Raw genomic sequence first — 57,309 nt, forward strand, 5'->3', positions numbered from 1 at the left:
GCCATCGCGCTGTTCGGCACTCAGCCAGAGGCGGCGCGGGTTGGCCTTTTCGGTCAGGGCATCGAGGGCGTTGGCCAGCAGGTTGCCCAGCACTTGGCGCAGGCGGGTTTCGCCGGCTTGCACCCACAACGTGGCCTCTGGCAGGTCGCGGATCAGCTCGACGGCCATCGCCCGGCGGCGCTTGGCCAGCAGCGCCAGGGCGTCGTCCAGTGCCGGCTGCAGGGCCACGCTTTCTGGGGCGTGGCGGTCGCGGCGGGCGAAGGCGCGCAGGTGGGCGATGATCGAGGCCATGCGCCCGGTCAGCTCACCGATCAGCTTGAGGTTGCCGCGGGCGTCTTCGGTGCGCTGGTGGTCGAGCAGGATCTCGGCATTTTCGGCGTAGCTGCGGATGGCCGCCAGCGGCTGGTTGAGCTCGTGGCTGATGCTCGCCGACATGGTGCCCAGCACCGACAGCTTGCCGGCCTGGACCAGTTCGTCCTGGGCCCGCACGGCCTCCTGCTGGGCGTTTTCACGTTCGAGCACGGCGCTCTTGAGGCGGGTGTTGAGGCCTTCAAGATCGGCGGTACGTTCGGCGACGCGTTTTTCCAGCTCTTGACGGCCACGGGCCTCGAAGTCGATGCGGTCGATATAGTGCCGACGCCGCTGCATCACCAGGCCGGCCAGCAGCACCAGCACCAGCAACGTGCCGGCGCCGATGGCCATCACCGTCTGCACCGAGCGGTCGACCAGGATGCGCGGGGCGAGGATGCTGACCTGCCAGCCGGTTTCCTTGATGTCGCGGGTCTGGGTGATCCACGCGTCCTGGTTCAGCACCAAGGGTTGCGGGGCCTGGGTCGGGTACGGCTGGATGGCGATGATCGCCTGGCGCTCGGCCTCGGTCAGCGCGCGGGTGGCGCGGAAACGCCAGTCCGGCCGAGAGGTGAGGATGACCACGCCGTTATGGTCGGTCAGCAACAGTTGCTCGGGGGTACGGCCCCAGAGGGTTTCGGTGTGGTCGAGGTCGACCTTGACCACCAGCACGCCCACGATCCGCTCGCGGTCGCGCACGGCGGCGGCGAAGAAGTAGCCACGCTTGGCCGAGGTGGTGCCCTGGCCAAAGAAGCGCCCCAGGTGGCCGGCCATGGCTTCGTTGAAGTAGGGGCGGAAGGCGAAGTTGCGACCGACGAAACTGTCGTGCTTGTCCCAGTTGGAGGCGGCCAGGGTATTGCCGCTGACGTCCATCAGGTACATGACCTCGGCACCGGTCTGCTGGACGATGTCCTTGAGCAGGCGGTTGGCGTTGGTCACCGCTTCCAGGCGGAACGGGTCGGCCAGCACGCCGCGCAGCGCCGGCAGGTCGCCGAGGATTTGCGGCAGGGTTTCGTAGCGGTGCAGGGTGCCCAGCAGGTTGGCGACGTACAGGTCGAGGGTCTGGCGATTCTGCGAGGCCAGCTCTTCCTGGTAATAGCGCTCGGCCAGATGATGCAGCGGCCACAGCAGTGGGATCAGGCACACGGCCAGCAGGGCCAGGCTGCGCCAACGGGGACGGCGTGGGGGCGTGGGTTTCGCGATCATCAGGTCAAGGCGCCAGAAAAGTCTGACGCAATTATGCGCTACTTGAGGCAGTCGATCAGCGCCTGCTGCCAGTGCGGCAGGCTGATGTGCCATTGCTGGGCCAAGCGTGAGCAGTCCAAGCGTGAATTGAGTGGCCTGCGGGCGGGTGTGGGGTATTCGCTGGACGGGATCGGCTGCAGTTCGGCACAGGGTAACCCTTGCGCCTGCAACTGCTCGGCGATCGCCTGGGCGAAACCGAACCATGAGGTCTCACCTTGCGCAGTGAGGTGGTAGGTGCCCCAGTCGCCAGCCTGCCCGGCTTGCCAGCGCTCGATCAGCGTGCGGGTGCTGGCAGCAAGGGTAGCGGCTGACGTCGGCGCGCCAATCTGGTCGTTTACCACGCGCAGTTGGGGCTTTTCCTGCAGCAGGCGCTGCATTGTCAGCAGGAAGTTGCGCCCATACAACGAATAGACCCAGCTGGTGCGCAGGATCAGGTGCTGGCCGGCTACCGCAGTAATCGCCTGCTCGCCGGCCAGTTTGCTGTGGCCATAAACCCCCAGGGGGTTGGGCGTGTCTTGTTCGGTATAGGGCGTGGCCTTACTGCCGTCGAAGACGTAGTCGGTGGAGTAGTGGATGAGCGGCGCACCCAGCCGTGCTGCTTCTTCGGCGAGCACGCGAGGGCCATGGGCATTGATTGCAAAGGCCAGCGCGGGCTCTTGTTCGGCCTGGTCCACCGCCGTGTAGGCAGCAGCGTTTATGATCAGGTCGGGGGCGAGCCGGCGCAGCGGTTCGCGCAGGGCCTCGGGCTGTGCCAGGTCGAGGTGCTCGCGGCCAAGCACGTGTAGCTCGCCAAGCCCGGCCAACTGCGCCTGCAGCGCTTGGGCAACCTGGCCATTACGGCCGCAGACGACGATTTTCATGGCAGCAGTTGCGCCTCGCTCAGCGGTACGCCGACCTTGTCTTTGTCCGACAACACCGGCGGCCCCGCAAGTTGCCAGTCGATGGCCAGCTCAGCGTCATCCCAGCGGATGCAACGGTCTGCACCAGGGTTGTAGTAGTCCGTGGTCTTGTAGAGAAACTCGGCCGATTCGCTGACCACCGAGAAGCCGTGGGCGAACCCCGGTGGAATCCACAATTGCCGATGATTATCGGCCGACAGGTGCACCGCGACCCATTTGCCGAACGTGGGCGAGCTCCTGCGCACGTCCACGGCAATGTCGCGAATCTCGCCCTGTACCACCCGCACCAGTTTGCCCTGGGTGTTTTCCACCTGATAGTGCAGGCCGCGCAACACGCCTTTGACGGAGCGCGAGTGGTTGTCCTGGACGAAGTCCACGGTGACGCCGGTGTGCTTCGCGAACTCGCGGGCATTGAAGGCTTCGAAGAAGAAGCCACGGCTGTCACCGTATACCGTTGGCTCAATGATCAGTACGTCAGGGATCTCGGTGGGGATGATGTTCATGCAGACTCGTTTGCCAGTTTGCCCAGGTACTGACCGTAACCGGTCTTCTTGAGTTTTTCAGCCTTGGCCAGCAGCTGGTCACGGGTGATCCAGCCCTTGTTGAAGGCGATTTCTTCCAGGCAGGCCACTTTCAGCCCCTGGCGGTTCTCGATGGTTTGCACATATTGCGAGGCATCCAGCAGGCTCTCGTGGGTGCCGGTGTCGAGCCAGGCGAAGCCACGGCCAAAGCGCTCCACGCGCAAGTCGCCGCGCTGGAGGTAGGCATTGGTGACATCGGTGATCTCAAGCTCGCCGCGCTCCGAGGGGCGAATGCCTTTGGCGATTTCGACCACGTCGTTGTCGTAGAAGTACAGGCCCGTCACGGCATAGCTGGACTTGGGCTTGAGTGGCTTCTCTTCGATGGACAGCGCGTTGCCCTGCTCGTCGAACTCGACCACACCGAAGCGCTCCGGGTCCTTGACCCAATAGCCGAACACGGTGGCGCCGCTGGGGTGGCTGACCGCGCGCTGCAACTGTTCGGTGAAGCTCTGGCCGTGGAAGATGTTGTCACCCAGGATGAGGCAGACCGAGTCGTCACCGATGAACTGCTCACCGATCAGGAACGCCTGGGCCAGGCCGTCGGGTGATGGTTGCTCGGCATAGCTGATGCGAATGCCGAACTGGCTGCCATCGCCGAACAACTGGCGATACTGAGGCAGGTCCTGGGGTGTGGAGATCAGCAGGATGTCGCGGATATCGGCGAGCATCAGCACCGAGATCGGGTAGTAGATCATCGGCTTGTCATAAATCGGCAGCAGTTGCTTGGATACCCCGAGGGTGATGGGGTGCAGGCGGGTGCCGGATCCTCCGGCCAGGACGATGCCCTTGGTCATGCAATGAGCTCCTTGATGTCGGTATTGCCCAGGCGTTCCCCCTGGTAGCTGCCATCCTGGACATGGCGGCACCACTGCAGGTTATCCAGGTACCACTGCACGGTCTTGCGCAGCCCGGTGGCGAAGGTTTCCTGCGGTACCCAGCCCAGCTCCCGTTCGATCTTGCTGGCATCGATGGCATAGCGCAGGTCATGGCCGGGGCGGTCCTGAACGTAGGTGATCAGGTCTGCATAACGGGCCACGCCTTCAGGGTGCTGTGGCGCCAGCTCGTCGAGCAGGGCACAGATGGCGTGGACCACGTCGAGGTTCTTCTGCTCGTTGTGGCCGCCGATATTGTACGTTTCGCCGACCTCGCCGCGGCTCACCACCTCGAGCAACGCCCGGGCGTGGTCTTCGACGAACAGCCAGTCGCGCACCTGCTGGCCATTGCCGTACACCGGCAGTGGCTTGCCGGCCAGGGCATTGAGGATCATCAGCGGGATCAGCTTTTCAGGGAAATGGTACGGGCCGTAGTTGTTCGAGCAGTTGGTGATCAGTACCGGCAGGCCATACGTGCGGTGCCAGGCGCGTACCAGGTGGTCCGAGGCGGCCTTGCTCGCCGAATAGGGGGAGCTGGGCGCATACGGCGTGGTCTCGTGGAACAGGTCGTTGGCGCCATGCAGGTCGCCATACACTTCGTCGGTGGAGATATGGTGAAAGCGGAACGCACGGCGCTGCTCGGCAGGCAGGCGGCTCCACCAGGCACGGGTGGCTTCGAGCAGGGCATAGGTGCCGACGATATTGGTCTGGATGAACGCCGCCGGGCCATCGATCGAACGGTCCACATGGGACTCGGCAGCCAGGTGCATGATTGCGTCGGGCTGGAAGCGCTCGAGCACGGCACTGACTGTCGCCGCATCGGCGATATCGGCCTGGACGAATTCGTAACGGGTATTGTTGGCGATGCTTTGCAGCGACTCGAGGTTGCCGGCGTAGGTCAGCTTGTCGAGGTTCAGCACTTCGTGTTCGGTATTGCCGATCAGGTGACGGACCAGCGCCGAGCCAATGAAGCCGGCGCCGCCTGTGACGAGTATGCGCATCTCAAGTCGCCTCTGGAAAACCAAGTTCTATGGCATGCAGCCTAGCTGGTCGGCTAGGGTGGTGGCAGACAAATATCATCGGTTTGAGCGTGATCATGATGGATATGCCGATGGATATCGATTTAATAAGCGATAAGGCTTTGCCGATCGACTGTTTTTGCTTTTAAAGCCGATATATATCGGTTATAAATTTGCCATCGTTGCTCCTACCCCCATCGACCAACGCCCCAGCGCACATCGGCTCAGGGCCTACGCAGAGGTTAACCATGAAAACCCTCAATTCTACCCCCCGTGCCGACGGCTTCCACATGCCCGCTGAATGGGCGCCGCAGACCCAGGTCTGGATGGTCTGGCCGGAGCGTTCGGACAACTGGCGCCTGGGTGGCAAGCCGGCACAGGCCGCCCATGTGACATTGGCCAAGGCTATCGCCCGCTTCGAGCCAGTGACCGTGGGTGTTTCTGCTGGCCAGTACGAGAACGCACGCCGTCAGCTCGACCTGCCGAACATCCGCGTCGTGGAAATCAGCAATGACGACGCCTGGGTGCGCGACACCGGCCCGACCTTCGTCATCAACGACCACGGCGAAGTGCGCGGCGTGGACTGGGGCTTCAACGCCTGGGGCGGCTTCGATGGCGGGCTTTACGCACCCTGGAACCGTGACGAGGAACTGGCCGCCAAGGTCCTGGAAATGGAGCGCTGCCAGCGCTACCAGACCGAAGGCTTCGTGCTGGAGGGTGGCTCGATCCACGTGGACGGCGAGGGCACGGTGATCACCACCGAAGAATGCCTGCTCAACCGTAACCGCAACCCGCACCTGGGCCGTGAGGAAATCGAAGCGGTCCTGCGTGAGCAGTTGGCAGTCGATACCGTGGTCTGGCTGCCGGACAGCCTGTACAACGACGAGACCGACGGCCACGTCGACAACTTCTGCTGTTACGTGCGCCCAGGCGAAGTGTTACTGGCTTGGACCGATGATTCCAACGACCCCAACTACGCCCGCTGCCACGCGGCGATGGACGTGTTGAAGAACACCCGCGACGCCAAAGGCCGTGAGTTCGTGGTGCACAAGATGCCGATCCCTGGCCCGCTGTACGCCACGGCTGAAGAGTGTGCTGGTGTCGACCAAGTGGCCGGTAGCCAGGAGCGCGACCCGTCGGTGCGCCTGGCCGGCTCGTACGTGAACTTCCTGATCGTCAACGGCGGCATCATCGCGCCGAGCTTCGATGACCCTGCCGATGCCCAGGCCAGAGCTATCCTGGCCGAACTCTTCCCTGATCATGAAGTGGTCATGATCCCAGGCCGTGAATTGTTGTTGGGGGGCGGCAATATCCACTGCCTGACCCAGCAGCAGCCGGCGCCAGTCAAGCGCTGAGACCACCCTGAATAAAGAGGCCCGTCATACGACGGGCCTTTTTTTCGGGCGACCTTTCCGAGCGACGTCCGGCCGCCTGAGTGGCATACGTTTTGTATTGTTTTTCAATTAGATAGCTCGAATGGGTCGGGCTCTCTGATCTGTAACAATGCCTACGTAAATTAGCCGCTCACGGGCAAAGGAGTACGTGTGGAAATGAACGCAGCAAGTGAGTCGGCTTTGTGCCCATCGGCCGTTAACCACCCATCGCTCAAGCTGTTGGCGCAGTGGTTGAAGCACCATGGAAACATCCAGGTCAGGACGACCGACCCACGACGTTTGCTTGCCGGGCGATACCCGCAAGGGCTGATCAGTGAAGCAGAGATGCAGGCGCTGATGGCGGTGTGGCACTGATCTCATCGGTTTTACCGGTGCTGGCCCCTTCGCAGCACAAGGCTGCTCCTACAGGTGGCGCGCGATCCCTGTAGGAGCAGCCTTGTGCTGCGAAGAGGCCGGTACAGCCAACAAACATCAGAAGCGGTAAGTGCTCGTCACCACCAGGCTCCGCGGGTCGCCCACCTGGATCTGCGCCGCACTGGTCGCCGAGCTGTAGTAGGTCTTGTCGGCAATGTTGTTCAACGCCGCCCGCACATCCCAGTCGTGGGTGCGGTAGCCGGCCAGCGCATCCCAGCGGCCGTAGCCTGGCAACACCGTGGTGTTCTGGTTGTCGGCATAACGCTCACCCACCAACGTCAAGCCGGTCTCGGCGTACCAGCCCAATTCTGGTTTCCAGGTCACGAACAGGCTGGCATTACGCTTGGCCACGTCGTTGATGCGGTTGCCTTCCTGGTTATTGTTGTCTTTGACGATGGTTGCATCCTGCAGGCCGATGCCCCCGCGCACGTACCAGTTGCCGACGATATTGCCGGTGGCGGTCAGCTCGATGCCTCGTGAGCGTTGCAAGCCACTGAGCAGGGTGATTTCCGGGTTCTCCGGGTCACGCGTGCGGCGGTTGTACAGCTCCAGTTCATACACGGCGAGGGTGGTGGTCAGGCGCTGGTCGAACCAGTCGCTCTTGACCCCGATCTCCTTCTGCCGGGTCAGCTCTGGCCCGGTGTCGTTGGTGTTGCCCGGCGCACCAGGGGTAATGCCGATCAGGCCACCGCCCACTGGCGAGAAGGTCTTGCTCCATGATGCGTAGAAGGAGTGGTCACGCCACGGCGTGTAGACCACACCCAGACGCGGGCTGGTGGTGTTGCTGTCCTGCGGCTCGGTCAGGCCGTCCTTGTTGGTGGTCTCTACCTCGAACTGGTCGAAACGAACGCCAGCGAGCACCTGCCATTGATCGTTCAGGCGGACCTGGTCTTGCAGGTAGAGGCCACGGCTTTGGACCACGGTGTGGTTGTCGCTTGACAGCAACATTGGGCCCGTGTGCTGCCGGCTGCGGTCGGGGTTGCCAACGTCCAGGCTGGGCACACTATTAGGCGCAGCGGTGTACAGGGTCGGGTCACGCCGTTGGCTGCCGAACTCCAGGCCCACCAACAGCTTGTGCTCCAACCCCACGGTAGTGAAGTCGCCCTCGGCTTCGAGGTTGTTGAACAGGTTGCGGGTGTTCAGGTCTTGCTGCCAGCGCTGGCGGGTGACGGTGTTGGTGCTGGCGTTGTAGCCCGTCGCGTAGGTGTTGTCGAACTCGCTGTCGAGCTTGAACAGGCCGAGGGTGTGGCGCAGTTGCCAGGTTTCGTTCAGCTGGTAGTTGAGCCGCGAGCGCAGCGACTGGGCGCGGTCATCGATGTAGTCGCGCTGGGTATCGCTGTAGGTGGTGCTGCGGCTGACGTCGGCCGGGCGGCCATTGACCCCAGGGATACCGCGGTCTGGTGTGCGGTTGTAGCGGCTGTATTCGTACTGCACCAGCCAGTTCAGGTCGGGCGAGAGCTGCCAGCTCATCGACGGGGCGAACAGCTGGCGGCTGCCATGGATGCCGTCGCGGAAGCTGTTATTGTCCTGGTTGCCCAGGTTCAGGCGCAGGCTGATGGTATCGCTGGGGTCGGCGCTGAGGTCGGCGTACAGGCTGCGCAAATCTTCGCTGCCGCCTTGCGCCTCGATGCTCGAACGGCGGCCGTGCTCCGGCGCCTTGCTGACGCGGTTGACGATGCCACCCTGGCTGCCGCGGCCATACAGCACCGCCGCTGGCCCTTTGAGTACCTCGACCCGCTCGATGTTGTTCAGGTCGCGAATGTACTGGCTGTCGTCGCGAATGCCGTCCAGGTAGAAATCGTTGCTGGCCTCGAAGCCGCGAATGCGCACGCTGTCGAAGCGGGTGTCGGCGCCGCTGCTGACGTTGGGGATGCCCTCAAGTGCCTTGCCCAGGGTGTTGTTGCCGTAGTCCAGCACGTTGGCGGTCTTGACCGTGTCGATGGCCTGGGGCACGTAGCGCACGGGGGTCGAGGTGCGCGTCGCGGTACTGACTTCCTTGACCCGCGGGTTGTCCTCCTCGCGCTCGCCTTCGGCAGTCACTGACATTTCCGGCAGGGTGGTGGTGGCAGCGGTGGCCAGGCTGGCGCTGAACAGCAGCGACAGGCCAAGCGTCAGCGGGGAGAGGCGGCAGGGTACAAGCATGGAGACATCCGGACCGTGGCAGGTGAGAAAGGGTGCGAATGGTAATGCTTGCTATTTACTGTTGCTTGGGTATTTGTAAAGGGTTGTCTTTACATATGTATCACTTTGTAACCGCCGCTGTTGTATGCTCCGCGCCCATGAAAGCTGCCGGGTTGGTCAAAGCGACATTTCTGACAGAAGAAAAAATGCCCACTGATAGCGCCAACAGGCATGGAAATGCACCAGCAGCCTGGGTGATTTTGGTTATATCAACCTGCATTTCACGATTTTTTGACATTTGTAATCGCACACCGCTAGGATTCGGCCAACGCCTGCTGGCCATGACATGGCCATGCTGCTGTAAAAGGCCACCGTGCGATTGCCGGCAAGCCTTTCAGTCTGGATCCGCATAGCGTCGAACCTACGAAGGGGCGTTGGTTCCTGGCGTCATATTGCGAAGCGTTTTTGATTAAGAAATAAGGAAAACAACATGTTGAAAACCAGGATCAGCCTGGTCGCACTGGCAATGATCGCCGCGACCCAGGCCCAGGCCAATGAGCAGGCCGACAGCAAGGGCTTCATCGAAGACAGCCACGCCAACGTTCTGCTGCGCAACGCCTACATCAACCGTGACAAGAAGCACGGTACCGATGACCAGATCGAATGGGGCCAAGGCGTCATCGCCAACTTCTCCTCCGGTTTCACCCAGGGCACCGTCGGTGTCGGCGTCGACGCATTCGGCCTGTACGCCCTGCGTCTGGACGGCGGCAAAGGCCACAACGGTGGCGGCGGCGTCGACTTCTTCAAACCGCACGACACCAAGAACGCCGACGGCAACGCCAGCTCGCCACATAACCTGGCCCGTGGCGGCGCAGCCGTGAAATTCCGCATCTCCAACACCGTGCTCAAGTACGGTGACCAGATGCCAGCACTGCCTGTGCTGCAGTACGACGACGCCCGTCTGCTGCCAGAAAGCTTCACCGGTACCCTGATCACTTCCAAAGAAATCCAGGGCCTGGAACTGAACGCCGGCCGCTTCACCCAAGAAGCGCGCAAAAGTGCCGAGCGTCGTGACGGTGGTGGCCTGAAGTCGATCAACGTCTTCGGTGGTAGCTACAAGTTCACCGACAACTTCACCGCTTCGCTGTACACCGCAGACAACGAAGACGTGATGCAGAAGCACTACCTGGGCATGAACTATGTCTTCCCGATCGCCAGCGACCAGTCCCTGACCCTGGACTTCAACGGCTACAAGTCGGACATCAACAACAAGTTCGTCAAAGCGGCCGAGCTCAATGGTGACTCCAACACCATCTGGAGCCTGGCGGCGACCTACGCCTACGGTGCGCACTCGTTCACCATCGCTCACCAGCGCAGCACCGGCAGCACCGGTTACAACTACGGCTTCTACCAGAACGCCGGCGGCGTGGGTGACGGTGGTTCGACCATCTACCTGGCCAACTCGTACTGGTCTGACTTCAACGCCGAAGACGAGCGCTCCTGGCAGCTGGGCTACGGCCTGGACTTCGGCGCCTACGGCGTACCGGGCCTGACCTACAAGCTGGCCTACGTAGTGGGTGACAACATCAACACCCGCAACGTCGCCAACCCGCAAGGTTTCGGTGAAGGTAAAGAGCGCGAGATCTTCAACCAGATCCGTTACGTGGTTCAAGACGGCCCGGCCAAAGACCTGTCGGTCAAGCTGCGCAGCTCGTTCGTACGCACCAACAATGCCGTACAGCAGAACGGCTACAACGACGACGGTAACGAAGTCCGCGTATTCGTCGAGTACCCGATCAGCATCTTCTGATCGCATGGCGTCGGGGCTGCTTTGCAGCCCTTTCGCAGCGCAAGGCTGCTCCTACAAATACATGGACATTGCGCTCGCTGCCCCTGTTGTAGGAGCAGCCTTGCGCTGCGAAGGGCCGCAAAGCGGCCCCAGCTCATCAAGCTGGGACGCTTTCCTCACGGCGCCTGCCAGTTGCCTTCGCTACCAGCACCTCCTCCCCAGTCTCCGGCGCAAAACTGTCGCTGCGAGCCATCCGCCACATCCGCGCATAAAACTCGCTTTCAATCGAGCCACTGAGCAATTCGCCAGGCTTGAGGAACGTATGCAGGTCTGAAAAAAAGCCGATCTCGCTGGCGCTGACACGCCGTGCCAAATGTTTGGGCTTGAGCTCCGACGGGTGCTCCAGGCCCGCCGCCGCAAGCATCTCAGCCAATGTATGCAGGGTATTGCGGTGGAAGCTCGCCACCCGCTGAGCCTTGTCCGGCACCACCAACGCACGCTGGCGGAGCGGGTCCTGGGTGGCGACCCCGGTCGGGCATTTGTTGGTGTGGCAGCTCTGCGACTGAATGCAGCCAATGGCGAACATGAAGCCGCGCGCCGAGTTCACCCAGTCGGCACCAATGGCCAGCACACTGGCGATGTCGAAGGCGCTGACGATTTTGCCCGCCGCGCCAATGCGGATGCTCGAGCGCAAATTCAGGCCGACCAAGGTGTTGTGCACGAACATCAAGCCTTCGCGCATGGGCACGCCCATGTTGTCACTGAACTCGCGTGGCGCCGCACCGGTGCCGCCTTCCTTGCCGTCGACGACGATAAAGTCGGGGGTGATTCCCGTCGCCAGCATGGCTTTGGCAATGCCCATGAATTCCCACGGGTGGCCCAGGCAGAACTTGAAACCCACCGGCTTACCGCCCGACAGTTCGCGCAGGCTGGCAAAGAACCGCAGCAGTTCGACCGGCGTGCGGAACGCGCTATGGGCGGCCGGCGAAATACAGTCCTCGCCCTCACGCACGCCACGGGTGGCGGCGATTTCCGGGCTGACTTTGTGCCCCGGGAGGATGCCGCCGTGGCCGGGTTTGGCGCCTTGGCTGAGCTTGATCTCGATCATCTTCACTTGCGGCGAGCGGGCTTGCTCGGCGAAGCGTTGTGGGTCGAAACGGCCTTCTTCGGTGCGGCAGCCAAAGTAACCGCTGCCGATCTCCCAGATCAGGTCGCCGCCATGTTCGCGGTGGTAGGGGCTGATGCTGCCCTCACCGGTGTCATGGGCAAAGCGCCCCAGCCGTGCACCCTGGTTGAGCGCCGCGATGGCGTTGGCGCTGAGGGCGCCGAAACTCATGGCCGAGATGTTGAAGATCGATGCCGAGTAAGGTTGCCGGCACTGCGGCCCGCCAATGGCGATGCGGAACGAGGCGGGGTCGGGCGTGGCCACCGGCAGCATCGAATGGCTGATGAATTCGAAGCCGGGTTTGTAGGCATCGTTGAGCGTGCCGAAGGCTTTTTCGGCGCTCTCGTTCTTCGCCCGTGCATACACCAGGGAACGCTGGGACCGTGAAAACGGCAGCTTGTCGTCGTCACCTTCGATCAGGTATTGGCGGATTTCCGGGCGGATGGTTTCGATCAGGTAGCGGATGTTGCCCAGGATCGGGTAGTTGCGTCGCACCGCGTGGTGGCTCTGGCGCAGGTCATTGAGGCCGACCAGGCTGAGCAGGGCGGTGATCAGTGTGAATGGCCAGAGCCAGGCATGTTGGGGCAGTAATGGGAGGCTGGCACAGGTGAACGACAGGCAGATGAAAAGGCAGGCGTAGCGGCTGGGCAGTGAGTGTTTCATGGGTCCATCGCAGGCAGGATGACCCGCGTAGGATAGGCAATGGCGGGCTGCGGAAAACCTGGGCAATCGGTAAAACACTGTTACCTGATCCCGAGCGCTCAGCTCTTTGTAGGAGCGGCCTTGCGTCGCGAAAGGGTCGCGTAGCGGCCCCAGGTTTTGTGTTACTAGCAAAATTGCCGGGGCCGCTACGCGACCCTTTCGCGACGCAAGGCCGCTCCTACAAAGGGGCGGTGGCAGGTTATCGAGGTAACAGCACGCTGGCCCGCAGCCCACCGCCGTCGCGGTTGCACAACAGCAACTCGCCGCCATGGCTGGCCGCGATCCGCTGGGCAATACTCAACCCCAAGCCATACCCGCCAGACGCCTGGTTACGCGACCCTTCACCCCGCACGAACGGGTCGGTAACAGTCGCCAGCAAGCCTGGCGCGATCCCCGGCCCTCGGTCATCGACATGGATATAAACCCCCGTGGTCGCGCGCTCCAGCGTGACCGAAACCTCCTTGCCATAACGCAAGGCATTGACCAGCAGGTTCTGCAGGCAGCGCTGCAGCAGCAGCGCATCAACCCGCAAGCTGCCGCCCTGGCCATGAACCGGCAGTGGCTCGCGGGCTGTGGACAAGTCGGCACACTGCCGCGTCACCAGCCGGTCCAGGTCCACCTGTTGCAGGTTCTGCTGCTCCCCGGCCCGCAGGTAATCGAGCACTTGGCCAATCATGTCGTCCATCTGCGTGATGTTCTGCCGCAGGCGCTGGCGATGCTCGTCGTCCGGCAAGCGCTCCAGGCGCAGGCGCATGCGGGTCAGTGGGGTGCGCAGGTCGTGGGATACGGCAGCCAGGAAGTAGGCCTTGTCGTTGACCATTGCAATCAACCGCTGCTGCATCGCGTTGAAGGCCTGGGCGGCCTGGCGCACTTCTTCCGGCCCGTCCAGCGCCAAGGGCGGCTGTTCCAGGTTGCTGCCCAGGCCGCGCGCGGCATCCGCCAGGCGCCGCAACGGGCGCAGGCACAAGCGCACCGCCACCAGGCACACCAGCAGCACAGCGACGATGCGCAGGGCATACACCCGCAGCAGGTAATCGCTGATCAACACCCAGGCGGACTCGCCGCTCCAGCCCTGCAGCTCCTGGCCATCGATGGTCAGCCAATGCCCATCGGCCAGCGGCACGGCAAACGCGATATGTGCCTGCGCCGTGCGCAAACCGAACAGGCTGCGCCAGACAATCGGCTGGCCCAGTTCATCGGTCAGGTGCACCTTCAGCAGGCGCACCTCCTGGGCGTGGCCAAGCTCGTACTTGAGGGCCTGTTGCAGCAGCAGCTCGATACGCTTGCGCCCTCTGCGTTCGTCGTGTTCCGCCGCGGGCAGGTTTTCGGCACAGCGCAACTGATAGTGGGCAGGTGCCTGCATCGGGCTGCCATGGCAATTGGCACTGGCAATCAGCGGCGCGCTGCGGGCGGCGATCAGCCGAACAGGGGCCTCAAGCACCTGGGCGAAACGCACATCGAACCAGATGCTGCTCGACATCAACTGGATCACCACGGTGCCGCTGACCATGATCAGCAGCAGTTGGCCAAACAGCGTGCGCGGCCACAGCCGGCGAAGCCAGCGCATGTCAGGCATCAGCCTCGCTGCGCGCAAGGCTCAGCAAGTAGCCTTCGTTGCGGATGGTGAGGATCTGCGCTGCGCCGCCCGGCGCGCGCCGCAATTGTTGGCGCAGGCGGCTGACGCACATGTCCACCGAGCGGTCGTCAGGCAGGTGGTCACGGCCGAACGCACTGCGGGTCAGCTGATCGCGGGACACCACGCGGTTGTTGGCCTCCAGCAGCTCGCGCAATACGCGGTGGTCGGAGCGGGGCAGGGTCAGCGTTTCGCCGTCAGGGCGGGTGAGCAGGCGTTTGACGTGGTCGAGCCGAAACCCAGCGAACTGCTGCGCTTCCACCGCAGGCTTTGCAACCGGCGTGTCGAGGCGCTGCGGGCGGCGCAACACCGCTTTTATCCGGGCAATCAGCTCGCGTGGCTCGAAGGGTTTGGCCAGGTAATCGTCCGCGCCCACTTCCAGGCCAATGATGCGGTCCAGCGTGCTGCCTTTGGCCGACAACATGATCACCGCCAGCCCGGGCGTCGATTGCAACTGGCGGCACAGGCTCAAGCCATCCTCGCCGGGCAGCATCAAGTCCAGCACCACCAGCTCGACTTTATGCAGCGCCAGTTGCTGGCGCATCTCGTCGCCGTCAGCGGCCGCTAGCACGGTATAGCCGGCATCGGTCAGGTAATCGCAGAGAAGTTCGCGGATCTCGTCGTCATCGTCGACAACCAGCAGGGTCGTGCTCATTTCAAAAAACACCTGTTCGATGAGGGCCGATGGCGCTCGTTACGTTGGATTACAAGCCCGTACAAGCCGGGCCTGGAGCCCCAAGGGCGGATCCCTAGAATCGTAACAAAAAATCATCTGCGAATACGAAGCCTTCCCAAATGAAACCTCGGAGCATCATGAACGACTTCTCTCCCATCAGCCGAGGCGGAAGTCGCCTCAACCCGCTGGCCTTCTTCATTGCCGTGGCCATCAGCGGTGGAGCGATGGCGGCTGACAGCCAGCCCCTGGAGCTGGATGCCACGCAGATCGAAGACAGCGCGCTGGTGCCTGCCGATGAAACGGGCCAGCTAGGGTACACGGTCGAGAGCAGCCGCAGTTCAACCGGCCTCAAGCTGACGCCGCGCCAAACACCGCAGTCGGTGACCACCATTACCCGCCAGCAGATGGACGACCGCGCCATCCACACCATCGAGCAGGCGCTGGAAACCACGCCAGGCGTGACCGCGAGCAAGGCCGAAGTGGGCGGCCGCACCGACTACCGCGCCCGCGGTTATTCCATCACCAACTGGAAGGTCGATGGCCTGCAGTTCCAGGGTGGCTCCGATTTCAGCGGCGGGGGTAATGCGCTGAACATGGACCTGTACGAGCGCATCGATATCGTTCGTGGCGCCAACGGCCTGCTCGGCGGCACCGGCGACCCGTCGGCCACCGTCAACCTGATCCGCAAGGCCCCGACCAAAACCTTCGGCGGCAGCGCCTACGCCACCTACGGCAGCTGGGACAAACGCCGCCTGGGCGCCGACCTGAACCTGCCGCTGTCCGAAGACGGCCGCCTGCGTTCGCGCTTCGTGATGACCCAGCAGGACGCCAACTCGTTCCGCGACAACCAGTCCGAACGCTCCCGCGCCGCGCTGGCCAACTTCGAATTCGACCTCGACGACGCCACCACCCTGGGCGCCGGCTACCAGTACGAATACAACAAAGTAGTCGGCGGCGGCTGGGGCGCGAACATCCCGATCTGGTACGGCGACGGCAGCAAGACCGACCTGCCGCGCAGCACCAACGTAGTGCCGAGCTGGAGCTTTGGCGAGTACACCACCCGCACCGCCTTCGGCTCCCTCGAACACCGCTTCGACAACGACTGGTCGCTGAACCTCAAGGCCGCGCAAAGCACCGCGGAAGCCCTCAACCACCGCGGCCTGGCCAAGGTCAACTCGGCCGGGCGCGGCAGCTTTGGCGGCTACTGGGACCAGGACGGCAGCGGCGCCGTGCTCAACGGCCTGCACAGCTCCAGCGACACCACCCAGCAGTCTGCGCAAATCGACCTGTCCGGCCCGTTCCAGCTGTTTGGCCGCACCCACCAAGCGATGGTCGGCTACAACGACAGCCGCACCGTCGCCTGGTCGCCGGAATACACCTGCAACATGGTCAGCGACAGCCAAGTCAGCGCCGCAGCGCTGGGTTGCCAGTTCCGCGCCAACAACGGCTTCCCGCTGACCGACTGGCGCAATGGCGTGGATGACGATTACGACATGCTCGCCTCGCGCACCGGCCGCCACAGCAAAACCACCACCCGCCTGCAAGGCATGTACGCAGCGACCCGCCTGAGCATCACCGACCCACTGTCGGTGATCGTCGGCGTGCGTACCAGCAACTACTCGGCCATTACCCGCAGCAACGCCGGCGTGCGCACCAGCCAGGAAGAAAACGGCATCGTCACCCCCTACCTGGGGGCTATTTACGACCTCAACGACACCTACTCGCTGTACGCCAGCTACACCGACATCTTCACCCCACAAACCGCCGAGACCAGCAGCGGCAGCAAAGTCGAACCCATTCGCGGCCAAAGCTACGAAACCGGCATCAAAGGCGAGTGGTTCGATGGCCGCCTGAATGCCTCGGCCGCGTACTTCCGCACCAAGCAGGAAAACAAAGCTGTGCTGGACGGCGACCTGACCACCCCCACCGGCAACGACGCCTACAAGGCCGGTTCCGGCCAGGAAACCGACGGCATCGACCTGGAAATCGCCGGCGCACTGACCCCCAGCTGGAACGTCTACGCCGGCTACACCTACCTGCACTTCCGCCGCATCGACAGCGACGGCCGCAGCGACCCATCACACCTGTTCAAGGCCTCCACCACCTATCGCCTGTCCGGCCCACTGGACCGCCTGACGCTTGGCGCAGGGGTTACCGCGCAGAGCAACATCCGCGCGGTATCCAGCCCCGCAGGCCAGCCCACCAATGGCGTAAGTGCAGGCTCGACCGACGTCAACTGGTCGGGGTATGCGATTTGGAATGCCATGGCCAAGTACCAGCTGACGGATGAGACCAGCGTCAGCCTCAATGCCAATAACCTGTTCGACAAGCATTACTACACCCGCTACGGCTTCTATGCCGGGGCAATCTATGGCGACCCCCGCAATCTGTCGCTGACGCTCAGCACGTCATTCTGACGCCCCCCTGTAGGAGCAGCCTTGTGCTGCGAATGGGCCGCAAAGCGGCCCCCTTTCCACCCACAATCAACTGCATTGCACCCCCGACACCTCATCAATCGGCTTATCCAACCGGTCCTCAAACCTGTCCCAGTCCTCGCCGAACAACTCCACTGGATGCATGGTCCGGTCTGACCCATTGCCACAGGCTAGTGCCTTGGCTGGGCAGTAGAGGTCGCAGCCCCAGCAGATGCGTTCGGGGTGGCTGGGGTGGGTGGGGAATTTTTTGGGCATGGTGTTCAGTCCTCGCAGGTGGGGGCTGATTTCACGCTATGTGGTTTGGTGGTTTGGGCTTTGATTGAGATCAAGGTGGGGTGGGGCTTGCGGTGCGGTTTTCAAATTACCGTTTTAGTGATGGCGTAAAAAAGGCTCACTTTTGGTGAGCCTTTTTTGATACTGCTGGGCATCAGGAGTCTATTTTGTATGTAATTACTTGATAGATATAGGGTTTGCTTGGTGGGTAATTAAGTTCTATCTCAATATCTACCCTTTCACTGCCTGGAAAAGAGCTATGCAAAATTTTCTAGTCGTAAACCTATCACCATGTCGATGCACTCAGACAGGCTTTTGAATTTTTCAACATAGTCTATTAGATCAGCTCCAGAAGGAGGTGTGTGATGACGACCTGTATGAGCACACACATTACGCATCTCTATGAAAGACGTGAGAAATAGATCTAATCGTCCATGAGATTTATTTAGGTCGCCAATCGAATTCCAAGCTTTTTCGATTTCAAGACCAGACAATAGTGTTGTAACAGTCTCTGTGCCAGGATTCGATTTTGTATTGGCAAATGACTCCCAAGCGAGATAGTATTTCGGTTGGTCTAAAGATCCAAGTCGTCTGGCTAGGTCTTCTGATATATTCGTCGATTTGAGTTTTTTGTCCTTTTTACTAGCATTTACTAAGGCGTCCGCACCGCCAGAGTAATGTTTCAGTCGCATGCTAACCGGGATCTGGTTTATAGGTTTGTTTAAGTTGTTGATGGCCTCGATGTAATCTTTCACTATGTTCTTTAGGTAATTCTCAAAATACCCGCTAAGTAGTACTATAACTGAGCAGCTTATTGCATTTGTGCAAGCGAGTTGGTTAGGTTTGAGCGCCGCTGGAGTTGATAATGATAGCGCTACTTCTTCAATCGTTTCAAGAGAGCACACAAAGTCATTCGTAGCTATGAAGTTGTTTGCCATAACTCAAGATTTCTTTTTGAGGTGCGAGCTAAACATGTCCCTCGCTTTGTTTATCCTGGTTTTGATGGCGCCTTTTCCATTGGTGCCGCTTGATACAGACTTGAGAAAATCTGGATCGCCACAAAGCGTCGCGAAATCAGCCTTTATTTGCGCTGCAATTTCTGCTGTTATTAGCGCTGGATCGTACTCTGCCAAACCGATCATAATTGCTTCGGCAATTGGGAGTGACGGCGGCCCTTTCATCATCTTTGAAGGGTTTCTAAAAGAATTCGTACCAAACACAGCAAGGCTGTTTACTACTGCGCGCTCAAAGCGTTCTGCATCCATTCTTTCTAGATTTGGATCTCCAATATATAGCTTGTTGCGTTCTTCCATAAACTCTCCGAGAAAGTCTTTGAAAGTGGTATCAATTTTTTCTGGGTCAGAGAGAGCGAAGAAGCGCAAAACAATGGAGAGGTCGATCATTTTTTGGTAGATTGGATTGGACTGTGCCTCAATCGGGTCTACAGGTATTTCCCATGCTTTACAAAAATCAGGGTGGCGTGACAGTTTATGCAAAGCATCCGTAAAAGGTCCGCGGAAGACGGCATTGCGAACTTCCATTTCATTAGCTTTGACGCCACCTGTGTTGAGACGGTCGAAAACATCATATTTAATTGCTGGGGAAGATTCTTTAAGTAGAGCAATTGCTGAAAGGAAACGCCGAGTTAGGTGCTTATCCAGACCTCTTTTGACAAGGTCATTGAACCTAAGCCCATTCAAATCGTCCCAGACTACAAGTCCCTTCAAGGCTAAAGTATTATTTAGGAAGTTCTGGATTGCGGTGAGGCGTTGTCTGCCATCTAAGACAACATAAAATCCGTAATCATCCTCGCCTAAAAAAACTGGTGGGACAGGGACGTTCATCAAAAGAGATTCTATTAGGCGTGATTGTCTTTCTTCATCCCAGCGATCACGGCGTTGAAACTCTGGATTGATTTTAATATTATCATCAAGCATCGCAGGAAGTGTGGAGATCGGGATGTCAAGCTTCTGTGTAACAATTTGACGCATTTGCGCCTTGTACTTTTTTTCGAAGCCAGAAAGTCCTTCTCCCTCTGGTTCCATTTCGATACCATCGACGTCCGCAGTATTTGAATCGTTCATCTACTTACTCCCTGTCACGATATTCGACGGATGATCTGTTTAAAAAATGGAGTGTGTCTAGCTTTTTTGAAAACATAAAACGCTTTCAGTGGTGTTTCTGGTGTTGAGGTATTTCTTGGACTTAAGGTTTACATCAACCATTGATCTTGAGGCCTTAAAATCATCTCTTCGCACAATGGCTAATCCGAAATGGCTTGCCATTTCGGTAACTATCGTGGGTACATCGTTATGGATTTCTTTATAATGGGAGTCTTGCACCACTAAAAAACAGGGGCTTCCAGGTCTCAATATTCTGGAAATTTCTCCAACTGATCGAGATAATGAAGAGAAATATTGCAAATGATTTTTGAAGTAGTAGCCTTTTGAGGCCTGCGACTGATGATTATACAATCTTTCTAAGAATAGAGCGCAAGTAGAACCCCACTTGCTCTCAAGGGCTGGTGCAATACGTTGCACTGTAGATGTTCCAGTAAGCCCTCTGCGGAGTGTGTCGAATTCGGATTGCTCGCATCGGATAACCGCAAGCTCTATTGCGGTAGATACCGCATAATCTATTCGAGTGCAGTACGGCGGGGACGATATAATAGCATCGACTGATTCGGTATTGAGCGCAATGTTTTCCGCGTTTCCAATCTTTAAGCTTACAGCTGAGTCAGTCTCGCGATATTTAAATTCGTGAGCTTCATCGAGCAAACTCAAGCTTCTGATCTCGTCAAAAAAAACGGTATAAATAGTACATTGAGATGGCCGCTTGCGATTTAACTTTGTTTTAGGTTGTTTTACCCAGGTTGGATTGGAAGGTATAAAGTCTAGAAGCAGCTTTCGCGTGGTTCGAAATAGTGCTACGTAAAAAAAAGCGGCTATTGACGAAACTTGATCCATGGCCTTATTGTTGTTTAGATGGATATATGTTTCATTTGATATTAATAGCTTATTTATTCTCGTTTCTAAGCTGCGGATAACAATAGCACTGCCAGTACTAAACCATTTTAGTAAAGGCTCGTCATCGTTGATCGTGAGAGCCCCTATGCTTAGTCGCGACTGATCAATTAATGATTTAGCAATTGAAGTCAGGCTAGGGCGCTCTAATGGCGATAGTAGGCGTGCCTTGGCGACTAGAACCATCACAGGGTTTAAGTCAAAGCCAATGCAGTCGAAACCCTGCGAATACGCAGAAGCTGTAGTTGTTCCACTACCATTCCATGGGTCAAATACCAAAGCGTTTCGAGTCGGCTTCAATGTAGACAATATATTGCTAGAGAACGCGCTGGAGTAACCGGCGTAGTAAGGAAATACTCTAGACTCATGCGATGCCTTAGGGGCTTTGTAAAGCTTCGGATTAGAAATCGCTATATTATCGAAAGAGGTAGAATGAGACTTCATTGGGTACGACTCTTCATGTCATGTGCAAAGAAAGGTATAGACCAGAGTTCGTAGCAGTAATGAGCCGTTGTCTGGGGCGCCGCAGGGCTCAATTTTACGCCACGCAGTACCAGATTTCCACGTTGGGCGAGCACTGATCTGAAAACGCTTTTTTCAGCAGAAGGATCGACGCTCTCGGCCTGTCTAGTCTTTAGGCTATCAGAGAAGCCGCAGGGCCTGGAGGGATGTGATGGGTGCCATGAGATTTTCAAAGAACGACGTAAGGTTTTTCACTCTAGGTCAAGACGTCAAATTTCTGCCATCGCCAGAAATCATTGATATGATCCGTTCGTAGGGCTTCTCATCAGCACAAACGCCTGTGTCTTGCAGAGCTCAATTGTCAAATGCCTTTTCCCTCTCGATCAACGCGGTGATCAAAACTCTCCCGAATCCCATTTTGGATCGTCCCCACGTCATCCCGCCAAGAATCCTGAGTGTTATCAGGGATCAAGGCCCCTGCGACCTGGGGGGAATGTCCTCTACGCGGGACTGGCGGCTCCTTACAACCGGGAGCAAGGGCATCTCATGATCTGGCCTCCTGAGCACCGTTACCGGTGGGCGGGTGGGGGCTGCATTGGCTGACGAAACCAGTGCCGCGAGATCCTGAGCCAAGTGCAAGCAGCAATGCGATGACAGGGGCATGCCTGACTGTCAGTCAGGTGCAGTCCATTTCCTTGGTCTGCGGCACCATCTACATGGCTGTTGCTGGTGACACCGGCGTTTGTCCCGTCGATTATCACGAGGGGATTGCGGCAAGGCCATATGAGATCAGGGCTGCAGCAGTGTTTGAAGTGCCCGTCTCTTTCCAGGAGAAAGAGGTGGATACGGTTGGCGCAATTCACGTCAACCGGTCTGGGTAGCTGCTCTGGAATGCCAGCAATCTGTTTGATAGGCATTACTACGCTGGGTACGGGTTCTATGCGGGGGCGACCTTTGGGGCGCTGGGGAAATCTCTGGTTGGCGGTGAGAACGGTGTTTTGGCGGAGGCACTTGGGGCTGCTGTGCAGCCCATCGCAGGCAAGCCAGCTCCTACACGGGGCGTGCAGTTTTCAAGGGGATGGGTGGCCTTTGGATATGGGGGTAGCTCAGCTTACTGAAGCTGGTGCGTATCCAGATCGCTGCAAGGTGGCAATCCCGTGGCGGGCCAATCGGGCTGCCCTGAGGGGCTATGGGGCGTCGCAGCGGACACACAAACAAAAAAGGCCCACCTTTCGGTGAGCCTTTTTTGATACTGCGTATGGTGCCGGCACCAGGAATCGAACCCGGGACCTACTGATTACAAGTCAGTTGCTCTACCATCTGAGCTATACCGGCAATGGGGCGTCATTATAACGATCGTTTGGCGCCTGTAAACCACTTCCTTGCGATTGTTTGCAAATGAGCTAAGTCACCGGCTTAAAAGGAGATTTTTCCTACCAGCCGCGGTGGATCGTGTTGACGTTTGGCTCGGTTTTGCCGGGGTTGAAAAACAGCTTGTCGTTGTCGCAGCCGCGCTTGCGGCAAGGGGGCTCGGCGCGCAAGGGGAGGCCTCGGTCGCCGCCCAGCTGCATGGCGGGGGTGTCCCAGCCCAGATTGCTGGAAGGCTGGCTTGGGGTGCCGCCGGCACACGCGGTCAGGGCCATGGCGAGGGTCAACAGGGCAAGGGGCTTGGCTTGGGTCACGATGAGGGTCCGTTGTTCCATTGTCGGCTCTGGCGCAACGCCAGAAGGTCGCAGGGCTGGCGGTCAGCGTGCGACGTGTCTTTTTAATGATTTGGGGGGCGGATGATACACCTTGGAAGGGAAGGCGGTGCGTGACCTGTAAGGCATTTCTGAACCTGAAACCAAATGCTTCGGGGTTGGCCTGCTTCGGACCTATCCTACGCGCGCTGCCGAAGTATCGCTGTTGTCGGGGAAGTGCCTCACGGATACCGTTTTCGGGTCGTTTCGGCGACCGGGTGTGAGAACCCGATTGAGAAATTGGCGGCACTGTAATGGTGGCCGTGCGCGGGCAGACTTCGGTCTGGCCGAGTCTTTTCGCGTTTTTTCTCCTCGGTTTCTCACCCCGCGTACGGCTGCCACCTTCAATCCGTGAGAAAGATCGGGTGGCAGTTCCTTTTTGAGAAAAAATGGAAGTCCGCCATGATCAAAATCGTCCCCGATCCACCCCAGCCCCACATTGAGATCACCACCGCAGGCCTGGAAACCTTCCTCGAAGTCGGCAACCCACCGGTTAACCTGCTGCGCGTACAACCCGGCATCCCCATCGACGACGCCTACGAGCAGGTGTCGATCCTGCTCGGCTATATCAAGCACCTGCTCAGGGAGGGCGATATGGAAGACGACCACAAGCTGTTGGGCGCAGCCGATTACCTGGCGGCGCTGGCCAAGGCGTTGATGAACGATATCGAGCTGGCCAAGAACAAAAACCGTTGACGCATCGGGCCGCTTTGTGGCCTCTGCAGAAAGCACAACAAAAGTTTATGCACAAGTAGCATTGCCAACTTGCGCGAAAGGCATGCCGAACCCATACGCCGCTGGTCTTTGCGCAAATGCCTGTTTTTGCGGGCCTTGAACTGCCTGCAGGAATAAGCCAAACGCTTGAAATAGCGCTTGGATCCAACCATTCATCAAAAGCTTGTGCACAGACTTATCCACAGGTTGTGCTGCGGCTAACGGTCGCGTTCCGCGAGGATGAGGAGGTTGCGCGGCGTGAGTGGATAGTCGCAGAACAAGCCCAGGCGCACGGCATAGCCTTGTTCTTCCATGAACAGGGCGCGGTCGAGTACCAGCCACAGTTCCAGCGGGCGGCGGAACAGGTTGCGCATCCGTTCGAGGTTGCGCACTTCGGCCAGGCGCTGCCAGCCGGCCGCCTCAAGGGCAGACCAGTCTGGCGTGCCGCTAAGCGGGAGTTGCTTGAGTGCGGCCAGGTCGCGGCAATACGCCTCGAAGGGCTTTTCCAGCCAGGCCACCGGCAGCGACGGGGTGGGCAGGTAATCATCACACTGGCGCTGTTGGCGTTGCAGCAGGTCGAAGCCCAGGCGACGGGCCATCGAGGTGTCGCGCTGGCGGCGCACGCGGGCGCCGGCGGTGACGGTTTCACTCAGTGGCAGGCCGAGGTCGTCCAGCGAAAGCTGTAGGCTGGAGGCGTGGGCGGCTGTGGATAACGGCTGGTAGTGCTGTGCTTCGATGCGGTTGTAGCAGCAAGGGGCCACCGCGACTTGGCGGCAGCCTTGCTGGCTGGCAAGGCGCAGCAGGCGTACGTGCAGGTCGCCGCAGGCGTGCAGGGCGACCACGGTTTTGTCGCTGTCGAGGTGGCGGGCACTGTCGGCGGCCATTACGTCTTGATGCACATGGCGCGCGGGTAGGTGGTGGTGGTCACTCAGGGCTTGGCCGGCGGCGACGAGCTCGGCGTCGTATTCCAGGCAGCTCAGTTGCTGGCCGGGTTGCAGCAGGCGGCGGCCAAGGTGGCCTTTGCCGGAGCACCAGTCCAGCCAGTGCTGGGGGTGCTCGTTGAAGGCCAGGCGGCGGGTGAAGGCTTCGATCTGCTGCCACTTGCGGCCTGGTACGCCGACGTCGAGGCGGTGGGCAGCGGGCGGCAGGCCGGCGTCGGGGAGTGTATCCAGGGCGCTGAGGTGGTGGGCTTGCTGGGCCAGTTGCGGGAAGGGCGCGGGCAGGGTGGTTGGGTCGGGCTCGGCGTCGGCATCGGCCAGGGGGGATTGGCGCAGGTGGGCGGCGAGCGCTGGGTGTTGGGCTTCCCATTCCAGGCGCAGGGCGGTGAATGGCCTGGGTTTCCACAGGTGCTGGTGCTCGGTCAGGAACTGGTCTAGGGCCTGGAAGCGGGCGCTTAGCGGGTGGCTGTGGAGGATGGGGGGTGGGGTCATGGTTGTGGTCGGCAGGGTTGGGGCTGCTTTGCAGCCCTTCGCGGGCAAGCCCGCTCCTACAGGGGGGCGCAAGGTTTGCGCCCGGTGGCATTCCTGTGGGAGCGGGCTTGCCCGCGAAGAGGCCAGTAAGGTTTAGCGCCCTTGGCAGGCGTCTACCCGCAACCAGCGCTCCAGCAGTTTGAAGCCTTGCACCAGCACAAACGAGATCAACAGGTAGAACAACCCGGCAGCAAAGAAGATCTCCACCGGCAGGTAGGTGCGGGCGATGATGGTACGCGCCATGCCGGTCAGTTCCAGCAGGGTGACGGTACTGGCCAAGGCGCTGGCCTTGAGCATCAGGATCACTTCGTTGCTGTAGGCCGGCAGGCCGATCCGGGCGGCGCGCGGCAGCATGATGTAGAACAGCGTCTTGCCCCGCGACATGCCCAACGCCCGTGCTGCTTCGATCTCACCTTTGGGGATCGATTGCAACGCGCCGCGCAGGATCTCGGCGATGTAGGCGGCGGTGTGCAGGGTCATGGTCAGCACGGTGCACCAGAACGGATCGCGCAGGTAAGGCCACAACGAACTGTTGCGCACGGCGTCGAACTGGGCCAGGCCGTAATAGACCAGGAACAGCTGCACCAGCAGCGGGGTACCGCGGAAGAAGAAGATGTAGCTGAACGGCAGGGCGCGCACGTACCAGTGGCGGGACGAGCGGGCGATGCCCAGCGGGATGGCCAGGATCAGCCCGGCAACCACGGCGATGGTCACCAGCTCCAGGGTCAGGGTCGCGCCCTGCGCCAGGCGTGGCAGCCATTTGATGATGACTTCCCAATTCATGATTCAGCCCTCGCAAAGCCGCGAGCGGCGCGTTTTTCCATGAAGTGCATGCCGGTCATGGCGATGACGGTCAAGCCCAGGTAGATGCAGGCCGCGACCATGTAGAAGGTGAACGGCTCTTTGGTCATGGTCACGCCGATCTGCGCGTGGCGCATGATTTCTTCCAGGCCGATGACCGACACCAGCGCGGTGTCTTTCATCAGGATCATGAACAGGTTGCCCAGGCCAGGCAGGGCGATGCGCCACATCTGCGGCAGGATGATCCGCGACAGAATGCGCGCCTTGGACAGGCCCAGTGCCAGGCCGGCTTCGCGGTGGCCCTTGGGGATTGCCAGGATGGCGCCACGGAACACTTCGGTGGCGTAGGCGCCGAAGCACAGGCCGAGGGCGATGACGCCGGCGGCGAAGGCACTGAGCTCAAGGCCGGGCATGTTGAGCGCCTCGCCGAGGCTGTTCATCATGCCAACGGTGCCGAAATAAATAAGCAGGACCCAAAGCAGTTCGGGCACACCGCGAACCAAGGTCGAGTAGAAGCCGCCAAGCCATTGCAGTGGCTTGACCGGGGACGTTTTGGCGAGGGCACCGAGCAGGCCCAGGATCAGCCCCAGCAGCAAGGCGCAGAGCGCCAGTTTTACGGTCATCAAGGTGCCAGCCGCAAGGGCCGGACCGAATCCGTGCAGGTCGATAGTCATGGGTAGGGTCGTTCTAGGGACCAGCACGCCCAAGGGCGTGCCGGTCGGGGCGAATCAATAGATGCTGAACGGGAAATACTTGTCGTTGATCTTTTTGTAGGTGCCGTCGGCGACAATTTCCTTGAGTGCGGCATTGAGCTTGTTGCGCAGCTCATTGTCGCCTTTGCGTACGGCAATGCCGACCTTGTCGCTGTCGTTCACCGGTTCGCCTTTGAACTCGAAGTTTTTGCCGGCAGCGGACTTCAGCCAGTCGTAGTTGGCGTACTTGTCAGCGAGGATGGCGTCGAGGCGGCCGGAGGTCAGGTCCAGGTAGGCGTTTTCCTGGCCATCGTACAGGTTGACCTTGAACTCGCCGTCCATGCCGCCGTTGTCGTCCAGCCAGGTCGCTGCCTGGGTGGCGCGCTGGGTACCGATGGTCTTGCCTTTGAGCGAGGCACGGTCGGTTTTGAAATCGACGTTTTTCGGGGCGATGAACTGCTGCTTGTTCGAGTAGTACGGGTCAGTGAAGTCGACGGCCTGCTTGCGCTCATCGGTGATCGACAGTGACGAGATCAGGAAGTCGAACTTCTTGGCGTTCAACGCCGGGATGATGCCGTCCCAGTCAGAGGTGACCACTTCGCATTCGACTTTCATCTTGGCGCACAGTGCGTCGCCGATGTCTTTGTCAAAGCCGACCACTTGGCCGCTTGCATCCTTGTTGTTGAACGGCGGGTAGGCCGCCTCGATGCCCATTTTGAGTTTTTCGGCTGCCATGGCATTTGCCGAGAACACCAAGGTGGCGGCAGCGGCCAGGAGGAATTTCTTATAGGTCTGCATTCGTGTTGCTCCGTTAGCGGTGGCTGGACATGAATTGCTTGCAACGCGCCGAGGTCGGGTTCTCGAAGACCTGCTGCGGCGATCCTTGCTCTTCAACCAGGCCCTGGTGCAGGAAGACGACTTCACTGGACACATGGCGGGCAAAGTTCATCTCGTGCGTGACCAGCAGCATGGTACGGCCTTCTTCGGCCAATGCGCGGATAACGTTTAGCACTTCCTGGACCATTTCCGGATCGAGCGCCGAAGTTGGCTCGTCGAACAGGATGACCTTGGGCTTCATGGCCAGGGTACGGGCAATGGCGGCACGTTGTTGCTGGCCACCGGAAAGTTGCGCGGGGTAGCTGTGGCGCTTGTCGAAAATGCCGACCTTGTTCAGCAAGGCTTCTGCGGCTTCGATGGCTTCGGCCTTGCTTTGGCCGAGCACGCGGCGCGGTGCCTCGATGATGTTGTCGAGGATCGACATGTGCGGCCACAGGTTGAAGTTCTGGAAGACAAAGCCGATCTCGCTGCGCAGGCGGTTGATCTGGCGGTTGTCGGCAGCGATCAGGTCGCCGTTTTTGGCGGCCTTGAGCTTGAGTGATTCACCGGCCACCAGGATTTCGCCCTGGTGCGGGTTTTCGAGCAGGTTGATGCAGCGCAGCAAGGTGGACTTGCCGGAACCGGACGACCCCAGGATGGAGATCACGTCACCGTCGCGTGCGGTCAGCGAAATGCCCTTGAGAATTTCCTGCTCGCCGTAGCGTTTGTGCAGATTGCGGATTTCCAGCGCGGGCGTGGCCTGAGCCATGTGCGGTCCTCATGTGTTCGGGTGCGTTCCCAGCTGTTGGCGGCCTTCCTGGCGTGCGCCAAGCTAGCATAGCGGCATTATGGCGGCCAACAGGGTCGCTAGGGGCTCGGGTCGCTGTCGGGGCAGATTGTCGCATCGCTGCAGTGCAACGTCGCGAGGATGACCGCGAAGGTCTAGCCCAACACCAGAGCCTTGATGAAAAAAGGCGCGATGGTGCCAGCTTTGGCCCGCGCTTGGAAGCGGTTTTGGACCATTCGCGGGTAATCCTCCTTTAGGCCATTGCTGACGCTTGCCAGGCAGGGTTGTACCTGCCGGTTGTACTTTTCTGCATTGCAGCGGTGCATAGGTGTTACCTGGGAGCACCTTTGGTGCATTTGTAAGTGGGTATTTCAGTAATCCGGACCTTGCACGGCGATTTGGCGGCCTTTCGGTCAAGGCATGGCCGAAAGCCCTGCAAGCCGCGCCCTTTACGGTTGCCAGATTTTTCTGACGAATGCATTCAGCAGATGGCTCACTTATTGCCGGTAGGAAACCGCCGATTGCAGCGACGCCTAACTAACCCCAGGCGCGCTTCGTTCCCGTAGTCGGAGTGGTCCACTCCTTACAAAGGTAGTTTTATGAGCGGTAACAATTCCAATGACCTCGCTCAGGGGCTCAAATCGCGGCATGTCACCATGCTGTCCATCGCTGGCGTGATTGGCGCCGGTCTGTTCGTTGGCTCCGGCCACGCCATCGCCGCCGCTGGCCCGGCCGTACTGCTGGCCTACGGCGCCGCCGGTACCTTGGTCGTACTGGTCATGCGCATGCTTGGCGAGATGGCCATTGCTTCACCGGACACCGGTTCTTTCTCTACCTATGCCGACCGCGCCATCGGGCGCTGGGCCGGCTTCACCATTGGCTGGCTGTACTGGTGGTTCTGGGTGCTGGTGATTCCGCTGGAGGCCAACGCGGCCGCGGCCATTCTGCATACCTGGTTCCCTGCTGTTGATCTGTGGGCCTTCTCCTTGATCATCACGCTGGTGCTGACCCTGACCAACCTGTGCAGTGTGAAGAACTACGGCGAGTTCGAGTTCTGGTTCGCCTTGCTCAAGGTCCTGGCGATCATTGGCTTCATCGTCGTGGGTTGCGTGGCCATGTTCGGCCTGGCGCCTGGCAGCCAGGTAAGTGGTGTCAGCCACCTGTTCGACACCCAAGGCTTCATGCCCAATGGCCTGGGCGCAGTGCTGGCCGCCATGCTGACCACCATGTTCTCGTTCATGGGTACCGAAATCGTCACCATCGCCGCTGCCGAGTCCAAAGACCCAGGCAAGCAGATCAGCCGCGCGACCAATTCGGTGATCTGGCGTATCTGCTTGTTCTACCTGGTGTCGATCTTCCTGGTCGTGGCGCTGGTGCCGTGGAACGATCCGGCCCTGGCTGAACTGGGCTCTTACCAGACTGTGCTGAGCCGCATCGGTGTGCCGAATGCCAAGCTGATCGTCGACATCGTCGTGCTTGTCGCCGTCACCAGCTGCCTGAACTCGGCGCTGTACACCTCCTCGCGCATGCTGTTCTCCCTGGGCAAGCGTGGCGATGCCCCGGCCATGTCGCAACGCACCACCAAGGCAGGTACGCCGCATGTGGCGGTGCTGATGTCGACTGCGGCAGCGTTCCTGTGCGTGTTTGCCAACTATGTGGCGCCGGCCCAGGTGTTCGAGTTCTTGCTGGCCAGCTCCGGCGCCATTGCGCTGCTGGTGTACTTGGTGATCGCGGTGTCGCAACTGCGCATGCGCAGCCAGCGTGAAGCGCGTGGCGAGAAGATCGACTTCAAGATGTGGCTGTTCCCGGGCCTGACCTGGGCGACGATCGCCTTCATCGTTGCTGTGCTGGTGGTGATGGGGCTGCGTGAAGATCACCGCGCCGAGATCATCGCCACTGCCTTGCTGAGCATTGGTGTGGTGGCGGCCGGGCTGCTGGTGCATCGCAAGCGCGAAGCGGCTGGGCGGGTGGCGTTGGATAACTGATCTGCGCTGCTTTGAATGAAAAGGCCGCGCCCTGTGTAGGGCGCGGCCTTTTTGCATGTTACGGCCTGCTAGCGAATTCTGCGTCCCGCTGTAGGAGCAGCCTTGTGCTGCGAAGAGGCCCGTGAAAGCAGCCAATAGTTGCGGTGCATTCACCGGCCTCTTCGCAGCACAAGGCTGCTCCTACCCTAGGGTCGGTGCTGGCTTCTTTAGCCGAACTGCTTCTGCTGCTGTTGCTGCTTGGCCACAACTTCCGAGGCGGCGATATACGCCTCCTGGAACTCGTCGCTTTCCAGCCAGGCCATGGTGGTGTCTTCATCTGCGCCATCCAGCCAGGTGCGGTAGGCATTGAACACCAACACGATGTAGTCGGTGGCGTGCTCTTCCTTGTGCCCCTTGAGCACCAGGGCCAGCAGCGGATCGACCAGGAACACCGAGATCATCGCGACCAGGCTGGTTTCCTGTGCCGCCTTCATCTTGTCGAACAGCTCCTTGTAGCTGTCCGACTCCATGGCCTTGTTGAACACCTGCTCGATGCTGGCGCTGTCGCCGGCGCTGGCTTTGACCGCCTGGCCACTGCGCACCATGCGGTTTTGCTTGGCCTTGCTGGCGGCGCGCTTGGCGCGTTTCTGTTGCTTGGTCGTGGTGGCCATGGGTGAATCCTTGGGTGTGCCTGAAAAAGTGCGCGTATTGAATCGCACTTGCCCGCGAAACCCAAGCGACATGCGAGGGTCTCAGGCAAGCGGCCGGATGTCCGGCATCTACTCATGAGGAATTCAGGGATGAAAACACCGATCTCGCTTTGCCTGCTGGCAGTGGCGCTGGCCGGCTGCGGCAATATTGCCGCGGTCAAATCGTTCAACACGCCTTATGGCTCACCGACTTCAGGCGATACGGCACGCCTGCGGGTGATTGCCGACGGCATGGTGCGCGCTGTGCCGGGCAAGGATTGCGTTGACTGGTACAGCCCCGGCGCCGGGGTAATCGCGGTGCCGAAGGAGGGTTTTGCCGACCGCAATGGCGAAACCCTGGGCATGCCCGCCAGCGCCCCGGTCATGCAGGGTGATGCGGTCAGCGAAGTGCTGGTGCCGGCCGGCAAGCCGTTCACCTTGCACTTTCTCGATGGTGGCCGGAGCAGCTACAACAGCGTGACCAACTGTTTGGGCATGTTCTACTTCGTGCCGCAGAAAGGCGCCGATTACGAAGTGGTGGTGCGCGGCTACAGCGCCTGCGGCGTCAAGCTGCGGCAGCTGGGGGTGGAGCAACCCGTACAGACCACCAAGGCTGAATACTGTAGCGCCATGGCCAACTTCTGATTGCCGCTGTCAGTGGGCGGCGGTAGGCGCTTCATCCTCTTCGAAGTCGCGTGATGCGCGCCCCACCAGCAGCGGGTCTGGGGCGTGCGCTACGGCCAGGTCCTTGCCTGGGTAATCCAGCGAGTGCAGGAAGTGCCGGATGCAGTTGATGCGCGCGCGCTTCTTGTCATCGGACTTGATCACCGTCCAGGGTGCATCGGCGGTGTCAGTATGGAAGAACATCGCTTCTTTGGCGGCGGTGTAGTCGTCCCATTTGTCCAGCGACTTGATGTCGATGGGCGACAGCTTCCAGTGCTTGAGCGGGTCGTCGCGGCGTGAGATGAAGCGCCGTAGCTGCTCTTCGCGGTTTACCGAGAACCAATACTTGAACAGCAGGATGCCGCTGTTGCACAGCATGCGTTCAAGGTCGGGTGCCTGGCGCATGAACTCCAGGTACTGCAGCGGGCTGCAGAAATCCATCACCTTCTCGACCCCGGCGCGGTTGTACCAGGAGCGGTCGAAGAAGACCATTTCGCCCGCCGTGGGCAGGTGCTGGATGTAGCGCTGGAAGTACCACTGGCCCTTCTCCTGCTCGGAAGGCTTTTCCAGCGCCACAATCCGCGCGCCACGTGGGTTCAAGTGCTCCATGAAGCGCTTGATGGTGCCCCCTTTGCCCGCCGCGTCGCGCCCTTCGAACAGGATCACCACGCGCTGTCCGGTTTCCTTCGCCCAGCTCTGCACTTTAAGCAGTTCGATCTGCAGCGCGTGCTTGGCCTTTTCGTATTCCTGGCGGTGCATGCGGGTGCGGTAGGGGTAGCTGGCCGGTAGGCGTGCGCGGGTGCTGTCTTCGTTGCTGCCCTTGGGCGCCCTGGCCACTTCCATGGCTGCCGGTTGCTGGCTGACCTGGGTGATGACGGGGTCGGCGACGGCTTTGATGGCGGGTTTGCGCGGGCGTGCGCGGCGGTTGGGGCTGGTTGGCGTGGCGTTCGAGGTGGATGTGACTAGCAGGGTGGCGTCGTCGCTCATGGAGGTCCTGTCGGTTCTGATGTGCTTTTCCCATGCTAGGGGCGACAGGCCTGGCGCTTATTGATGCGGGTCAATTTACCCGGATAGGTGGGCTCGGCCTCAGCCTCAGGTGGGTGGTTTCCACCTGATACTTAAAGGGCGGGCGCAATAGCCTGATCTGCCTACGCTTAGGTGGGGCTAACAGGAGACTTACCCATGAAGCATTACTTTCACCTGGTGTTGAGCTGTGTCAGCAACGACGGCACCGGTTACAACGATTGGCTTACCCTGGCCCTGGACGAGTACAAGATCACCGAGGCGGAGTTGGCCAAGGCGGTCGCATCTGTTGATGACGCTAGGGCGCTGCTGAGCATTTCCTATCGGGGGCAGATGACCCCCGAGGAATTCGATAGCCAGGCGTAATGGCTGATTTGTGACGAGGCCCTCTGTGCATTGCTCAGAGGGCTTTTTATTTGGCGGGGTTGCAGGTGGCCACTGCAAAAATCGCAGGCAACAAAAAACCCGCACTAGGCGGGTTTCTTGTTGTCGCTTCGGGTAACTTTGCAACCACCAGAAGCTGAAGGTGGTGCCCAGAGACGGAGTCGAACCGCCGACACGAGGATTTTCAATCCTCTGCTCTACCGACTGAGCTATCTGGGCGACGAGGTGAATTAAATAGATTTCCAGACCGTCCGTCAACGACTTTTTGAAAAAATTTTAAATTAATTCCGTCGCTTACGTTTTTTGGGGTCATTCAGCAGGCGGAACGTAGCCTTCGGCCTGGGCGTATTCTTCGCCAGCGAAAAACTTGTCCATCTCGGCCTGGAGGAATTTGCGGTCCTCGGCATTCATCATGTTCAGGCGCTTTTCGTTGATCAGCATGGTCTGGTGCTTCTGCCAGTCGGCCCAGGCCTTCTGCGAGATGTGATCGAAGATGTCCTGGCCCTTGGCACCTGGGTAGGGCGGGCGCTCCAGGCCTGGGAGTTCTTCTTTGTACTTGCGGCACATCACGGTGCGGGTCATCGGGCATCTCCTGCAATCAGTTCGTCGGCCGCGCGTTTGAGCAACTTCTTGACCGGGGCAGCGAGGCCCAGGCGCGGCGGGGTGGCGAGGTTATACCAGAGCCAGTCGGGCTCGGCCACGTGCTGGCCGACCGGGTCGACCTTCACCAGCCAGGGCTCGATCGCCAGCTGGAAGTGGCTGAAGGTGTGGGTCAGGCCGTCTAGGGCGCGGCTATCTGCCAGGCGCAGGCCATGCTGGTAGGCGAGGTCGTCGAGCTGTTCGATGTTCTCAAGCTCCGGCAGGCTCCACAAACCACCCCACAGGCCGCTGGACGGTCGGCGGTACAGCAGGATCGCGCCTTCGTGGTTGGCCAGCAGTGGCATCAGCGTCCGGCGTTGCGGCAGCGCCTTGCGTGGCTTAGGCTCGGGGTAGCGGGTTTCTTCGCCGTGCAGGTGCGCTTCGCAGCCGCGTTGCAGCGGGCAGATCAGGCAGCTGGGCTTGCTGCGGGTACACAGCGTGGCGCCCATGTCCATCATCGCCTGGGTGTAGTGGTTGGCGCGGGTCTGCGGGGTGTAGCGCTCTGCGCTGGCCCACAGCTGGTTGGCCACCTTGGGCTCGCCGGGGTAGCCGGCCTGGGCGGTAAAGCGGGCCAGCACGCGCTTGACGTTGCCGTCCAGGATGGGCGCGCGGATGCCCATGCTGATGCTGGCGATGGCACCGGCGGTGGAGCGGCCGATGCCAGGCAGTTCGGTCAGTTGCTCAACACTGCGCGGGAACTCGCCGCCATGCTGCTCGACGACGATTTTCGCGGCCTTCTGCAGGTTGCGCGCGCGGGTGTAATAGCCCAGGCCCGTCCACAGGTGCAGCACTTCGTCCTCCGGCGCTTCGGCCAGGGCCTGCACGGTGGGTAGGGCCTGCATGAAGCGGTCGAAGTAGTTGAGCACGGTGCTGACCTGGGTCTGCTGCAACATGATTTCCGACACCCATACCCGGTACGGGTTGATGCCCTGTTGCCAGGGCAGGTCGTGTCGGCCGTGCGCGTCATACCAGTCCAGCACGGCGCTGGAGAACTGCTCGGGGCTCATCGTTTGAACAGCCCCTTGAGCGCATCTTTGAGTTCAGGGCTCACTTTGTCTCCGAGTTTTTCGTCGAGTTTTTCATCAATCTTGTCTTTCAGGCGGTTGCCGGCCAGTTTTGCAGCGACCTTGCCCAGGCCGTCCTGGTCCAGGCGGCAGGCCTTGGCGCCAAGCTCCAGCGGGCCGCGGCAGCGCAGCGGTACTTCAACGCCGACATAGCGCTCGTTGACCTGGCAGGCCGGGTCCGGCATGGCGCGTTGGTCGCCTTCGACGACCACGCCAACGTTGTAGTCCATGCCCAGCACGCGCAGGTCGAGGTCGCCGTGGCCGTTGACGGTCAGGCCTGGGATGCGGGCCTTGAGGTCTGGGTTGCTGGCCACGCCATTGCGCACCACCAGGCTGCCACGCAGTTCCTCGAAGGGCGTGTCCTTGCCGCGCGGTTCGCCGCTGAGCGTTTTACGGTTCAGGGTGGCAATGGCCTGGCACAGTTGCTGTTCAAGGTTGGCATTGACCAGCACGCCATCGTTGATGGTGAAGTTGGCGCTGCCATTGAGGGTGTCGACCAGTGCCTTCTGGCTGTTGCCGGTCGCGGTCAGGTCGCTGGTCAGGGTCAGCAGGCCCTTGACCGGTGGCGTTTGCTCTTTGCCCTCGGCCTTGATGAAGTGTTCCACCGGTACCCGGTTGATCTTGGTATTGACGCCAAGCTGCGGCACGGCAGGGCGCACATCGACGGTGCCCTTTGCCTCGAAGCTGCCATTGTAGAGGCCGCCGCGCAGGGTCTGCAGGGTCACCAGGCCGCCTTGGCCGGTGGCCTTGAGCTGGGCATCCTGAATGGGCAGTTTGTCCAGGGTCAGTGCGCCGAACGTCAGGTCGGCCTGCAGGTCGAGGGCGCGCAGGCGGTCCACCGGCAGCAGCTTGTCGTCGCTCCAGGCGACCTGGGTCGGGGCGTTGGGCAGCGGGGAGCTGCTGGCACCGGCCACGGCGCTGGCTTCCTGTTGGTTGACTTCGGCCTGGCGGGCGGCGGTGGCGCCTTTGGCTTGTTCGCTCTTGGCGGGCAGGTAGCGGTCGGCGTCGAAGGTGTCGGCCTTCAGTTGCAGGCGCAGGGCCTGTTTGGCGAAGTCTTCGACGGCCACGCGGCCGGTGAAGGTGCTGTCGTCCAGCTTCACGGCCAGGTCTGCCAGGGCCAGGCTGTTCGACGTGCCTTGCAGGCGGGTGACCAGTTCCAGCTTGGTGAACGCGGCAGGGTCGTTCGTGGCGGGCAGCGGGCGGCCGATGCCGTCGAGGAAGGTGCGCAGGTCGAACTGGGCGATCGACAGGCCGCCGCTGAGTTGCGGTGCCTTGTCCAGGTCGCGCAGGTTCAGTTCACCCAGTGCACGCAGCTGGTTGGCCGAAATTTTCAGGCCGTTCCACGAAGCGACATTGGCTGCCAGGTCGACCAGCAGTTGGCCTTGCGCGGCGAAGGTCACGGTCTTGCCGGCAAACGGCTCGCCCGAGGTTTCGCCCGACAGGCGCATGTCTTCGAAGTTGTAGCGCTTGAGCTTGCGGTCAAAGCGCAGTTCGCCGGCAAGCTCGGTGCGGGCCTTGATGCTCGGGTGGGTGGCACTGAGGAAGGCACTCGCCTTAAGCGCAATGTTCGCGCCTTCGTGGACCGGGCCGGTGCTCAGCTGGATGCTTTCGGCGCTGTAGCTCTGGCCGTTTTTGGCATCGGTGTACTGCACGCGGGCGTTGTTCACGGTCAGGCTGTCGATGTCGAGTTTGACCGCACGCTCGCTGCCGCTGTCGGCTTGCGCTGGGGCCTGTTCGGCAGGTGCCTGGGCCGGTGTATCGGTTGGGGCGCCGTTAGGGGCGGGCAATGGATTGCCGATGTCTTCCCAGTTGCCATGGCCATTTTCGTCGCGGGCCAGGGTCAGGTTCAGGCCTTCGACGCGCACATCGCTCATCTGCACTTCGCGGCGCAGCAGCGGCAGCACGCGTACCGACAGGCCGAGCATCTTCAGGTCGGCGAACGGCTCGCTGGGTTTGCTCAAGGTCGCGATGCTCGCGTCATGCAGCTCCAGGCCCAACCACGGGAACAGGCTCCAGCCGATGTCACCGTTGAGGGTCAGCTCGACATGAGCCTTGTCGCGTGCCAGCTGGCGAATCTCGTCTTTGTAGTCGTTGGGATCAAAGAGGTGGGTCAGGGCGAAGCCCAGCGCCACGATGATCAGCAGCAACCCGAGAAGCCCCAGTCCCAGGATTTTGCCGAACGCTTTCATGGGCGAGTCCTTGTAGTCCGATTTGAATTTCAGCGGCAGAGTATAGCGCCGCAGTGCTTATCCCTGCGTATCCGGCAAGAGATACAGGGCATTTCCCTACGAATGGATCAGATGTTGCGGCTTTCGACAGCCGCAGTTCTCGCAGTTCCTTTTGTGTTGCCTGTACCGGCCTCTTCGCGGGGCAAGCCCGCTCCCACAGGGTTCATCCGATCATGTGGGAGCGGGCTTGCCCCGCGAAGAGGCCGGTACAGGCGAACCGAAATACCGTTTCAGCTACAGAAAAATCCACGATATCAGATTGCTTTCATCCCACCGGGTGCTGGTAACCTTGCGCCGCTTTCGGTGTGCCCGCGACCCATTGTCGCGGTGCGTCGCCCAGTAAAGGCCATACAAAAAGGATCAAACCCATGAGCAGTAACGTCACGGCGGGCACCTTGGCCGGTGCGCCGAGCTTCCTGTCGAAGGAGCGCATCATCGCCCGTCCGGGCTTCAACCGTTGGCTGGTGCCACCGGCCGCCTTGGCTATCCACCTGTGTATCGGCATGGCCTACGGCTTCTCGGTGTTCTGGCTGCCCTTGTCGCAAGCCATCGGCATCACCGCGCCGGTGGCCTGCTCGGCGGACATGGGGTTCATCGCCCGCCTGTTCAGCGCCGAGTGCGACTGGCCGATTTCGATGCTGAGCTGGATCTACACCTTGTTCTTCGTGTTCCTCGGCTGCTCAGCCGCGGTGCTTGGCGGCTGGCTGGAACACGCCGGGCCGCGCAAGGCCGGGCTGGTGTCGGCGCTGTGCTGGTGCGGCGGCATGCTGATCTCGGCGATTGGGGTGAAGACCCATCAGCTGTGGCTGATGTGGCTGGGCTCTGGTGTGATCGGCGGCATTGGCCTGGGCTTGGGCTACATTTCGCCGGTCTCGACGCTGATCAAGTGGTTCCCGGACAAACGCGGCATGGCCACCGGCATGGCGATCATGGGGTTTGGCGGTGGCGCGATGGTCGGCGCCCCCCTGGCGACCGCGCTGATGGGCCACTTTGGCAGCGCAGAAGACGTCGGGGTATGGCAGAGCTTCGTGGTGATGGCGGCGATCTACTTCGTGTTCATGACGGCCGGCGCCCTGGGTTACCGCGTGCCACCGACCGGCTGGAAGCCTGAGGGCTGGACCGCCCCGGCGAAAAAGGCCGGCAATGGCATGGTCACCGACCGCCATGTGCACGTCAGCGTGGCCTGGAAAACCCCACAGTTCGCCCTGGTGTGGCTGGTGCTGTGCCTGAACGTCTCGGCAGGCATCGGTATTCTGGGCATGGCGTCGCCGCTGTTGCAGGAAGTGTTCGCCGGCAAGTTGCTGGGCAACGAGCTGAGCTTCAGCGAACTGAACGCCACCCAGCTGGCGCAAATTGCCGCCATCGCAGCGGGCTTCACTGGCTTGCTGAGCCTGTTCAACATTGGCGGGCGCTTCTTCTGGGCGTCGTTCTCTGACTACATTGGCCGCAAGAACACCTACTTTGCCTTCTTCGCCTTGGGCGTGGGCCTCTACAGCCTGGTGCCGAACATGGGCCACCTGGGCAACGTGGCGCTGTTCGTGGCGGCGTTCTGCATCATCCTGTCGATGTACGGTGGTGGCTTTGCCACGGTGCCGGCGTACCTGGCCGACCTGTTCGGCACGCAGATGGTCGGTGCGATTCATGGGCGCCTGCTGACGGCCTGGGCGGCGGCGGGCGTGCTGGGGCCGGTGCTGATCACCTACCTGCGCGAGTCGCAGCTGGCGGCGGGCGTTGAGCGCGCGGCGGCGTATGACATGACCCTGTATATCCTCGCGGGCCTGCTGGTGCTGGGCTTTATCTGCAACATGCTGATTCGCCCGGTGGCCGACAAGCACTTCATGAGCGACCAGCAACTGGCCGCCGAGCGTGCGCTGAGCCATGACAAGGGTGCCGATGGCGCGCGTTCGCTGGAGTGGCATGCCGCGCCGGGCAGCTTGCCGTTGGTGCTGATCGCCTGGGCTGCGGTGGTTGTGCCGCTGGCTTGGGGGGTGTGGATTACGCTGCAGAAGACGGCTGTACTGTTCCATTGAAGGTAGGGGGGCGCTGTGCGCCCCTTTCGCGGCGCAAGGCCGCTCCTACAAGGGCGTGGTTGGGTGCAAGAGCCGGTGAAAGGGCTGCAACGCAGCCCCAGATTCACAGCTTGTATAGACCTGTAACGGCATCTACCCCCCGTCATTGCTTGCTTTGCCATATGTCATCCGCGTTTCAAGCTGGCGCGTTCTGGGCCTATAATGGAGCCCTTTTCGCCCAATGATTTTGCGGAGCTGGTGATGGTCGAACGTAAGGCTTCCGTCGAGCGCAATACCCTGGAAACCCAGGTCAAGTGCTCGATCAACCTAGATGGCAGCGGCAAGGCCCGATTTGATATCGGTGTGCCTTTCCTTGAACACATGCTCGACCAGATCGCCCGACATGGGCTGATCGATCTGGACATCGAGTGCAAGGGTGACCTGCACATCGACGATCACCATACCGTCGAAGACGTCGGTATCACCCTGGGCCAGGCATTTGCCCAGGCGATCGGCGACAAGAAAGGCATCTTCCGCTACGGCCATGCCTATGTGCCGCTGGACGAAGCGCTGTCGCGTGTGGTCATCGACTTCTCTGGCCGCCCAGGCCTGCAGATGCACGTGCCGTACACCCGCGCCACGGTCGGTGGCTTCGATGTCGACCTGTTCCAGGAGTTCTTCCAGGGCTTCGTCAACCACGCCCTGGTGAGCCTGCACATCGACAACCTGCGTGGCCACAACACCCACCACCAGATCGAAACCGTGTTCAAGGCGTTCGGCCGCGCGCTGCGCATGGCCATTACCCTGGACGAGCGCATGGCCGGGCAGATGCCTTCCACCAAGGGATGCCTGTAAATGCAGACGGTAGCCGTAATCGACTATGGCATGGGCAACCTGCACTCGGTGGCCAAGGCGCTCGAGCATGTCGGCGCCGGCAAGGTGCTGGTCACCAGCGACGCCGCGGTGATCCGCGAGGCTGACCGCGTGGTGTTCCCAGGCGTGGGCGCGATTCGCGACTGCATGGCCGAAATCCGTCGCCTGGGCTTCGACAGCCTGGTGCGTGAAGTCAGCCAGGACCGCCCGTTCCTCGGCATCTGTGTCGGCATGCAAGCGCTGCTCGAACACAGTGAAGAGAACAACGGCGTCGACTGCATCGGCCTGTTCCCAGGCCAGGTGAAGTTTTTCGGCAAGGGCCTGCAAGAGGATGGCGAGCACCTGAAGGTGCCGCACATGGGCTGGAACGAAGTCAGCCAGGCCAACCACCATCCGCTGTGGCACGACATCCCTGACCGCGCACGTTTCTATTTCGTGCACAGCTACTACATCAATGCCGGCAAGCCGAGCCAAGTGGTCGGTCGCGGCCACTATGGCGTCGACTTCGCCGCCGCGCTGGCCGACGGCTCGCGCTTTGCCGTGCAGTTCCACCCAGAGAAGAGCCATACCCATGGCCTGCAGTTGCTGCAGAACTTCGTCGCCTGGGACGGGCGCTGGTAAATGAGCCGATCGAAGACCAAGGCCCCGATCATTACCCTGGCCCCCGAGCAGGAGCGCGAGGCGCTCGATACGCTCAAGCGTTTTCTCGAAGACCGTTTCGAGCTGCAGCTGGGGTCGTTTGAAGTGGCCGAGGTCCTCGACCTGTTCAGCAAAGAGATTGCACCCCATTACTACAACAGGGCGATTGCCGATGTTCAGCTGCACCTCAAGGAGCGGTTCGAGAGCATCGAGAGCGACCTGTGGGCACTCGAGAAGCCCTGAAACCCAACAAATAGACAGGTTCCCAAGATGCTGATTATCCCCGCTATCGATCTGAAGGACGGTGCCTGCGTGCGCCTGCGCCAGGGCCGCATGGAAGACTCCACGGTATTTTCCGATGACCCGGTGAGCATGGCCGCCAAATGGGTCGAGGGTGGCTGCCGCCGCCTGCACCTGGTCGACCTCAACGGCGCCTTCGAAGGCCAGCCGGTCAACGGCGAAGTGGTTACCGCCATCGCCAAGCGTTACCCGACCCTGCCGATCCAGATCGGCGGCGGCATTCGCTCGCTGGAAACCATCGAGCATTACGTCAAGGCGGGCGTCAGCTACGTCATCATCGGCACCAAGGCGGTCAAACAGCCAGAGTTCGTCGCCGAGGCCTGCAAGGCCTTCCCGGGCAAGGTCATCGTTGGCCTGGACGCCAAGGACGGCTTCGTCGCCACCGACGGCTGGGCTGAAGTCAGCACTGTTCAGGTCATCGACCTGGCCAAGCGTTTCGAGGCCGATGGTGTCTCGGCGATCGTCTACACCGACATCGCCAAGGACGGCATGATGCAGGGCTGCAACGTGCCCTTCACCAAAGCCCTGGCCGAAGCCACGCGCATTCCGGTGATCGCATCGGGTGGCATTCACAACCTGGGCGACATCAAGGCCCTGCTGGACGCCAAGGCCCCTGGCATCATCGGCGCCATCACTGGCCGTGCCATCTACGAAGGCACCCTCGATGTCGCCGAGGCCCAGGCCTTCTGCGACAACTACCAAGGCTGAGGACTGAACCATGGCACTGGCCAAGCGCATCATCCCTTGCCTGGACGTGGACAACGGCCGGGTGGTCAAGGGCGTCAAGTTCGAGAACATCCGTGATGCCGGCGACCCGGTAGAAATTGCCCGTCGCTACAACGAGCAGGGTGCCGACGAAATCACCTTCCTCGACATCACCGCCAGCGTCGATGGCCGCGACACCACGCTGCATACCGTCGAGCGCATGGCCAGCCAAGTGTTCATCCCGCTGACCGTGGGCGGTGGCGTGCGCACCGTGCAGGACATCCGCAACCTGCTCAATGCCGGTGCCGACAAGGTCTCGATCAACACGGCTGCGGTGTTCAACCCGGAGTTCGTGGGCGAGGCGGCGGACCGTTTCGGTTCGCAGTGCATCGTTGTTGCCATCGATGCCAAGAAGGTCTCCGCGCCGGGTGAAACGCCGCGCTGGGAGATTTTCACCCATGGCGGGCGCAAGCCGACCGGGTTGGATGCGGTGGAGTGGGCGAAGAAGATGGAAGGCCTGGGTGCCGGTGAGATCCTGCTGACCAGCATGGACCAGGACGGCATGAAGAACGGCTTTGACCTGGGCGTTACCCGGGCCATCAGCGATGCGCTGGGGATTCCGGTGATTGCGTCGGGTGGGGTGGGTAACCTGCAGCACCTGGCGGACGGGATTCTGGAAGGGCATGCCAGCGCGGTGTTGGCGGCCAGTATCTTCCATTTTGGTGAGTACACCGTTCCGGAAGCCAAGGCCTACATGGCTTCGCGCGGGATCGTCGTTCGCTGAGCCATTGCTGGGAGGGCGTTGCCCTCCATTCGCAGCACAAGGCTGCTCCTACAAGAATACGCGCCCCCCTGTAGGAGCAGCCTTGTGCTGCGAATGGGCCGCAACGCGGCCCCACTGGCATCACCCGTGGTTCTTGCCCAGCAACGCGTGGTAAAGCTCGGTATCCCCAAGAATCCCCACCACCTTGTCGTTATCCTGCAGCACCAGCTTGTTGCCCGTCTGATAACGAATCTGCAGCGCCTCACGCATACCGATATCGGCGTGCACCACCGTCGGCCTGCGCTCCAGCAACTCCACATTCTGCCCTGGCGCCCAATTCTGCATATCCAGGCCGTTCTGGCCTTGGCGTGCGCGCTTGAGCGAGCCGCCTTCGCCAATGTCCAGCCATGAGTCGATACCCGGGTCCAGGCACACCGACCCATTGACCCGTTTGCAGTTGTCCAGGCTGCGCATCAGGCTGCGGCCGCACAACACGTTCAGCGGGTTGGTGTGGGCAACGAAGGTGCGCACATAGTCGTCCGCCGGGTTCAGTACGATCTCTTCGGGCTTGCTGTACTGGATGATCCGCCCGTCCTTCATGATTGCAATGCGGCTGCCCAGCTTCAGCGCTTCGTCCAGGTCGTGGCTGACGAACACGATGGTCTTGCTCAGCTTGCGCTGCAGCTCCAGCAGTTCGTCCTGCAGGCCCTGGCGGATCAGCGGGTCGAGTGCCGAGAACGGTTCGTCCATCAGCAGAATGTCGGCATCCATCGCCAGCGCCCGGGCCAGGCCCACCCGCTGCTGCATACCCCCGGACAGCTCGTCGGGCTTCTTGTTGCGCCACTGGGTCAGGCCAACCAGTTCAAGCTTCTCATCCACCAGCTTGCGCCGCTCTTTCTCTGGGCGGCCCTGCATTTCCAGGCCAAAGCTGATGTTCTCGCGCACCGTCAGCCAGGGCATCAGGGCGAACTTCTGGAACACCATGGCGATGCGCTTGGTGCGCATCATCTTGAGCTCGGCCGGGGTGCAGTGGGCGATGTCGATGTGCTTGCCTTCATGCTCGACGAACAGCTTGCCGCGGCTGACCGTGTTCAGGCCGTTGATGCAGCGCAGCAGGCTCGACTTGCCCGAGCCGGACAGGCCCATGAGCACGCAGATTTCGCCTTTCTCGATATCCAGGTTGGCTTTTTCGACACCCACCACCAGGCCGGTCTGCTTGAGGATTTGCTCGCGGGTCTTGCCCTGGTCGAGCAGCGACAATGCCTCGCGCGGTTTGTTGGAGAAGATGACGTCGACGTCTTCGAACCGAATGATGCTCATGCTTCACCCCTTACCGTGACTTCCGGTTGCTTGCAGATACGGTCGAGCATGATCGCCAGCAGCACGATCGCCAGGCCCGCTTCGAAGCCCAGGGAGATATCGGCGGTGTTCAGTGCGTTGACCACAGGTTTGCCCAGGCCGTCGGCGCCCACCAGGGCCGCGATGACTACCATCGACAGCGACAGCATGATGCATTGGGTGACACCGGCCGCGATGCTCGGCATCGCGTGGGGCAGTTCGATGCGGGTCAGCAGCTGACGGCGCGAGCAGCCAAAGGCCTTGCCGGCGTCGAGCAGCTCTTGTGGCACATCGCAAATGCCCAGGTAGGTGAGGCGGATCGGCGCGGCGATGGCGAACACCACCGTCGAGATCAGCCCCGGGACCACGCCCAGGCCGAACAGGGTCAGGGTCGGGATCAGGTAAACGAAGGTGGGTACCGTCTGCATCAGGTCGAGTACCGGGCGCATGGCGGTATAGAACATCGGTTTATGCGCGGCGACGATGCCCAGCGGCACGCCAATGGCCACGCAGACCACGGTGGCGAAGGTCACCTGCGCCAGGGTTTCCATGGTTTCCTGCCAGTAACCCAGGTTGAAGATAAGCAGGAACGACAGCGCAACGAACGCCGTCAGCCCCCACTTGCGCTGAATAACGTGCGCCAGGGCGGCGAACAGGGCGATGAGGACGAACGGGTTGAACCAGGTCAGGGTACTGGTGACGCCATGGATCATGAACTCCAGGCCTTGCGCGATGGCGTCGAAATAATTCGCGCCGTTCTGGGTCAGCCATTCGACGAACGACGCGATGTACTGCCCCAGGGGTATTTTCTGATCGATAAGCATGATAGCGAGCTTCCACCTGCAAAGATTGAAATCAGTCCGGGGCGGGCACGGTCCCGCCCCGAGGTAGCGCTATTGCGTGGTGCGTTATTGCGCCAGCTTGGCCTTGGCCGCCTCAAGGCCGGGTTTGCCATCAACGGTGGTAACGCCCGCCAGCCAGGTATCCAGCTTGCCGGGGTTGTCTTTAAGCCACTTCTTGGCGGCTGCTTCGGGTTTCATCTTGTCGTCCAGGACATAGCCCATCATGGTGCTTTCATCCTTGAGCTCGAACGACAGGTTCTTGAGCAGTTGGCCAACGTTGCTGCATTCCTGCACGTAACCCTTGCGGGTGTTGGTCAATACGGTTGCCTTGCCGAATTCGGGGCCGAAGAAATCATCCCCGCCGGTGAGGTACTGCATCTTGAAGCGGGTGTTCATCGGGTGCGGTTCCCAGCCCAGGAACACCACCGACTCGTTGCGTTTTTGCGCCCGGTCGACCTGCGACAGCATGCCGGCCTCGCTCGACTGCACGATCTTGAAGCCGGCGTCCTTCAGGCCGAAGGCGTTCTTGTCGATCATGCTCTGGATGGTGCGGTTGCCGTCGTTACCCGGCTCGATGCCGTAGATCTTGCCGTCCAGTTCTTTCTTGAACTTGGGGATGTCGCTGAAATCCTTCAGGCCCTTGTCATACAGCGCCTGGGGCACGGCCAAGGTGTACTTGGCGTTTTCCAGGTTGGCGCGCACGGTCTCGACGGTGCCGGCGTCGCGGTACTGCTTGATGTCGTTCTCCATGGTCGGCATCCAGTTGCCGAGAAACACGTCCAGGTCCTTGCCGGTGGCCAGCGACTTATAGGTCACCGGTACCGAGATCATGGTGGTGTGGGTCTTGTAACCCAGGGCTTCGAGCACAACGCTTGTGGTGGCTGTCGTCACCGTGATGTCGGTCCAGCCGACATCGGAGAAACGTACCGTCTGGCACTGCTCAGGCTCGGCGGCCTGGGCCAGCAGCGGGGTGGACAACAACGCAACCAACAACAGCGAGGGTGAACCTTTCATGGATGGACTCCTGTGATTTTGTCTTCGGGTTCGCGTGGGTCGCCGGGCGTTCTGAAGGTCCGGTCGACCAGGCCTGCAGAGGGCAGGTTGCGTGGCCGTGCTATACGAGTCGCTTTTGATAATCCTCCAGCGCCGGGCAATCGCCTACTGGTGGGGTCGTATCCAGTACGGAACGGGTCGTATCCAGTACTGGCGATGTCGCATATGGATTTTTCCACCCCCTCGGCCGCGTTTTTGCGTCACCAGGCCGCTGGAAAACGGCGTGAAGACGGCAGTACCTCAGGTAAAAACAGCACGGCGCAGCTGGACAAAACTACGTCGGTTGCAGACGGCGAAGGGGTAGGCAAAAGGCCGATGATGCGTGCATTCATGGCGGCTCGCAGCTTCAGCCTAGCAGTTGCCCCGCCCTGCGCATGGCGCGCAGAGACAAGCCCAGCAAGAGGTGATTCGACAATGGCCATCAGCGTGTTCGACCTGTTCAAGATTGGTGTCGGGCCCTCCAGCTCCCACACCGTCGGCCCCATGCGGGCTGGCGCTCTGTTTGTGCAGGGGCTGCGCGAGCGCGGCGAACTGGAGCAGGTAAAACGGGTCGAGGTGCGGCTGTATGGTTCGCTCTCGGCCACCGGCATCGGTCACGGCACCGACAACGCCACCATCATGGGCCTGATGGGCGACTGGCCGGACGCCATCGACCCGACCCAGATCGTCCCTCGCATCGCCGACCTGCGCGAAACCAACACCCTGCTGCTGGCCGGCCGCCTGCCCATCGAGTTTGTCTGGGCCCGCGACATGCTGTTGCTGGACGAGAACCTGCCGTACCACCCCAACGCCATGACCTTGATCGCCGAAGGCGCGCAGGGCGAGTTGCACCGCGACACCTACTACTCGGTGGGCGGTGGCTTTGTGGTCGATGCTGCGCAGGCCGCCAGCGGTGTGCTGGACGCCGACCAGACCGTATTGCCCTACGACTTCAACAGTGCCGCCGAGCTGCTGCAACTGTGCAAGCAAAACGACCTCAGCGTGTCGCAATTGATGATGGCCAACGAGAAGGTCTGGCGCAGCGAGGAAGAGATCCACGCCGGCCTGCAGAAGCTTTGGCAAGCCATGCAGGAGTGCGTCACCAACGGCCTGAAATACGAAGGCACGCTGCCCGGTGGCCTCAACGTACGGCGCCGCGCCGCCAAGCTGCACCGCAGCTTGCAAGAGATCGGCAAGCCCAACGTGATCGGCTCGACCATGAGCGCCATGGAGTGGGTCAACCTGTTCGCCCTGGCGGTCAACGAAGAAAACGCCGCCGGCGGGCGCATGGTCACCGCGCCCACTAACGGCGCTGCGGGCATCATCCCGGCGGTGCTGCACTACTACATGCGCTTCAGTGATGTGGTGGACGAGTCGAACGTGACCGACTTCTTCCTCGGGGCGGCAGCGGTCGGCATCCTGTGCAAGAAGAACGCTTCAATTTCCGGCGCCGAAGTCGGCTGCCAGGGCGAGGTCGGTTCGGCCTGTGCCATGGCGGCGGCAGGCCTTGCGCAAGTGTTGGGGGCGACACCGCCACAATTGGAAAACGCCGCCGAAATCGCTTTGGAACACAACCTTGGCCTGACCTGCGACCCGGTCGGTGGCCTGGTGCAGGTGCCGTGCATCGAGCGCAACGCGATTGCCGCAGTCAAGGCGATCAACGCGGTGCAGATGGCCCTGCGCGGCGACGGCGAACACTTCATTTCCCTCGACCAGGTGATCCGCACCATGCGTGACACCGGCGCCGACATGCACGACAAGTACAAAGAGACCTCACGCGGCGGCCTGGCGGTCAGCGCCATCGAATGCTGATGCGCTAATCACGCGCTGCTGGTCACCACGACGCCCCACTATGGGGCGTTTGTGCATGACCGGCCGTCAGATGTCGCGATGAGTGTGGGCATTGTCGGTGACACTTAAGAGTGTCGTTTCTGGGCAACCCACAAGGCACGTGTCACCAAAGTGCTCAGCAGTTACAAGGAGCGCGCCTAGCACGGCGGTTCCAGAAGTTCAGCCAGCCCGCGCCGAAGGCCCTGATTTGCCGAGTAAAGGCGTCGTTTTCAGGTTTTTTCGGATAGCCGTTCAATTTCAGGCACGGCGTTTGCGTTGTGATTGGCAACAAGCCCCTACCTACGAAGAGGGGGCCATAACAAAAAAATCAGTGCCCGCCTGAGGCACACCCTGCATTTGTGTGAGGAGAAATCGCGATGACGTCGTACACCTCCGGGAATCCAACCCAGAACCGCACAGCTCCCCAGTCCATCGGGTTTCTTCTACTGGACAACTTCACCCTGATTTCCCTGGCGTCGGCGGTAGAGCCGCTGCGCATGGCCAACCAGCTTTCCGGCCGCGAGCTGTACCGCTGGCACACCCTGACCGTCGATGGCGGCCAGGTCTGGGCCAGTGATGGCCTGCAGATCACCCCCGACGCGGCCATGCACAATGCGCCGCCGATCGACACCGTGATTGTCTGCGGTGGTGTCGGCATTCAGCGCACCGTTACCCGTGAACACGTGACCTGGCTACAGGCGCAGGCTCGCCAGTCGCGGCGCCTGGGCGCGGTGTGTACTGGCAGCTGGGCGCTGGCCTGTGCCGGGCTGCTCGACGGCTTCGATTGCAGCGTGCACTGGGAATGCCTGGCCGCCATGCAGGAGGCTTACCCACGGGTGAACATGAGCACCCGCCTGTTCACCCTCGACCGCAACCGCTTCACCAGCTCCGGTGGCACCGCGCCGCTGGACATGATGCTGCACCTGATCAGCCGCGATCACGGCCGTGAACTGTCGGCGGCGATCTCCGAGATGTTCGTCTACGAGCGCATTCGCAACGAGCAAGATCACCAGCGCGTGCCGCTCAAGCACATGCTCGGCACCAACCAGCCGAAGCTGCAGGAAATCGTCGCGCTGATGGAGGCCAACCTGGAAGAGCCGATCGACCTCGACGAACTGGCGGTGTATGTGTCGGTGTCGCGGCGCCAGCTCGAGCGCTTGTTCCAGAAGTACCTGCACTGCTCGCCGTCGCGCTATTACCTGAAGCTGCGCCTGATCCGCGCGCGGCAGTTGCTGAAGCAGACGCCGATGTCGATCATCGAAGTGGCCTCGGTGTGTGGCTTCGTCTCTACCCCGCATTTCTCCAAGTGCTACCGCGAGTACTTCGGCATTCCGCCGCGTGATGAGCGCGTGGGCTCCAACACCGCGCAGCAGGTGGCGATGATGCCGATCCCGCAGGCCATGACCCTGTCGCCGCACAGCGGGCCGATGGCGGCGCTGAGCCAGGCACGCAACGAGTCGACGTTCGCCAGCGTAAGGCTGTAAACGCTACGCGCCCGTTTGTAGGAGCAGCCTTGTGCTGCGAAGAGGCCGGTGAAAACAGGTTCGTTATATGAAGCTGTCACCGGCCTCTTCGCAGCACAAGGCTGCTCCTACACGTGAACACCGCCCGTGATCATGTATTGATAATGATTCTCGACTACGGGTAACATCGCCGCCCCCGATACTCCCTGGCATACCACCCCGTGGCGGACGACAAACTGCAGCTGTACTTGGCCCATCGGGCGGCGTTGGTCGATTATGCGCGCCCGATCGTTGGCTGCCGTGCCCGCGCCGAGGATGTGGTCCAGGAAGCCTGGCTGCGTTTCAGTGGGCAGCAGGATGATGCCGACATCCGCCACCCGGCCAGCTACCTCTACCGCATCGTGCGTAACCTGGCCCTGGATCAGACCCGCCGCACCGCCACCGAAAAAGCCCAGCCAGACGGCGACGAAATCCTCGCCGAGCTGCCGTCGAGCAGTGCCTCGCCCGAGCAGGCGGTCAGCCAGCAGAACGAGCTGGACGCCATCAGCCGAGCCCTCGAAGAGCTGCCGCAACGCACCCGCATCGCCTTCGAAATGCACCGCCTAGGGGGCTTCACCTTGCAGCAGGTGGCCAACCACCTGAACGTCTCCGTGAGCTTGGTGCATCAACTGGTGCGCGACGCCATGAGCCATTGCATGGCGCGGCTGGAGGACGACCTTTGACGGGGCTGTTGAAAAAACCAGGCGCTGGCGCGTCCTTTGCTCATCGGGCCGACTCTGTGCGACCCTTCGCGCCCCTCAGCCCCCAGGAGACGTGCCGGACATGACGCCAGCAGACCTCGTATCCAGCCGCCGCGAGCAGGCCCTGGACTGGCTCCTGCGCCTGCAGCAGGCCCCGCAGGATGGGCCGCTGCGTGCCGAGTTCGAGCAATGGTGCGCCAGCGATTCGGCCAACGCCGAGGCCTACCGCAAGGCCGAGCGGGTGTGGCAGCTGACGGGGCAACTGGCCCCTGCCACCTCTGCGCAATGGCCGCAAGCCGAGGTACTGCACCTGCCTGTGCCGCGCACATCTCGGCGCCGCTGGTGGCTGGGCGCTGCGGTCGCTGCCTGCCTGTTGGTGGCGCTGGCGCCTTCCTTGAGCCTGCGGCTGCAGGCCGACTACCGCACGGCCCAGGGCGAAACACGCGACATTACCCTGGCCGATGGCAGCGTGGTGCAGATGGACAGCGACACGGCCATCGCCGTGGACTATGCGGGTGATCACCGCGATGTGCGCTTGCTCACCGGCCAGGCCTTTTTCCAGGTCACCCCCGACAAAGCCAAGCCGTTTCACGTGCGTGCCCAGGCGGTACAGGTGACGGTGACCGGGACGGCGTTCAACGTCGCACTGCGGCCAGGCAGGGTAGGAGTGGATGTGCAACACGGGTCGGTGCGGGTCGAGGACAGCGGCGATGGGCATGTGCTGTCCGGTGCGCTGACTGCAGGGCAGCGGCTGCGCTATGACCATGGGCTGGTACAGGTGCACACCTTCGTGCCCGCGCAGGCGGCCGCCTGGCGCCAAGGGCAACTGATTGCCGATGACCAGACGGTGGCCGAACTGGTTGCGGAGCTGGCGCGCTACCTGCCGGGCAAGGTGCTGCTGCGTGACGATGCGCTGGGGGCCAAGCGCGTCACCGGTGTGTATGACCTGCGCAAACCCGAGGCGGCGCTGCGTGCGGTGGTCCGGCCGCATGGCGGAGAGCTGCGTAGCTATGGGCCTTGGTTGTTGGTGTTGAGTAAGCCTTGAAATGGCCGGGGGCCGCTTTGCGGCCCTTTCGCGACGCAAGGCCGCTCCTACAGCGAGTCAGGCGCCGCACCTGTAGGAGCGGCCTTGCGTCGCGATGGGCTGCGTAGCAGCCCCAAAAAGCGCGCCACAAAAAACTAATTTCACAATTTTCTGAAAAATCCCCGCACTGCCCCGTCTTCTTCCCCGCGCGCAATAACTGATACCGATTCGTATTCAATTTTGCAGCCCGGCGATTGCCCGGGGTGGGGATGTGGGATGACTGAAACAACAAGCCGTATGCCTCGCCAAGCGCGGGGGTGGTCGTTGCGCCTGAAGCATTTGGCCCGCAGTACGCTGCTTGGCGCAGGCTGTGCCCTGTTCGTGCCTGCAGTGTCGGCAAGTGAGGCCGCCGCCGCTTCGCAATTGGCGCAAGTGCATGCTTTTGCTATCCCGGCGCAGGACCTTGCTGGCGCGTTGATCGCCTTCGGCCAGCAAAGCGGTCTGCAAATGACCGCCGATGCGCAGTTGCTGGAGGGCGCGCAAAGCAATGCCGTGCAGGGGCGTTTCAGCAACGAAGCGGCATTGGCTCGCCTGCTTTCTGGCAGTGGCCTGACCTGGGACTACGACGGTGGTGTGGTAAGCCTGCGCCTCCTGCACAGCGATGCAGATGCCGGCCCAATGGAATTGCATGACACCTTGGTGCTGGGCGATAGCGGCGACAATGGTTACCTGGGTGCCACGGTCATCAGCAATCAGGCCATCCGTGCCTTCCCAGGGGCCAACGGCGATATCACGACCCTGCTGCAGATGCACCCGAGCGTGCAATTTTCCAGCGCGCAAAAAAGCTCCAACACCCCGGGCGAAATCGACCCCGCCGACATCAGCATCAACGGCGCCAAGTTCTACCAGAACAACTTCATGATCGATGGCATTTCGATCAATAACGACTTGGACCCTGGCGCCCATGGCTACAGTGAAAACCGCCAATTCGATGCCGCGCCCAGCAACCCCCACGGCATAGCCCTGGACGCTGACCTGCTGCAGGAAGTGAAGGTCTACGACAGCAACGTTCCAGTCGAATACGGTGGCTTCAATGGCGGCGTGATCGATGCCATCACCCGTCGCCCGAGCAGAGAACTGCACGGCAAGATCTCCTATGCACTGACCCGCTCGGAGTGGACCCGCTACCACATTACCGAAGCCGATCAGGAGAGCTTCGACCACGCCTCTTCCGAGCAGTACCAGCCGGAGTTCGAGAAGACCACGTTGCGAGGCATGCTCGAGGGCCACCTGACCGACAATTTCGGTGCCATCTTGAGCTTTTCCCAGCGCCGCTCGGTGATCCCGCTCAACCGTTACGAAAATGGTTACAGCAGCCCTAATGCCGACAGCAGCGCGGACCAGACCCGCCAGCTGGACAACTACATGCTCAAGACCTATTGGGACGTCAACGAGCGGTTGACGCTGGAAGGCTCGTTCATCCACGCGCCTCAGGAGAACGTATTTTTCCGGCAGAATTTTCTCGACTCCGATTTCACCAACACCAATGGCGGCTGGCAGGGCTCGCTGAAGGCCGTCTGGGAAGGTGACCAAGCGCGCTGGACGCACACGCTGGCGCTTACCAACCTGTACAGCTCGCGAGAGGCCGACAGCAAGGACACGGTGTTCTGGTATTACTCCGATGAGAAGAACTGGGGTAACCCCACCGGCAATACAGCCCGCAGCGGTGAGGGCTCGTTCGGCAATCTGGACCAGCGTCAGCGCGGTCTTGATTACACCCTCAAGGGCCAATGGCAGACGTTCGATTTCGCCGGTACCAGCCACGCGTTCACGACAGGCCTTGAGTTGTCGCAAAAGCACGCGGAGTGGGAGCGCGAAGCAACCGGGCAGGGCGTGAGCGGGTTTAGCCGCGACGACGAAACCCAATGCGCAGGCGACGATCCGTGGTGCTCCGTCAGCCCGTTGCTCAACGGGAAAAGCCGCCAGTGGGCGAACCTGCGTACCCAGTACAACGCAGGCAAGCTGGACCTGACCGAAAACGCTTACGCCGTGTTCATCGACGACCAGATGCAGATAGGCAAGCTCAGCCTGCGCCCGGGCGTGCGCTTCGAAGGCGATGACTACATGCAGCAGAAGACCCTTTCACCGCGCTTTGCCGGTGACTACGACTTCTTTGGCGACCGGAGCACGGTGCTGGTTTTCGGCGCCAACCGCTATTACGGCCGCAACCTGTTCAAGTACCGCCTTGCCGATGGCCGCCAGGGCTTCAACACCACCTATACCCGCAGCAGCCAGACCAGTGAGTGGGTTGGTCGGCAAACGCTGAACACCAACCGTTTTTCAGACATGAACATCCCTTACGATGATGAACTGATGCTCGGCCTGGAACAGCGCTGGCTGAACACTGACTTTCGCCTGAAGTACGTGCACCGCAAGGGCAAGGACCAGGTGGTGCGGTCATCGTCGCGGGTGCTTGGCCTGGATCCCCTTGAGGGCTACCAGGCCATTTACTACACCTACGTGAATGCGGGTGCGAGCGAGAGCGACAACCTGTCCCTGACCGTTACGCCCAATCAGCCATTGCGGGTGCTGGGCAGTGTCACCAGCCTGCAACTGGCACTGGATTGGTCGCGCAGCAAGAATGCCTACAGCACCTATGAAGCTGGCTTCAATGACGCCGAATACGCGGATGGTGATGTGCTCTACGACGGCAAACGCATGGCTTACAGCCAACTCCCGGCCAGCGACTTCAACCGCCCTTGGACCGCCCGCCTGACCACCATTACCGAGATCCCGCGCTGGCACCTGAGCATCAGCAACTTCTTTCGTTACCGGGGTGCGTACGACCAGATCATCGACACCGGCCGCACCGCCGATGTGGACGGCGAGGCCCTGGCCGTTTACGACACCGCTTCGGTGGCTGGCGCTCCCACCTGGGACATGCGCGTGAAATGGGAAATGCCCACCGCCAGGGAGCAGGCGCTGTTTGTTGCTGTGGACGTGACCAACGTCACTGACAAGGTCAACTCGATCGTCAGCAACAGCAGCACCGTCCGCACCACGTATGAAGTCGGCCGCCAGTACTGGCTGGAAGTCGGCTACCGCTTCTGACCCCATAAAAAACCGTGGACACCCTGATGAAAAAGCTCATTGCGGGCCTGCTCGGCCCGCTGCTGCTCGGCGCCTGCACCGCGCTACCCGAACCTGACTCGCCATTGCCTTGGGATGCCCAAGTCAGCCAAGGCACCCTGGCCAACGGCCTGCAATACCGGCTGGTGCGCGAGACCGCCCAGCCTGGCCGGCTCGACCTGCGCCTGACGGTCAATGCCGGTTCCATCGACGAAACCGACGACCAGGTGGGCGTCGCGCACATGGTCGAACACCTGGTGTTCCACAGCCGCGCCGGGCAGCCGGGCAACCTGCGCCAGCGCATGACGGCGTTGGGCTGGGTGCAAGGCCGTCACTTCAATGCGGTGACCAACTACGAACGCACCCAGTTCATGCTCAGCCCGCCGGCCGGCGTGCGCCAGGCCCCGCAGGCTCTGCAAGCATTGGCCGACCTGGCGTTCGCCGGCGACTACAGTGCTGCCGACCTTGAGCGCGAACGGCCGATCGTCATCGAGGAGTGGCGGGGCGGCCTGGGTGTGGCCCAGCGCATGAACCAGCAACGCACCGCGTCGCAACGGGTTGGCTCACGTTACCCAGAGCACCGCACCATCGGCAACGAGGCGGCCATCCGCAGTGCCAGCCTGGCCAGCTTGCAAGGCTTTCAGGCGCGCTGGTACCAGGCGCCGAACATGGTGATTTCGGCGGTGGGCGATTTCGAGCCCAAGGCCATGCTGGCGCAGATCGAGCACACCTTCGGCAAGGCCAAAGGTGGTGCCAGCCCGGCTCGCGACTACCGCGACCTGCCGCTGGACAACGCGCTGAAAATCTTCCGCCTGCAAGACCCGCAGTCCGGCAGCAACCAGGTGGCGCTGTTGTTCCGCCTGCATGAACCGGACAGCCGCGGCACCACCCGCGCGGCGCTGCGTGAGCGGTTGATCGACCGCATGGCCTTGGCCGCGCTGCTCGACAGCCTGCGTCGCCAGCCGCTGGCGCCCGGGGTGCGCAGCCTGGTGGCACAGAAAACCCTGATCGGCAGCCAGTCGACGGTGCTGGGTATCGCTGCTGGCGTCGAAGGCCAGCAGCACGAACAGGCGCTGCGCCAGCTGCTGACCGAGATCGAGCGCCTGCGTCAGCATGGCTTCAGCGCGCAGGACTACCAAAAACAGCAAGCCCATATTCGCGCCTTGGGCGACAAGACCTTGGCCAACCGCACGCCACGTACGTTCGAGCAGTGGGTCGAACAGCTCAACAACGCCACCGCGGCAGAAGGCAGCGTGGTCGAGCGTCATGCTGCTGCCCGTCGCTACCTGCAGGTGCTGCCAGGCATCGAGCGGGAAGACCTCAATCACAGGCTGCGGCGTTGGCTTGGCAGTGCCGATCGCGTGTTGCAGTTCAGCGTGCCTGGGCAGTCGCAGGTCGAGTTGCCAAGCGTGGCAGCGGTCGAGGCACTGCGGTTGGAGATTGCCAGCCAGACGCTTTCGCCACCTGTTCAGCAGTCAGCTGAAACCCCGAGCGTAGCCAGTTACAAGCCCGATGCACCGGGCACCGCAGGGCACATTGTCGACCGCAAGGCATTCCCTGCTGAGCACGTCGAACACTGGCGCTTGGGTAACGGCGACCGGCTGGTATGGCTGCGCCGTAACGGCCCAGAGGGCAAGTGGCTGTTACAAGCGGACTCGTCCGCCGGCTACCGCCTCGCCGATGCGCCTGCCTGGCGCTTACAGATGGCTGCCCAACTGGCCGTGCGCAGCGGGCCGGACGGTGCGCAGGCGTGGCGCCAGGCGCAAGGTGCCACCGTCAGCCTTGAGCATCAGCCACAGCGCCTGCAGTTGAACCTCAGCACCCGCCCCGAGCAACTTCCGGCCTTGCTGCAGAGCTACCGGCTGAGCCAACAGGCGAGCATCGACGCCACGTTGTTCGACGAGGCGCGCAGCGATCTGCTGCAGCGCTTGCGCAGTCGTCCCGAGGATGTGCGTGCGCGCCAGGAGCGCGAGCAGCGCGTACTCAAGTACGGGGCCGATCATTGGCAAACCCCTGGCCAGGCTGCGCTGCAACAGCTCGATCGCAAGCAGTTGCAGGCGGACTGGCAGCGCCTTGCCCGTGCGCCGGTGACTTACTACCTGATGGCCGATGTGCCCGCAGAACAGCTCGAACCGCTGGTGCGCGGCTACCTGGCCAACCTGCCGCGCGGCGTCTCGCCAAACCCGCAAGCCGCGTTGCAGCAACCCGGCCAGCGCCGCAGCGACCTGGCGATCGCGCTCGAGCCCCGCGCCGTGCTGCAGGCCAACAGCTACCAGCCGCACGCCTGGCAACCTCAGGCCGCCATGCGCGTCGCACTGCTGCGTGAGCTGGCCAACCAGCAGCTCAAACAGCAACTGCGTGGCGAGGCCTCGGGGGTTTATCGCCTGAGCTTCGATGCCCAGCTCGACCCCGATTCGCAGCGCATCGAAAGCACCCTGAGTTTTACCTGCGACCCGGCGCGTGTGGATGAGTTATGGGCACTGGCGCAGCAGACCCTGGCCGAGCTGAAGGTGGATGAGCAGTGGCTGTTGGCCGAGCGTCGCGAGCTGGCGCGCCAGGAGGCCAAACGCCGCGAAGACCCGCAAACCCAATTCAAGCGCTTGATCCTCAGTGAGCGCCACTGGCAGGACCCTCGCTACCTGAGCGAACAGGCGAGGCTGCCCGAGGCACTGACCGTGCCGGCCATGCAGCAACTGGCGCGGCAGTTGTTCCCCGTCGCCAACCAGGTGCAGCTGCGCCTGCTGCCATCGGCTGCCGCGCTGGAGCAGGCGTTGTGAATACCCTGCGCAGGTTCTACCGCCTGAGCCGGCCATTCTGGCAAGCCCGCCAGCAGTGGCTTGCCTGGCTGATGCTGGCGACGATCATCGGGCTTGGCCTGTTGATCGTGCAGATCAACGTGTTGATCAACAGCTGGAGTAAAACCTTCTACGACACGCTGGCGTCTTTCGACACCGCGGGGCTGTACGCGCTGGCCGGTGAGTACGCGCTCTATCTTGGGCTCTACGTGCTGATTTTTGTCGCCCTCGACTACCTGCGCAAAGGGCTGGTACTGCGCTGGCGCCAAGCGATGACCGGGCGTTTGATCGATGCTTGGCTGGGCGACCAGGCGTTCTACCGCCTGGGGCTCAGCGGCGAACCCGACAACCCGGACCAGCGCATCGCCCAGGACGTCGACCTGATGGTGGACCTGAGCATCGAGCTGGTGGCCTCGCTGGTAGTCAATCTGGCCCAGGTCGGCGCGTTCGTGGTGATCCTGTGGAACCTGTCCGGGGTGCAGACCTTCCACCTGTTCGGCGAACCCTTCACCGTGCATGGCTACCTGCTGTGGATCGTGCTGGCCTACACCTTGATCGGCAGTGTCCTGACCCACCTGATTGGCAAACCCTTGCACGCGCTCAACTATGCGCGTGAGCAACGGGAGGCGGACTTTCGCGCGGGCCTGCTGCGCAAGCGCGACCACGCCGAGCAAATTGCCCTGTACCGAGGCGAGGCGGTCGAGCGCCAGCACTTGGCACAGCGCTTCCAGGCGATTGCCGAGAACTGGCGACAACTCATGGGCCGTGAGCGTGACCTGAGCCTGTTCACGGTCGCCTACCAGCGCTTCAGCCTGATCGTGCCGGTATTCGCGGCGCTGCCCGCGTTCATGGCCAAGACCATCACCTTGGGTGGCCTGATGCAGATTCGCAGCGCGTTCAATGCCGTGCACGACTCGCTCAGCTGGTTCATCAAGCTGTACCACAAGCTGGTGCGCTGGAGCGCGGCGCTGGAGCGGCTCGACCAGTTCGAGCAGGCCATCGCCGCCAGCCGCCAGCAGGTGATCAAGGCGCCGCAGGGCAATTGCCTGTGCTTGCAAGGGCTGACGGTATGCCGGCCCGACGGCAGTCATTTGCTCCGCGGCC

The 57,309-nt window shown here is 61.4% G+C and carries 49 protein-coding genes and 2 tRNA genes (2 of these 51 only partly in view); 21 read left to right on the forward strand and 30 right to left on the reverse strand.

The features are described 5' to 3' along the window. The 5 genes in view from GIB19_RS16895 to rfbB are tightly spaced (at most 38 nt apart) and all read right to left on the reverse strand, a layout consistent with a single transcriptional unit that may run on beyond the window. Window positions 1–1,554: the 5' portion of a sensor histidine kinase gene (locus GIB19_RS16895; protein WP_027595204.1), read on the reverse strand. The gene continues 261 nt to the left of window position 1, outside the view; the window shows 1,554 of its 1,815 coding nt (coding positions 1–1,554); it begins with the start codon at window positions 1,552–1,554; its stop codon lies off the left edge, out of view. A gap of 38 nt (window positions 1,555–1,592) precedes the next feature. Continuing rightward, window positions 1,593–2,531 carry a dTDP-4-dehydrorhamnose reductase gene (gene rfbD, locus GIB19_RS16900; protein ID WP_446731390.1) on the reverse strand — a complete coding sequence of 313 codons (939 nt, stop codon included), beginning with the start codon at window positions 2,529–2,531 and terminating at the stop codon, window positions 1,593–1,595. Continuing rightward, the gene (gene rfbC / locus GIB19_RS16905; RefSeq protein ID WP_027595206.1) at window positions 2,450–2,995 is read right to left on the reverse strand and encodes a dTDP-4-dehydrorhamnose 3,5-epimerase; all 546 of its coding nucleotides are present in this window, start codon (window positions 2,993–2,995) and stop codon (window positions 2,450–2,452) included. The genes rfbD and rfbC overlap by 82 nt, the downstream gene beginning before the upstream one ends. Beyond that, the gene (gene rfbA / locus GIB19_RS16910; RefSeq protein WP_027595207.1) at window positions 2,992–3,867 is read right to left on the reverse strand and encodes a glucose-1-phosphate thymidylyltransferase RfbA; all 876 of its coding nucleotides are present in this window, start codon (window positions 3,865–3,867) and stop codon (window positions 2,992–2,994) included. The genes rfbC and rfbA overlap by 4 nt, the downstream gene beginning before the upstream one ends. Continuing rightward, on the reverse strand, window positions 3,864–4,946 hold the full coding sequence (rfbB, locus tag GIB19_RS16915; RefSeq protein ID WP_027595208.1) for a dTDP-glucose 4,6-dehydratase: 1,083 nt from the start codon (window positions 4,944–4,946) through the stop codon (window positions 3,864–3,866). The genes rfbA and rfbB overlap by 4 nt, the downstream gene beginning before the upstream one ends. A gap of 266 nt (window positions 4,947–5,212) precedes the next feature. Here rfbB and aguA point away from each other — a divergent pair, with 266 nt between their 5' ends. Both aguA and GIB19_RS16925 read left to right on the forward strand, forming a co-directional pair. After that, window positions 5,213–6,319, forward strand: a complete 1,107-nt coding sequence (aguA, locus tag GIB19_RS16920; protein ID WP_274887260.1) for an agmatine deiminase — start codon at window positions 5,213–5,215, stop codon at window positions 6,317–6,319. 195 nt (window positions 6,320–6,514) lie between these two features. Further along, the gene (locus GIB19_RS16925) at window positions 6,515–6,712 is read left to right on the forward strand and encodes a hypothetical protein (protein WP_027595210.1); all 198 of its coding nucleotides are present in this window, start codon (window positions 6,515–6,517) and stop codon (window positions 6,710–6,712) included. A gap of 117 nt (window positions 6,713–6,829) precedes the next feature. Here GIB19_RS16925 and GIB19_RS16930 read toward each other — a convergent pair whose 3' ends face one another. After that, the gene (locus tag GIB19_RS16930; protein ID WP_274887261.1) at window positions 6,830–8,914 is read right to left on the reverse strand and encodes a TonB-dependent receptor; all 2,085 of its coding nucleotides are present in this window, start codon (window positions 8,912–8,914) and stop codon (window positions 6,830–6,832) included. Window positions 8,915–9,014: 100 nt separating this feature from the next. Next, window positions 9,015–9,191, reverse strand: a complete 177-nt coding sequence (locus GIB19_RS16935; RefSeq protein WP_265969863.1) for a hypothetical protein — start codon at window positions 9,189–9,191, stop codon at window positions 9,015–9,017. 192 nt (window positions 9,192–9,383) lie between these two features. On the opposite strand from GIB19_RS16935, the gene GIB19_RS16940 reads away from it, so the two are divergent. After that, a complete protein-coding gene (locus GIB19_RS16940; RefSeq protein ID WP_027595212.1) occupies window positions 9,384–10,703 on the forward strand; it encodes an OprD family porin in 1,320 nt (439 codons plus the stop codon). 136 nt (window positions 10,704–10,839) lie between these two features. Here the strand turns inward: GIB19_RS16940 and GIB19_RS16945 are convergent, their stop codons facing one another. The 3 genes from GIB19_RS16945 to GIB19_RS16955 form a co-directional block, all read right to left on the reverse strand. Beyond that, the gene (locus GIB19_RS16945; RefSeq protein ID WP_274887263.1) at window positions 10,840–12,510 is read right to left on the reverse strand and encodes an FMN-binding glutamate synthase family protein; all 1,671 of its coding nucleotides are present in this window, start codon (window positions 12,508–12,510) and stop codon (window positions 10,840–10,842) included. 238 nt (window positions 12,511–12,748) lie between these two features. Further along, on the reverse strand, window positions 12,749–14,116 hold the full coding sequence (locus GIB19_RS16950) for an ATP-binding protein (protein ID WP_265969862.1): 1,368 nt from the start codon (window positions 14,114–14,116) through the stop codon (window positions 12,749–12,751). Window position 14,117: 1 nt separating this feature from the next. Continuing rightward, window positions 14,118–14,837, reverse strand: coding sequence for a response regulator (locus tag GIB19_RS16955; protein WP_274887265.1), 720 nt, complete (start codon window positions 14,835–14,837; stop codon window positions 14,118–14,120). Window positions 14,838–14,977: 140 nt separating this feature from the next. Here GIB19_RS16955 and GIB19_RS16960 point away from each other — a divergent pair, with 140 nt between their 5' ends. After that, window positions 14,978–17,275 carry a TonB-dependent siderophore receptor gene (locus GIB19_RS16960; RefSeq protein ID WP_027595216.1) on the forward strand — a complete coding sequence of 766 codons (2,298 nt, stop codon included), beginning with the start codon at window positions 14,978–14,980 and terminating at the stop codon, window positions 17,273–17,275. A 66-nt stretch (window positions 17,276–17,341) separates the two neighbouring features. Here GIB19_RS16960 and GIB19_RS16965 read toward each other — a convergent pair whose 3' ends face one another. The 6 genes from GIB19_RS16965 to GIB19_RS16990 form a co-directional block, all read right to left on the reverse strand. After that, the gene (locus GIB19_RS16965; RefSeq protein ID WP_099428088.1) at window positions 17,342–17,548 is read right to left on the reverse strand and encodes a DUF3079 domain-containing protein; all 207 of its coding nucleotides are present in this window, start codon (window positions 17,546–17,548) and stop codon (window positions 17,342–17,344) included. 275 nt (window positions 17,549–17,823) lie between these two features. Continuing rightward, complete coding sequence (locus tag GIB19_RS16970; protein WP_274887267.1) at window positions 17,824–18,504, reverse strand: MAE_28990/MAE_18760 family HEPN-like nuclease; 681 nt, start codon at window positions 18,502–18,504, stop codon at window positions 17,824–17,826. Between the two features lie 3 nt (window positions 18,505–18,507). Further along, the gene (locus tag GIB19_RS16975) at window positions 18,508–19,650 is read right to left on the reverse strand and encodes a DUF262 domain-containing protein (RefSeq protein ID WP_274887268.1); all 1,143 of its coding nucleotides are present in this window, start codon (window positions 19,648–19,650) and stop codon (window positions 18,508–18,510) included. 57 nt (window positions 19,651–19,707) lie between these two features. Beyond that, window positions 19,708–21,033, reverse strand: coding sequence for a DNA methylase (locus GIB19_RS16980; RefSeq protein ID WP_274887270.1), 1,326 nt, complete (start codon window positions 21,031–21,033; stop codon window positions 19,708–19,710). A 1,277-nt stretch (window positions 21,034–22,310) separates the two neighbouring features. Beyond that, a tRNA-Thr gene (locus GIB19_RS16985) sits at window positions 22,311–22,386 on the reverse strand. Window positions 22,387–22,484: 98 nt separating this feature from the next. Continuing rightward, window positions 22,485–22,733 (reverse strand): hypothetical protein, encoded by a 249-nt coding sequence (locus GIB19_RS16990; protein WP_274887285.1) that lies wholly within the window; start codon window positions 22,731–22,733, stop codon window positions 22,485–22,487. Window positions 22,734–23,192: 459 nt separating this feature from the next. Here GIB19_RS16990 and GIB19_RS16995 point away from each other — a divergent pair, with 459 nt between their 5' ends. Further along, complete coding sequence (locus GIB19_RS16995) at window positions 23,193–23,486, forward strand: DUF3077 domain-containing protein (RefSeq protein WP_186682943.1); 294 nt, start codon at window positions 23,193–23,195, stop codon at window positions 23,484–23,486. Between the two features lie 236 nt (window positions 23,487–23,722). On the opposite strand, the gene GIB19_RS17000 is transcribed toward GIB19_RS16995, so the two are convergent. The 5 genes from GIB19_RS17000 to GIB19_RS17020 form a co-directional block, all read right to left on the reverse strand. After that, window positions 23,723–24,934 carry a methyltransferase gene (locus tag GIB19_RS17000; RefSeq protein WP_274887273.1) on the reverse strand — a complete coding sequence of 404 codons (1,212 nt, stop codon included), beginning with the start codon at window positions 24,932–24,934 and terminating at the stop codon, window positions 23,723–23,725. Between the two features lie 132 nt (window positions 24,935–25,066). Then, a complete protein-coding gene (locus tag GIB19_RS17005; RefSeq protein WP_274887274.1) occupies window positions 25,067–25,756 on the reverse strand; it encodes an ABC transporter permease in 690 nt (229 codons plus the stop codon). Then, complete coding sequence (locus GIB19_RS17010) at window positions 25,753–26,448, reverse strand: ABC transporter permease (RefSeq protein ID WP_027594258.1); 696 nt, start codon at window positions 26,446–26,448, stop codon at window positions 25,753–25,755. The genes GIB19_RS17005 and GIB19_RS17010 overlap by 4 nt, the downstream gene beginning before the upstream one ends. Before the next feature lie 54 nt (window positions 26,449–26,502). Further along, window positions 26,503–27,264 carry an ABC transporter substrate-binding protein gene (locus GIB19_RS17015; protein WP_099428098.1) on the reverse strand — a complete coding sequence of 254 codons (762 nt, stop codon included), beginning with the start codon at window positions 27,262–27,264 and terminating at the stop codon, window positions 26,503–26,505. A gap of 13 nt (window positions 27,265–27,277) precedes the next feature. Then, entirely contained in the window at window positions 27,278–28,051 is a 774-nt protein-coding gene (locus GIB19_RS17020) for an ABC transporter ATP-binding protein (RefSeq protein ID WP_027594260.1), read from the reverse strand. 617 nt (window positions 28,052–28,668) lie between these two features. Here GIB19_RS17020 and gabP point away from each other — a divergent pair. Next, window positions 28,669–30,054, forward strand: coding sequence for a GABA permease (gabP, locus tag GIB19_RS17025; RefSeq protein ID WP_274887277.1), 1,386 nt, complete (start codon window positions 28,669–28,671; stop codon window positions 30,052–30,054). A 206-nt stretch (window positions 30,055–30,260) separates the two neighbouring features. On the opposite strand, the gene GIB19_RS17030 is transcribed toward gabP, so the two are convergent. Then, window positions 30,261–30,704 (reverse strand): hypothetical protein, encoded by a 444-nt coding sequence (locus GIB19_RS17030; RefSeq protein ID WP_027594262.1) that lies wholly within the window; start codon window positions 30,702–30,704, stop codon window positions 30,261–30,263. Between the two features lie 129 nt (window positions 30,705–30,833). On the opposite strand from GIB19_RS17030, the gene GIB19_RS17035 reads away from it, so the two are divergent. Then, window positions 30,834–31,367, forward strand: a complete 534-nt coding sequence (locus GIB19_RS17035) for a hypothetical protein (protein WP_027594263.1) — start codon at window positions 30,834–30,836, stop codon at window positions 31,365–31,367. A gap of 9 nt (window positions 31,368–31,376) precedes the next feature. On the opposite strand, the gene ppk2 is transcribed toward GIB19_RS17035, so the two are convergent. Next, the gene (ppk2, locus tag GIB19_RS17040; RefSeq protein ID WP_225876717.1) at window positions 31,377–32,228 is read right to left on the reverse strand and encodes a polyphosphate kinase 2; all 852 of its coding nucleotides are present in this window, start codon (window positions 32,226–32,228) and stop codon (window positions 31,377–31,379) included. Window positions 32,229–32,567: 339 nt separating this feature from the next. On the opposite strand from ppk2, the gene GIB19_RS17045 reads away from it, so the two are divergent. Further along, window positions 32,568–32,774, forward strand: a complete 207-nt coding sequence (locus GIB19_RS17045; RefSeq protein ID WP_085273848.1) for a hypothetical protein — start codon at window positions 32,568–32,570, stop codon at window positions 32,772–32,774. Window positions 32,775–32,935: 161 nt separating this feature from the next. On the opposite strand, the gene GIB19_RS17050 is transcribed toward GIB19_RS17045, so the two are convergent. The 4 genes from GIB19_RS17050 to GIB19_RS17065 all read right to left on the reverse strand — a co-directional run bounded on the left by GIB19_RS17050 (window position 32,936) and on the right by GIB19_RS17065 (window position 36,684). Next, window positions 32,936–33,011, reverse strand: a tRNA-Phe gene (locus tag GIB19_RS17050). A gap of 90 nt (window positions 33,012–33,101) precedes the next feature. Next, window positions 33,102–33,374: an oxidative damage protection protein gene (locus GIB19_RS17055; protein WP_027594266.1), complete on the reverse strand. Its 273-nt coding sequence runs from the start codon at window positions 33,372–33,374 to the stop codon at window positions 33,102–33,104. Then, a complete protein-coding gene (mutY, locus tag GIB19_RS17060) occupies window positions 33,371–34,438 on the reverse strand; it encodes an A/G-specific adenine glycosylase (protein WP_252826441.1) in 1,068 nt (355 codons plus the stop codon). Before mutY ends, GIB19_RS17055 begins: the two co-directional genes overlap by 4 nt. Further along, on the reverse strand, window positions 34,435–36,684 hold the full coding sequence (locus GIB19_RS17065; RefSeq protein WP_274887278.1) for an AsmA family protein: 2,250 nt from the start codon (window positions 36,682–36,684) through the stop codon (window positions 34,435–34,437). The genes mutY and GIB19_RS17065 overlap by 4 nt, the downstream gene beginning before the upstream one ends. Before the next feature lie 407 nt (window positions 36,685–37,091). Between GIB19_RS17065 and GIB19_RS17070 the strand changes: the two genes are divergently transcribed. From GIB19_RS17070 to hisF, 6 genes are all read left to right on the forward strand, one after another. Next, entirely contained in the window at window positions 37,092–38,753 is a 1,662-nt protein-coding gene (locus GIB19_RS17070; protein ID WP_027594269.1) for an OFA family MFS transporter, read from the forward strand. A gap of 240 nt (window positions 38,754–38,993) precedes the next feature. Then, complete coding sequence (gene hisB / locus GIB19_RS17075; RefSeq protein WP_027594270.1) at window positions 38,994–39,587, forward strand: imidazoleglycerol-phosphate dehydratase HisB; 594 nt, start codon at window positions 38,994–38,996, stop codon at window positions 39,585–39,587. Further along, window positions 39,588–40,226, forward strand: coding sequence for an imidazole glycerol phosphate synthase subunit HisH (gene hisH / locus GIB19_RS17080; RefSeq protein ID WP_027594271.1), 639 nt, complete (start codon window positions 39,588–39,590; stop codon window positions 40,224–40,226). Then, window positions 40,227–40,487 (forward strand): DUF2164 domain-containing protein, encoded by a 261-nt coding sequence (locus tag GIB19_RS17085; RefSeq protein ID WP_027594272.1) that lies wholly within the window; start codon window positions 40,227–40,229, stop codon window positions 40,485–40,487. Window positions 40,488–40,514: 27 nt separating this feature from the next. Next, window positions 40,515–41,252 carry a 1-(5-phosphoribosyl)-5-[(5-phosphoribosylamino)methylideneamino]imidazole-4-carboxamide isomerase gene (gene hisA / locus GIB19_RS17090; protein WP_016484508.1) on the forward strand — a complete coding sequence of 246 codons (738 nt, stop codon included), beginning with the start codon at window positions 40,515–40,517 and terminating at the stop codon, window positions 41,250–41,252. 10 nt (window positions 41,253–41,262) lie between these two features. Then, on the forward strand, window positions 41,263–42,033 hold the full coding sequence (gene hisF / locus GIB19_RS17095) for an imidazole glycerol phosphate synthase subunit HisF (RefSeq protein WP_027594274.1): 771 nt from the start codon (window positions 41,263–41,265) through the stop codon (window positions 42,031–42,033). A 120-nt stretch (window positions 42,034–42,153) separates the two neighbouring features. Here hisF and choV read toward each other — a convergent pair whose 3' ends face one another. From choV to GIB19_RS17110, 3 genes are all read right to left on the reverse strand, one after another. Further along, on the reverse strand, window positions 42,154–43,332 hold the full coding sequence (gene choV / locus GIB19_RS17100) for a choline ABC transporter ATP-binding protein (RefSeq protein WP_027594275.1): 1,179 nt from the start codon (window positions 43,330–43,332) through the stop codon (window positions 42,154–42,156). After that, window positions 43,329–44,177 (reverse strand): choline ABC transporter permease subunit, encoded by an 849-nt coding sequence (gene choW, locus GIB19_RS17105; RefSeq protein WP_172960399.1) that lies wholly within the window; start codon window positions 44,175–44,177, stop codon window positions 43,329–43,331. The genes choV and choW overlap by 4 nt, the downstream gene beginning before the upstream one ends. Window positions 44,178–44,258: 81 nt before the next feature. Continuing rightward, on the reverse strand, window positions 44,259–45,206 hold the full coding sequence (locus GIB19_RS17110) for a choline ABC transporter substrate-binding protein (protein WP_027594277.1): 948 nt from the start codon (window positions 45,204–45,206) through the stop codon (window positions 44,259–44,261). A gap of 453 nt (window positions 45,207–45,659) precedes the next feature. Between GIB19_RS17110 and GIB19_RS17115 the strand changes: the two genes are divergently transcribed. The 7 genes from GIB19_RS17115 to GIB19_RS17145 form a co-directional block, all read left to right on the forward strand. Further along, window positions 45,660–47,036 carry an L-serine ammonia-lyase gene (locus tag GIB19_RS17115; protein ID WP_099452656.1) on the forward strand — a complete coding sequence of 459 codons (1,377 nt, stop codon included), beginning with the start codon at window positions 45,660–45,662 and terminating at the stop codon, window positions 47,034–47,036. 395 nt (window positions 47,037–47,431) lie between these two features. After that, window positions 47,432–48,538, forward strand: a complete 1,107-nt coding sequence (gbdR, locus tag GIB19_RS17120; RefSeq protein WP_027594279.1) for a choline metabolism transcriptional regulator GbdR — start codon at window positions 47,432–47,434, stop codon at window positions 48,536–48,538. Window positions 48,539–48,738: 200 nt separating this feature from the next. Continuing rightward, the gene (locus GIB19_RS17125; RefSeq protein WP_027594280.1) at window positions 48,739–49,239 is read left to right on the forward strand and encodes a sigma-70 family RNA polymerase sigma factor; all 501 of its coding nucleotides are present in this window, start codon (window positions 48,739–48,741) and stop codon (window positions 49,237–49,239) included. 100 nt (window positions 49,240–49,339) lie between these two features. After that, window positions 49,340–50,302 (forward strand): FecR family protein, encoded by a 963-nt coding sequence (locus tag GIB19_RS17130; protein ID WP_274887282.1) that lies wholly within the window; start codon window positions 49,340–49,342, stop codon window positions 50,300–50,302. A 255-nt stretch (window positions 50,303–50,557) separates the two neighbouring features. Continuing rightward, window positions 50,558–53,392, forward strand: coding sequence for a TonB-dependent receptor (locus GIB19_RS17135; protein WP_274887283.1), 2,835 nt, complete (start codon window positions 50,558–50,560; stop codon window positions 53,390–53,392). A 26-nt stretch (window positions 53,393–53,418) separates the two neighbouring features. Beyond that, window positions 53,419–56,187: a M16 family metallopeptidase gene (locus GIB19_RS17140; protein ID WP_274887284.1), complete on the forward strand. Its 2,769-nt coding sequence runs from the start codon at window positions 53,419–53,421 to the stop codon at window positions 56,185–56,187. Then, window positions 56,184–57,309, forward strand: the 5' portion of a protein-coding gene (locus GIB19_RS17145) for an ABC transporter ATP-binding protein/permease (RefSeq protein WP_099428106.1). The gene runs 530 nt beyond the window's last position; 1,126 of the gene's 1,656 nt are visible here — the first part of the coding sequence; it begins with the start codon at window positions 56,184–56,186; the stop codon falls past the right edge of the window. The genes GIB19_RS17140 and GIB19_RS17145 overlap by 4 nt, the downstream gene beginning before the upstream one ends.

This window comes from Pseudomonas sp. ITEM 17296 (assembly GCF_028895205.1).
Taxonomy (GTDB): Bacteria; Pseudomonadota; Gammaproteobacteria; order Pseudomonadales; family Pseudomonadaceae; genus Aquipseudomonas; species Aquipseudomonas kermanshahensis.

Coding starts and splice junctions, on each gene's coding strand:
- mutY (WP_252826441.1), bottom strand. CDS start 34,438: ATGAGCCCCGAGCAGTTCTCCAGCGCCGTGCTGGACTGGTATGACGCG.
- GIB19_RS16965 (WP_099428088.1), bottom strand. CDS start 17,548: ATGCCCAAAAAATTCCCCACCCACCCCAGCCACCCCGAACGCATCTGC.
- GIB19_RS17065 (WP_274887278.1), bottom strand. CDS start 36,684: ATGAAAGCGTTCGGCAAAATCCTGGGACTGGGGCTTCTCGGGTTGCTG.
- GIB19_RS17115 (WP_099452656.1), top strand. CDS start 45,660: ATGGCCATCAGCGTGTTCGACCTGTTCAAGATTGGTGTCGGGCCCTCC.
- GIB19_RS17140 (WP_274887284.1), top strand. CDS start 53,419: ATGAAAAAGCTCATTGCGGGCCTGCTCGGCCCGCTGCTGCTCGGCGCC.
- GIB19_RS17070 (WP_027594269.1), top strand. CDS start 37,092: ATGAGCAGTAACGTCACGGCGGGCACCTTGGCCGGTGCGCCGAGCTTC.
- ppk2 (WP_225876717.1), bottom strand. CDS start 32,228: ATGGAAGTGGCCAGGGCGCCCAAGGGCAGCAACGAAGACAGCACCCGC.
- gbdR (WP_027594279.1), top strand. CDS start 47,432: ATGACGTCGTACACCTCCGGGAATCCAACCCAGAACCGCACAGCTCCC.
- GIB19_RS16940 (WP_027595212.1), top strand. CDS start 9,384: ATGTTGAAAACCAGGATCAGCCTGGTCGCACTGGCAATGATCGCCGCG.
- GIB19_RS17045 (WP_085273848.1), top strand. CDS start 32,568: ATGAAGCATTACTTTCACCTGGTGTTGAGCTGTGTCAGCAACGACGGC.
- hisB (WP_027594270.1), top strand. CDS start 38,994: ATGGTCGAACGTAAGGCTTCCGTCGAGCGCAATACCCTGGAAACCCAG.
- aguA (WP_274887260.1), top strand. CDS start 5,213: ATGAAAACCCTCAATTCTACCCCCCGTGCCGACGGCTTCCACATGCCC.
- GIB19_RS17005 (WP_274887274.1), bottom strand. CDS start 25,756: ATGAATTGGGAAGTCATCATCAAATGGCTGCCACGCCTGGCGCAGGGC.
- gabP (WP_274887277.1), top strand. CDS start 28,669: ATGAGCGGTAACAATTCCAATGACCTCGCTCAGGGGCTCAAATCGCGG.
- GIB19_RS17000 (WP_274887273.1), bottom strand. CDS start 24,934: ATGACCCCACCCCCCATCCTCCACAGCCACCCGCTAAGCGCCCGCTTC.
- GIB19_RS17055 (WP_027594266.1), bottom strand. CDS start 33,374: ATGACCCGCACCGTGATGTGCCGCAAGTACAAAGAAGAACTCCCAGGC.
- rfbB (WP_027595208.1), bottom strand. CDS start 4,946: ATGCGCATACTCGTCACAGGCGGCGCCGGCTTCATTGGCTCGGCGCTG.
- hisH (WP_027594271.1), top strand. CDS start 39,588: ATGCAGACGGTAGCCGTAATCGACTATGGCATGGGCAACCTGCACTCG.
- GIB19_RS17130 (WP_274887282.1), top strand. CDS start 49,340: ATGACGCCAGCAGACCTCGTATCCAGCCGCCGCGAGCAGGCCCTGGAC.
- GIB19_RS17035 (WP_027594263.1), top strand. CDS start 30,834: ATGAAAACACCGATCTCGCTTTGCCTGCTGGCAGTGGCGCTGGCCGGC.
- GIB19_RS16995 (WP_186682943.1), top strand. CDS start 23,193: ATGATCAAAATCGTCCCCGATCCACCCCAGCCCCACATTGAGATCACC.
- GIB19_RS16930 (WP_274887261.1), bottom strand. CDS start 8,914: ATGCTTGTACCCTGCCGCCTCTCCCCGCTGACGCTTGGCCTGTCGCTG.
- hisA (WP_016484508.1), top strand. CDS start 40,515: ATGCTGATTATCCCCGCTATCGATCTGAAGGACGGTGCCTGCGTGCGC.
- GIB19_RS17030 (WP_027594262.1), bottom strand. CDS start 30,704: ATGGCCACCACGACCAAGCAACAGAAACGCGCCAAGCGCGCCGCCAGC.
- GIB19_RS16945 (WP_274887263.1), bottom strand. CDS start 12,510: ATGAAACACTCACTGCCCAGCCGCTACGCCTGCCTTTTCATCTGCCTG.
- GIB19_RS16960 (WP_027595216.1), top strand. CDS start 14,978: ATGAAACCTCGGAGCATCATGAACGACTTCTCTCCCATCAGCCGAGGC.
- rfbC (WP_027595206.1), bottom strand. CDS start 2,995: ATGAACATCATCCCCACCGAGATCCCTGACGTACTGATCATTGAGCCA.
- GIB19_RS16980 (WP_274887270.1), bottom strand. CDS start 21,033: ATGAAGTCTCATTCTACCTCTTTCGATAATATAGCGATTTCTAATCCG.
- GIB19_RS17015 (WP_099428098.1), bottom strand. CDS start 27,264: ATGCAGACCTATAAGAAATTCCTCCTGGCCGCTGCCGCCACCTTGGTG.
- GIB19_RS16935 (WP_265969863.1), bottom strand. CDS start 9,191: ATGTCAAAAAATCGTGAAATGCAGGTTGATATAACCAAAATCACCCAG.
- GIB19_RS16950 (WP_265969862.1), bottom strand. CDS start 14,116: ATGCGCTGGCTTCGCCGGCTGTGGCCGCGCACGCTGTTTGGCCAACTG.
- choV (WP_027594275.1), bottom strand. CDS start 43,332: ATGAGCATCATTCGGTTCGAAGACGTCGACGTCATCTTCTCCAACAAA.
- hisF (WP_027594274.1), top strand. CDS start 41,263: ATGGCACTGGCCAAGCGCATCATCCCTTGCCTGGACGTGGACAACGGC.
- GIB19_RS16970 (WP_274887267.1), bottom strand. CDS start 18,504: ATGGCAAACAACTTCATAGCTACGAATGACTTTGTGTGCTCTCTTGAA.
- GIB19_RS17085 (WP_027594272.1), top strand. CDS start 40,227: ATGAGCCGATCGAAGACCAAGGCCCCGATCATTACCCTGGCCCCCGAG.
- GIB19_RS16955 (WP_274887265.1), bottom strand. CDS start 14,837: ATGAGCACGACCCTGCTGGTTGTCGACGATGACGACGAGATCCGCGAA.
- GIB19_RS17020 (WP_027594260.1), bottom strand. CDS start 28,051: ATGGCTCAGGCCACGCCCGCGCTGGAAATCCGCAATCTGCACAAACGC.
- rfbA (WP_027595207.1), bottom strand. CDS start 3,867: ATGACCAAGGGCATCGTCCTGGCCGGAGGATCCGGCACCCGCCTGCAC.
- GIB19_RS17135 (WP_274887283.1), top strand. CDS start 50,558: ATGACTGAAACAACAAGCCGTATGCCTCGCCAAGCGCGGGGGTGGTCG.
- GIB19_RS17110 (WP_027594277.1), bottom strand. CDS start 45,206: ATGAAAGGTTCACCCTCGCTGTTGTTGGTTGCGTTGTTGTCCACCCCG.
- GIB19_RS16975 (WP_274887268.1), bottom strand. CDS start 19,650: ATGAACGATTCAAATACTGCGGACGTCGATGGTATCGAAATGGAACCA.
- GIB19_RS17010 (WP_027594258.1), bottom strand. CDS start 26,448: ATGACTATCGACCTGCACGGATTCGGTCCGGCCCTTGCGGCTGGCACC.
- GIB19_RS16925 (WP_027595210.1), top strand. CDS start 6,515: ATGAACGCAGCAAGTGAGTCGGCTTTGTGCCCATCGGCCGTTAACCAC.